This is a genomic window from Yersinia sp. 2466 StPb PI (assembly GCF_041538325.1).
Lineage (GTDB): Bacteria > Pseudomonadota > Gammaproteobacteria > Enterobacterales > Enterobacteriaceae > Yersinia > Yersinia enterocolitica_E.
Genome location: NZ_JAULSL010000001.1, coordinates 1,326,443 through 1,383,568 on the forward strand (window position 1 = coordinate 1,326,443; position 57,126 = coordinate 1,383,568).

Here is a 57,126-nt window from a genome sequence, read left to right on the forward strand (position 1 = left end):
TCCCACCGGGCATATCAACCCGCAGCCGCCCCTGGGGTCGCCTGACGGAATCCGTCAGGCTGGATTCAGTGTGTTCAATTAACGACAGGATTTCCCGGCACTGCGCAAGATACTGCAGGCCTTCAGGGGTGAGGCTGACCCGCCTCGTCGTCCGGTTAAGCAGACGCACCTGCAGGTATTTCTCCAGATTTTTAATCGTGCTGGTGACGGTGGAAGAGGGCAGTGACAGTGTCTCTGCCGCGCGCACAAAACTTCCGGCTTCAGCGACCCGTGTAAAAACCTGCATAGCCTGAATCCGATCCATTGTCCTTCTCCCGAGCAAAGAGTGAGTCTGATTATTCGTAAATTATGAATTATGAAAACGTTTTAAGCATCTTTTTCAGATTAATAAGGTGATGTATTGTTTCTTCATTAAACAGGAAAGAGGCAACTTTAATGACCGATTACATCCGAAATATTGTTAACAATCAGACTATAACGCCACCGGCAACGTTGATTCGTGGCGCGACGATACTGAGCATGGATGAGCGCGTCGGTAACATTGAACGCGGTGATATTCTCATCAACGGTTCAACTATTACCGCCGTGGGCCAGAACCTAGAAGCGCCAGGAGCCCATGTCATCGATGCCACCAACATGATCGCTATGCCGGGGATGGTCGACTCTCATCGTCACGCATGGGAAGGACAGCTGCGCCGCATTAACCCTAATGCCACCTGTCTGGACGACTACAGCAACGCCACGCACTTCTCGTTCGCTAAATATTACCGGCCTGCCGATATATATGTCGGCAACCTGCTGACGGCAGTGGGCGCTATTGACGCGGGTATCACCACCATGATTGATAATTCGCACAACAGCCGCACCGCAGCGCATTCGGATGCCGCCGTCGAGGCCCTGCTTGATAGCGGCATTCGCGCCATCCATGCTTCTGGTGCACCGGTAGCAGGCGAATGGGATAAAGCGCACTGGCCGGGTAACTGGCAGCGCCTGCAGGAAAAGTATTTCACGAACAACCCTGAAAGCCTGGTGTATCTTGCCGTCATGGCCCAGCTGGAGCCAGATCTGTGGGCCGAGGCCCGCAGGCTGGGACTGTCGATCGTGACTGAGTTCTTTGGTGCTGAGATGGGGTCTGAACTTGAGTCACTGCATCAGCAGGGGCTGCTGGGTCCGGACAATATTTTCAATCACTGCACAGCGTTGCCTGACGAGGGATGGGAAATTCTGCGGGAAGCCGGTGTCCGGGTGAACGTTTGCCCGCGCTCAGATTCGCACTATGGCATCGAAAGCGGGATGTTCGCCATTGAGGCCGCGCAGCGTCATGGGATCAACCCCGGCCTGAGCGTTGACAATGAAACCTCATACAGCACCGACATGTTTATGGAGATGCGCGTGGCCTTTTACCTGCAGCGGGTGATGGGCATGCATCAGCAGCAGTGCTGCGATTCCGAATATGCGCTGAAAACGCTCCCGGCGGCGCAACTCCTTAAAGCAGCGACTCTCGATGGCGCGGCCTGTGCAGGGCTGCAGGACAAAGTGGGTAGTCTGACGCCGGGCAAACAGGCTGACCTGGTGCTGATCAACGCCAGTGATATCAACCTTTACCCGTCAGGACATGCCTTTGGCACGGTGGTACATGCCGCAGAGCGCAGCAACATCGACACCGTCATGATCGGCGGACGCATCGTTAAACAGAACGGCAGGGTGCTGGGCGTAGACAGCGCACGACTGCATGCAGCGATTGATGAGTCGCGTGAGCACCTGTTTGCCGCCTCTGGCTACCAGCCTGACATGTTTGCTGACACCTTCCTGCCGCTGGAGCAGGCAGACTGACCGGGATGAAAAACATGAGCATGATCTATTACGTAATCGCTTTTGCCGCAGGTCTCGGTATCACCCTGCAGACGACCCTGAACAGCCAGCTGGCGCGAGGACTGGGCGGCGACCCTGTCACCGCTGCCCTGTTTTCCTTTACGGCCGGTGCGTTCAGTCTGGGGATTTACTCGCTGCTGCGGGGTGGATTGATGACATCGTTAGCGGCCATTCCGTCGCAACCACTTTGGAGTCTGGCGGGCGGTCTAATAGGCGCATGTGCCCTGTTCAGCTATGTGGTGCTCGCGCCGAAAATCGGGTTTTCAGCCCTGCTGGGGCTGGCAATTGTCGGACAATTACTCTCATCACAGATGATTGACCATTTTGGATTGCTGGGGGCCGTGCGACGGCCGGTTTCGTTACTCAGGCTGGGGGGAATGCTGGTTATGCTGATCGGACTTGCCGTCATGCTTTTCAGCGATCGGCTTTCTGCGCGTTTTCTGCAGTAACTGCGTTTACCCACGTTTACCACAGCGCAGATGCGGGTGAGCCACGCTCAATGCGCAGTACGACCTTTATTTATCCGGAGGATTAACATGTTTTCAATTGCAGCTGATGTCAGGAATACGCTGGGAGAGTGCCCCCTGTGGTGTGAAAGAACGCGCAGACTCTATTGGACTGACATTGAATGCAGTGAGCTACTCGCCTTAGAAGAAGGCGATGACGCTGTGATGCGCTGGTCGCTGCCAGAACGCCTTGGGTCCTTTGCCCTGACAGAAAAGAGTAACATTCTGCTGATGGGACTCGCGTCTAGGCTGGCTTTCTATGATCTCAACACCGGTATTCTTACAACGGTGGCAGCCTCACCGGGAGAAACAGGCACCCGCACAGGTGACGGACGGTGCGACCGTGCCGGTAATTTTGTCTTTGGGACTATGGATGAAGGTTATCCCGTAAAAGTCATCGGTAAATTTCACCGACTAAATGCTGCAACGCTGACCGTTGAAACGCTTTCGCTGCCCGAGGTCGCCATCCCGAACAGCATCTGTTTCAGCCCCGATGGCTGCACGATCTATTACAGCGACTCGATGCAGGGCAAAATATTCTGCTGCGATTATCCATCTCTGGACAAGCCGCGCGTGTTCACCGAAACAGTAGGCAATGGTGCACCTGACGGCTCCTGCGTGGATGCGATGGGCTATTTATGGAATGCTGAATGGGGAGGGAATCGTATTGTTCGTTACAGTCCGGATGGGACCACAGACACTATCCTGCCATCCCTTGGTATCCAGAGTACCTGTCCGACACTTGCCGGTGAGGGCTTCACCAACCTCTACTGCACCACTGCTTCTGTGGGGCTCTCTGCGCCATCAATTTATGACGGTGCTTTACTGAAGGCCGAATCTACAGTCTTTGCCGGTTTACCAGAAAGCCGGTTTACAGCATAAACAATGTGAGAGTTCTAATTGCCGCATGCGGGCAGGACTTTATCTGGCACAAAGCAGTCTGAGGCGGGCGTAGGGTCCGTTAAGAGCGAGGAACAGACATTCATGATATTTTTCCGCGTATGTAAACAATGGGCTGGGGGGCAGCCCATTAATGGCTCGCAGATGCCTTTAAACTAATGCTGATTCAGAGCACCTCATGTAATTACGAAGCACGTGCTCCATTCATGATGATATTTCTTCTGAAGTTATCCACTACTATCAGAGCCGTTTTACTGGTCATGTATGTCTCCTCAACGGGGATTCTATCGGGATTTGGATGGCGACTTAACTGCGAAGGAATGCCAGCAAATCATTGTTGAGCCGTTCCTTGTGGGTATCTGTAATACCGTGAGGAGCTCCGTTATAAATCACCAGTTCAGCATGTGGAATAAGCCTGGATGAGGATCGGGCAGCAGCGTCGATTGGGACTATTTGGTCATCATCGCCGTGTAAAATCAGCGTAGGAAGAGAGAATTTCTTAAGGTCCTCGGTAAAGTCTGTTTCGGAGAACGCTTTGATGCAGTCATAAGTGTTTTTGTGTCCGCCCATCATGCCCTGCACCCAGAAGGCATAGATTACCCCTTGGGATGGGATGGCACCGGGACGGTTATATCCAAAGAAGGGGCCGCTGGCGACGTCAATGTAAAGCTGCGAGCGGTCAGCAACAGAAGCTGCACGGATCCCATCAAAAACTGACAGTGGCAGACCACCTGGATTTGACTCAGTCTGCACCATGAGCGGAGGAACTGCCGAGATCAACCCCGCTTTGGCTAACCGAGCAGTCCCGTGGCGACCAATATATCGTGCCACTTCGCCGCCCCCCGCGGAGAAACCGAACAGTGAGGCCCCTTCTATCTCCAGATGATCCAGTAATTCTGCCAAATCGTCAGCATAAGTATCCATTTCATTCCCGTTCCAGGGTTGGCTGGAGCGACCGTGCCCCCGGCGGTCATGGGCTATGACCCGGTAGCCATTGTTTGCCAGGAAGAACATTTGCGCTTCCCAGCTATCGGAGCTCAGAGGCCAGCCATGACTAAGAACCACCACCGGGCCTGTGCCCCAGTCTTTATAATAGATCTCAGTCTTGTCCCGAGTAGTAAATGTGCTCATAGATTTCGCTCTCCGTTAAAAATAGCAATGACATTGCCATTTTTTAGTCACAAGAAGGCCGTCGCCAGAGCATCAGAATAGAGAGGCTGGCGAAAGTGTTTCGGTTTTTAAAGGTTTGAGGGGTGTTGACCTTACCCTTTGCTCATGACTGTGTCAGGTGCAGTCAGATTTGAATCCACACCCGCTCCGCCTGAACGTCAATTTCAAAAGTATAGACAGGGCACCTCACGGCCGCTAATTATTTTTTAATCAACTTCATTTTCAAAACAGTTTGTATAAGGTCATGTTGAACGGAGCCAAGTCACGCCTCTTCTCTTCCAGTTCGAGTCTAATCTGAACTGTCCTCGTATGGGATATGGAGAATGGTGAGTTGCACTCTGTGAACTACACTCTATTGAAATTAAAAAGCGCAAATGCAATTGCCTGGTTTCGAAAGTTTTCGGCTGATGGCTACCGTTGCCACGGATATTGAGTCTAATTCTGAGTATGAGCATACAGCGACCTGAGTTGTCGGCGTCTCCCTCATATTCTGATAATCATTTTAACTCTCCGGAAAACTGTCTTTAAGAGGTGAAGCCATGTGTTACCGCATCTTTGGAAATACAGGTCTTAGACTCTCAACACTCGCCCTCGGCACCGGTAATTTCGGCAACGGTTGGGGTTATGGTTCGGATAAGGATGAAGCACGTAATATCTACACAGCACTAACCACTCGCACGACCTCAAGCAAAGAAGAGTTTTTGGTGCTGCAAAAATGGAGGCCATCAATTTGATGATTCGCCTCGATAAACTACGCGCCATTACTCCTCTGGATGCAAATACAAGCTTCGGATGTATTACATTTATACCGTAAGAATATTCATTATCCTGTTTTACAATATGAGTGAAAGGAATAAGCGTTATAACGTCTGCTCCTGGCACTAAACCGCCTAAAGAACATCGGGCAGCTTTGAGCGAAGAGCGGACATTCTTGTGCAAAATATGTCGCTAAATTACAGTGAAGTTATTTTCGACCAACGCTATAGCCAACTGAACAAGCAGGAAGTTAAAAAATATGAGCAGGCGATTATGTAGGGATAACCGCACCAAAATACGAAACATTCCCCGTCGTATAAAATCACTTAACCGTTGGTCCGAAACTTTTCATAACCCAGTTCGTGCCGTTTTTCCGGAAGAGCAACATTACTGGAATTACAAGATACCTGTAGAAATTAATCTTGTTCAAGGAAAATACAGCAAGCAGAAAGTTAAGGCAGAGTGTGCGCAAGTCATGATCAATGCCTGTTCCAACTTGATGCTCGCCACAGCAGATTGCGATGATATCCCTCGAATTACTGCCGTAATTTGCCTCCCGGATATGTTTACAAGTGAGGTCTGTTTATTTCGTTCAGAGGAATACTTTCAAAGCTTCATTACAGAGGGGAGTTCTGAAAATGGTTCATCGGTACTCCTCAGGGAACGAAGCCTTGCCCGTGAGTGGGGGCTTATTCTTCCAGATGGGGTTCAGGAATTAGGTATTACACTTGACTACTATGGTGGTGACGACCCGGATGAGTGGTTTTCAGGCGAACGCTGGTATTATGGGCAATTATAGTGACCTGGCCATTTAGCGATATAAATGCAAGAGTAACTGAGTACATCTGGAAACTCACCAGACATACTGTCATTACTAGGTTTATCAATTGTCTTAGCAGATGTGTAGCCAATGAAAAAAAAGCTTCGCCAACGTAACCAAGCCTGGATCTCACGGCAATTGCGACGTGCACAAAAAGAAGGAATGCCGTTAAGTTTCTTTATTAACTTTCCTTCAATACGCGCAGTTGCATGTAATGGTGAGCGCCTTAAACGACGTGGTCGTCTCAAGCCGGACTGGGAGCGCGCATTGTTTCATCCGGGTTGGGGAGAAGTGCCGATTGTTGGGCAAAAAGACACAGTTTACTGGTTTGAGGGATTTGATAAGGAACAGTTGCCTGTTGAATTGGTGCCGCTGTGGGAAGATGCCTGACTGTATTTACTTTGATTGATAGCTTTCAGTGCAACACTTAATCCACGCTATAGTCAGCGAGGAGCGGAAGTTAATTTTACGGCTATAGGATATAACCATTAAACTATGTCGGTCGTATTTACCATAATAGATCTATTGCTAATCGACTGCAAAGATATTAAAAGCACATAGAATGTGCCGTGCTCAAGGGACTACACAACAGGGGTTGCTGGAGGTCATAACTGCAAGGGCAGTTTTTTTAACATGCCAGATAAGGGAGTTAAAGACGAAAGCGTAAAGTATCATTGCAGAGTGCCGATAAAAATAGCGTCTTTTTTATTATATGGATATTACATGCATAAAATTATCTGCTCCATTGTGCTCATGCTAGGAATGACAGGGGCTACGTTACCTGTTTATGCCAATACGTTGACGCAAAGCCTGACGCGTTGCGACACAACATTTTTCAGTGAAATCTATCATCAGCGAACCACACTCAGTCGCGTAGCACCTTTAACGGTTGACCAGCAATTTCACGCCTGGTTCAAAGCGCCGGTTGACGGTAATGGCATCGTCTGGTTTGCCCAACCTCTACATGAATTAAATCTGACGCTATCGGGATATTTTCTGCAAACCAGCAACCTTAATGAAATCAATTATGGTAAGTACTATTACTGGGGGCTGATTTTCAAAGAATCGCCTGAAGAGGTCATGTCCAAGCTTGATCATTTAACCTGGGGCAAGGCCGGAGATGATTATCTCTCTCAGGCGATGATTAAAGTAGACCCCAACAGTGCCTGGAGAGAAAATGCGCAAGCGGTGTCAGGTATTGCTCCGGCAAAAGAAAGCACCGAAAAGCTGTTAATGCTCAGCAAAGGTAAAGAAGGGACATTATTGCTCTGTTCCGTTCAGGGAAATGTCACACCTGATATGCTCGCGACATTACGACCTGATTTAACCGGCGGGGTAGCGAAATGAAAAAGCTGATATGGCTGGCATTACTTATGCTGGCGGGGTGTACTGGGATCAGTAAACCACAGCCGCAAGTGCCCGCCCAAGCACCGGCTGGTTTAATAAAAATTCTTGCAGATGATAGAGTGACTTCGTATGTCGATTTCAGGGTGATTTCAACTTACCAGGGTAACAGCCACTTGCGCCGGTTTTATTTCATCAATAACTACGCGGAGCAGACACTGATTATAAAAAACCCACCCGTCTACGTTTCCAGTTCCCGGGCAATCGATGTTATTAACTGCGACAAAAACCAGCGTGCGGTTATGGGACGTACGCTTTTTTCCAAACCGTTTGCGGAAGGCGATCTTATACATGCGGAGCTGGATGTGGGCCAATGGGAAACCTTCCCGAAAGACTCTCTTTTTGGGATAATAGCTGAAACCATGTGCAGTATTCCCGTTGAAAAACTCAAGCCAGAGCCGGCGAAAGAAAACCGCAAGCCGCTACTGGATTAATTAGCATTAATCGGAACCCGACGGTCCACGCTGAAGCAGATGGCCTGTATTGGTAACGGGCTATCTGCAATAAGTAAAAGGACAGAGCGCTTCTCTGGCGCGCCCGCTTACACTTAAATTGGCATCCACTCAGAATGGATAACATTGCGAATCATCAGGATAACAAAGCCAAAAAGCTCTATCGCAGAGTCAATACGACCACGCGCTACTATTCGGACAAGCCGGGCGGTGAATATCGCCAGCAGGGAAATCAAAAAAAGATATACGGCCAATATTTTGCCGCAGCGTGAATCTATGTACGTTAAACAGCAACTCCGGCTGGATTATTCTCCGTTGTTGTGTATGAGCGAACAACAGACGCTTAACTTGTGGCATGGAAGCATCTCGATTATTCGTGGCTATTCGCAAAGCATTGGATAACTTGAGTCCCACGTCACCTTAGAGTGCGATCCTACTGATAAAGGAATGATTAATGAAAGCAAGGGTGCTTTTAAGTCTATTATTTTTGGCAATATCATTTAATGTCGCTGCATTTACTCAATTCAAACCGGCGGTCTTAAATGCTGCTCTTTTGTTCGAGCATGATGCAACTACTGGGAACGTAAAACATAGCATCCAGTGGATCCGAGATGTTTACGGTAAACTTCAGGCTATGACAGAAGTTAGATACGATCAAAGCGGGTGCTTTACTAATATCAACATGGTTGATAAGGCAAATGACCGAGAGTTCCATTTGGTAAACAAAGATGGTGCACTAACCTCTTTTAAAGGCCTGCGTATTACCGGAAAAATCAATGAACTTTGCGAAATCACTGAGCTTGAGAATGAAAAGGGCAAATATGTGCTCAGCTATAATGTACGTGGGTTGCTTGAAACAATCGTGGACAAAGACACGGGCGAAGTTGTAAAGCGATATGAATATCACAATAACCAATTCCCTGTGCGTATAAGAAACTATAAAGATCAAGAGGATACTCGCATATTTTACCCATCCGGAAGCGCGCAATTTCTTGACTTAGATAGTGTATCAAAAAGAGGGGGATTAACTGTCCGGGTAAAGCAAAATTGTGCTTACACCGCTGATGGTAATGCAGATAAATGCTCGTTGATAGCCTCCACTAATGACGACTATCGTGGCTCAATCCTCATCTGGATTTCTAATCATGAAACGGAATATTTCTGAATCTATTAAAAATGGCCGAGCCAACACAACCTCACTCGTGAGGTTGACCTGCTTCCTAATTTTTAACGCAATGTAATATTATCAATGTCCACTCTTGGCACGAAGTTGACGGGCAGATTTGAGCGAAGAGCGGAAATTCGCTGACCCCGAATATGCTCAAGAGTAAAAAGTAATACAGGATCAACGGTATAATTGTGGATCAGTTCTTTTTAGAAAATAGATAAATGCCAGTCGATGCGACTGACTGAGGAAATTTCCCATCGAAAATTATCGGCTACATCGTGGCAGGCTTATCGACCATATCCAGCTTGTAGTAAACAACTTCGAAACAAGCAAAGCTTTTTACACAGTTGTACTATCTGTTCTGGAGATCCCTGTAATAAGTACAGACGACGATTATATCTGGGCAGATGAACTTGTCGTTTCGTCAGTAAAAAGTCCAGCCTCTGCAGGTGAGCTGACAGGACGCCATCATTTGGCTTTTCAGGCCAAGAACCGTGAAGTGGTGGATGCTTTTTACCATGCGGCACTCTCTCATGGTGGGCGTGACAATGGAGCGCCTGGCGAACGAAGCTACCATCCAGGGTACTACGCGGCTTTTGTGCTCGATCCTGATGGTAACAACATCGAGGCTGTTTACCATGGAGAGGCAGAGCGCAGTACACAGTCTGTAGAGATTCGCTTCAGCCTCTGAGTAATATGAATGGCTGGTACTAATACTGTAAGTATCCCACAACGGCGGATAGTGCGCTTTTAGCTATCTATCCGGTTCGTGCCATAACTTTCTCTATATCCGCTGCTGGCACGAAACGGACAAATTAACTGGGCTGGGGGTCCACTGTGAGCGAGGAGCGGACGTTTGCGCTTATGCGCGCAAAACCGGGAATGTGTACGTAAGGTGCTGCGTCATTAGAGAAAGTTGAGTGGCTTGTCTCGTCTGCAGGCAGAGGGTAGCTGATCCCGGTGGACGTTTTTCAGTTTGTCTGGCCGAAAGATAATTAATACTATAATTTTGAAAAAGTTAAACTAAGTATGATGCATAAGACATGAAGCTAAAGGACAGATATGACAGCATATTCAAACTCTGATGCGGCAAGGGATTTACGCTCGGCCTTAGACAAGGCACCCGCTGGCGCTGTGAACGGAGAATGGTTCTTTATCACCGAACAGGCTGGAGTCTCCTCACAAACCGGAGGCTACATGTATGCAGACGGGAGTCACGTTGCAGGGGGTAACCACTCCTTTGAGAAGGTCCGGGAGGTTGTCGAGAAACTCGAAACATCACGGATACAGCCCTTTAATAAGGTTATCGTTCACTGGACAAGGTCTAAAATACCCTTAATACGGGGGCGCGTTACGGTTGACACACTATTCGATGAGACCATTGTGCCGCGCGATCCTCAAGACCCGATTTATGAGGCTGCCGCTGTAGCAAGGCGAGCATTCTGGAAAATGTATGGCGACGTGTCTGATGGCTTTACTGCTGAACGAGGTGACGCAAACGTACACAACCAGACGAAATGGTTCGGGCCGCATCGCCGTGTACTCAGCACTAAGAGCCGCACCAAATTAACGCTGGCCACTGATGGCCTCTCGACGCCCTGGGCCGGCATTGCAGACCCGGAAAATGGCGTAGGATGCGAACTTTTCATGGAATTAGATGCTTCGGATATTACCAGCCATCAGATTGATGACTGGGCTCATCTATTAATCAGCTTGGGGGATCTCGTTGCTGATGGCTATCAGGTCGCTACCGATGTTGAAAAATATGGCGCAATCCTGTTTTGCACTCTTACAGACGAATATAACCCAATGACCCGAATCATCCTCAGCCGTGATGGCCGTAGGATTGATAATTTGCCTTTCGGTTCCGTTCCGCTGATCCGCGTAACGCCGATAGCAGAGTCAGAGATTGAACACCTTGATCAATCTGATGAATGGGCATCAAGCGCAGCTAGACACATTCTAGCGGAACGGCAGATAGAAACATAGACAATTATCACGAAGTTATTCACGCCCTTTACGGGGCTGAGTGAGTTCACTCACCTTACTTAAAGGAAGAACAGCAACAAATGATTGGACCTTGTTCCGCTGTGAGCGAAAAGCGGACCTTATTGTACAAAGCATGTAGCCAGATTACAGTGAAGCCACTGATTGACAAGTGAGTCAAACCAGACAAGCAGCCAATGAAACAAAACTTCGCCAACTTAACCAAATCTGGATAACTGATCGGTTCATGAGGACAACAAATAATGTCATTCAATAATAAAAAACTGTTAATTACTCTCTTATCCCTCTGCACATTTCAGACTTATGCAGCACAATGCACTGCGGAAATCTTCGCTAAAAACAAACTGAACAACTTCATCCTTCTGAGCCAGCCGACAAGAACTGAAATTCCCAAATCTGTATCAATCACTATTGATAGTCCTGATGGGTATCTTCGCACATCGGTTCAAAGCAACTTCAGTCAATGCGGTGAGTTAATTGGCGGCCGTATGAAGGAGGTCAAAACCTCAACAGGCCAGAAAGCAGTTTTCACGGCAACCTCTGAAATTCAGTTGAATAAAACGGAATTTGGCTGGCGCATCCAGGTGGACTCAAACGGGGTCATAGCCGATAAAAACAGTCAGAAAACCACGCAGGCATATCGGCAGACTCTTGAGGGAATTTACCTGCTTAACGATAAAGGAATTATCAACCGTGCAGTTAATCGTTCGGTTATCGAGGCCACAAAACAGGAAGATAAAGATAAAACCGTAGTAGGCACAATCGACTACGACTTCAATTCATCAGGATTACTGGCAAGCGCGGCAAGCAAAGGAAGTATGGCGATAGATAATAATACGATTGTATATAGTTATGATGGCAATCATCGCCTGATCAAAACCCAATCACCCTCAACCATAGAAGAGTATGGCTATGATAACGAGGGCCGTGAGTTGACCCTGAGCAAGACTCAGACGTATTTCACCATCGAAAAAAATCTGACCACCTGCGAGGAGTGGAACTCACATGGAGAATGCACACGCGCCAATATGGATATCACAATCACCCCAACTGATCGGACAGGTAAACAGTATGTGGACAAACATAACGCCGTAATGACGGCGAAATATGAATACTGGAACTGACCATTTCACCTGCTACATAAGAAGTCAAAATGGTATTGGATCCGCATCTGGATCCTTTATTTCATCCAGATTCTGAGCTGAACCGCCCCGGTATAGCTTGGTCGAGAGCCGACTTGAGCCAGTACGGCTGTAAGTATCCCTGCAAACGAACCATCAATTTTTAGAGGGCCTCTGGCACTCCAGCTTCCGCTGCTGGCACGAAGCTGCCGTATGTCAGGCCCAAGGACAGCTTTGAGCGAGGAGCGGAATGATGGCATTAATTCCCATGCTGACGAAGTAGTTGTCTAGAGTCTGATTTTATCTAAAATTCGCCCTAAATCATTTAACAACGTAAAAGCGGCTTCTTTTGACGCCCCGATTCTAGTTTCAAATTCAGGTACAGAAATACCATTGCAAACTTCATTCAACGCTGAATAGAGAATTAACAACTCATTGTTATCTAGAGATAATTCAGTCTTTTTTTTGTCAACTGATACGGCGTCCATTACTCACCTCAAATTATCTAACTATGCTCTGGCATGTACATGCCTAAGAAGTTCAGCCTTATAAAACAATATTCCACATCAGTTGAGAGGTTTCAAACTCATTAGTCTAGATAAGTAGGCCGTTAACAGCCTATTGCTGAATGACACCTTACTTACGGTGATAGAGCAGTGCAACGCAGATAAGGGGAGTATTCGGAAAATCGAATCTGCCCGACAGGGTGGTAACCAGATTGTGCAACCCTAAAGAAGTGGCAAAGCTGCGAACAAAGAACATGAAGGCCCAGTTTAACGACTGGGCCTTATCAATTATTCTGGTTTGCTATAGCCCCACTTTATGAAATGAATCAACCCCATGCCACCATGAGCAATGATGTATGCCTCAATAAGGCCGGTTAGCGTTTTATGGATATCTTTCATATCTAATGCCCATGCTGAACCTGAACGCCACAGCATGAACCAGGTAAAACCTGAGAGAACGACGAGTGAAAGAGCTCCAAGCCCTAAACCTTGAACAGATGTTGCTAGGCCACTTGGTTCACTTTCAGGCAATTTGAAGCGGGTAAGTGTTTTTATATCACGGATTATTTTAGTGAAATCTCCCCAGAGGTAGGGATAAAAATAACGAAACCCTCGGGTGGATAAACAATAAATAACCAGTACAACGCATAAGCACAATAGTGTGATACCGACCGATATGTGCATCCAAGTGAATAACTCAGTGGTTATCCCAGGTCTGATTTGTTGAGATGAAGTGAATCCCATGCCGTTGCTGTTGAGTATCTGCACTATTATAAGCGCAGCAAGAGTTAGATGCAGACATCGTAAAAAGAGCTTTTGGTATTGGCCTAAAAAGGACCAAAAACTGCCTACTAACTTTGATAGCCAACTCGCCATATTAATTCTCCATTATCGATATAGTCGCTGCTGCATAGTTATACATATTAAAATATTAAGACAACTTAGGTAACAAGATTTTGTCTGAAAATACCGCTTAGTTATTGAAATTAATTAGAGGTTAGTCACAACCTTCTGCTCATGTTTAAAAGGGCATAGAATGATTACTCCTCTTAATTGGAGGTTTTATGTTCAAGAAGATTTTAAACAGTAAGCTAGAAGGTTATATCGTAGGAATACTGATTGCGATTGGCCTTGGTGAAAGCTTCATCACTATTCGCGAAGAAGCTGAGAAATTCGCTAAATAATTTTGTAATCAAGTATAATGCTCACTTCGGTGGGTCTTTTGCATTTTAAGGGTATAAGGTCAGCACATTGCTTTGTATTGCTCCTGAAATGTAACCATAACTGTAATAATTTGAGCCACCCAAGCACATTCAGTGGTTTTATTGGTTCTTCCATACAAGCAAGATAATTTGCACCAGAAATAACCTACACTAAATGGGGCATCTTAAATTTGAGGTTTTTATGATCCCTAAGGGAGATAGCTTAAATGCTACATGCGATTACGTAAGTAGGTTAATCGGCGAAGCTGTTATTAAATTTCGCGTAAGTGGAGAAAGTATCGACTTGAATAATTTAGTACAACATTTCAAGTCTGAATTTTTACAAGAGCAAAATGAGGAACGAAAATTTTATTTGAGTTTAGCAATTGGAATGCTTTCTGTAGATTAGTTATAAGTAAAATCAGATTTTTCTGTAAGAATATTTAGTCTTTTTATGTCAAATATCCTGTTAATTTAAAATTAATTAGAGTTATCTTCATTGAATTGCTCGATTTTCATAATATTGTCCGAGATTCTCATTGCTTCCTACTCATTTAGGCGTAGGGTTGAACTCACAACGATTTACCCCTGTTGTATGTGACTTAGAGGATTTAGCCCGCTTCGTAGGGGCATTTTTTTGTTTATATATTAAAATATTACGCCATTAGCTCATCAGGATAGAGCGCCAGCTTTCAATGCTGACCGTGCGTGGTTCAAGTCCGCGATGGCGTACCAAATTTTAGCCCTAGCTTAACCGCTGGGGCTTTTTCATTTTAGCCAACCAATCACCCAATCAACTCCACACACATTACTGCTAATGAGTGGCTGCACTGGTGGGCTTAATGAAGTTATCGACTGGCGGTAGAACGTTGGGAGGAAAACATAATTGCAAATTGAGAGCCACTTTCACAACGGGTCTTTATCATTATAGAGCATATTTACGAGAAGGATATGCGATGAATAACATTGAAAGAAAAACATTTTTGCAACATATTGGTTATCCCTTATCGAAAGAAAGGAATAGCAATGACAAAAAAGTTAGATGCTCTAAGCCAATGGCTTAATCATCAATCATGGATATCGGGGCACCATCAAGACGAAGCTAGATTCTATCGTGCAGTTTTCCAAATATTGAAAGAGAATGGTGAGAACTCAATTAGCCCGGAAGACGTAAGAGATTATGTCATCAACCAGTTTTCAGGAATGCTAGAAAATGAATTTCTAGAGGTAAGGGCTGATGAGGCCGCGGAGCGGTTTGAGATTATTAGTGATTTTTGCGCCACTAACGGGCTTTAAATGAACTTTAGAATACAGAAGCCCACTTAACGTGGGTTTTTTTATTTCGCTGGATTTATAAAACTCTGCAAAGGTGCTGATAAAGCTCATTTGACAGAATCTAATAGAGGTTTTCGAACATTTTGGTCTCGCCATTACCGAGAGTGATACTTTACCAACCAGCAGGAAATTCTAAAAATGACCAACCCAGATTGATAGGCCATCGAATCAGTATACTGAGTTGGCTTAAACTCGCTTTCCATTTACAGTAACACTGGCGTCGGCAGAACTATTTGGTATGTATATTTTGACTTCGGACCCCGACTCAGTTGTTACTTCAATCGTAACAGATGACGGTGGAGCAACCGTATCATCACCAGTAAAAGCAGCAACTATCTGTTGTGATGATTTATCTCCAATAATCGGCGTCAGATCGCCGTTTACCAATCCAGCATAAATTTTCACATTACCCATATGCTTCTCCCAAAGGTAATTTATGGCACTCACCGAAAAACAAGAAATGTTCTGTCGCGAGTACCTCATCGATTTAAACGCTACACAAGCGGCTATTCGGGCGGGGTACAGCGTAAAGACTGCAAACGGCATCGCCGCACAATTATTGTCAAAACTTGACATCCAAAACAGAATCACCGAAATAAAAGCTCAACGCAATGATCTGGTTGGCATAAATGCGGCTTATGTCTTAAATCGGCTAGTCGAAATCGACCGGATGGATGTATTAGATATTCTGAATGATGACGGTGGAATTAAGCCCATATCTGAATGGCCTATCGCTGATGCTGACTCAATAGCTGATGCTAACTCAATCATTGATGCTGGCAGAGATGCTGACACTTTCGAACGCCTGATTGACGATTACGAATTGGCTATCGGGGTGTGATATGGCAAAGGTCAAGGTAACTGGCATTCGTGAGTCACAAAAGCAGCTTGCTGTATTAGTTGGCGAAATTCAGGGACGCAAAGCAGCAAGAGCGATCCAGTCAGCAATGATGATTGGCGGATCCCTGGCTGCGCTTTATACACCGATTGACACCTCAACGCTCATCAATAGCCAATTTCGAGAGTTAATTGTGAAAGGTACTCGGTTAACTGGACGAGTGCGTTATTCGGCAAATTATGCCATGTATGTGCATGATCCGACTGTAAAGCTGGTTTTCCGGCGCTCTACTGCAAAAAAGGAATTCTTGAAAGAGGGGTTTCGTGAGTCCAAAGAGCAAATTGATGCCGTAATCAAAAAGGAAATGTCTCTATGACGATATTTTAAAAGGTATCTGATTGGCTGGAGGAGGCGGGGCTGACTGATGGTTATAAGGTGCAACTTGCTCATTGAGTAGAGCAGAAAGCCGACACTGGCACAATGAAATACATCGTTGTGCAACCGGATGGAGACACGGCTCGATACGGGATCCGCTCAAATCGTCATTTCTACCGAAGATGGAAACTTTATCGCAACACATACTGCCACGGTTACCGCGTAGTTATTCCAAAGGGTGGCGAGTGTCTCCCTTGATAATGATTACGGAGAATCCTATGAACCCAATGGTAGAGATAGGAGAGATGTTAATCTCCGACAGATATACCGATTACTTTTTTAGTCCATCTTTCATGGCTATGTCTCGCATTGGAAGCCCTGAAGATATTGTTGAGGCCTATGCCACTCTAAACGGCTATGAAGTCGCTCAAGTGGTTGCTATCGCAAAGGATAGCTATGGTGAGATACCTGAATGGCTTGTTAAGGCACTACGCAAGCCAGCCTATGGGAGGAAGGTTTTATCCACTGCTATGCACGTGATGCAGTCATACCGCGATGAAGATGTCACCCCCGTTAATCTGTGAGTGGAGGCGGGTAAAAAAGGTGTGATATATCGTCGCTGCGGTATGTCGACCGGTGAAATAATTCTGATAGCCCACACGCTAATTGAGCATGGCGTGATGGGTAAGGCCAAAATCAGAAAGCCTCAGCGCGCTGAAACCAATAGTTACGTTAACGAGTTTCGGGCTATTGAATACATCAACTCAGCAAGGATTCATTATTGGAATAAGTCGAGCAGAGGCCGAGCGGTTAACGGCACTAAATTTTAACGCTATGGATGGGGACAGAAAAAAAACGTTGTATCGGTAATATTTTACTTAGAGATATTAGTCGTTGTTCATCAACGAACTGGTATTCTTGTTAACATTAGTATCGCGTAATCTGACTTTCGGCTATTGTGCCAGAGGCGGACATTGCAAAGGGGAGATTGGCGCAAGGATAGCTTTAACTTCTGATAAAAAAAGTCCCTCTCAGATTTACTGAGAAGGACTAAGGTATCAAAACTTGGCCCATCCCCCTTGTTCATCGTTTAGTGAAGCTATTTGTGCACGTGTTTTCGGCCTTATAAGCGGGATGATTAAAGGGCGGCGTTCATGCCCTTCAATTTTAAATACAGAAACAATTTCAGTGAGCTGACGAGCCTGTTCCTCCAGAGAAGCTGCCGCAGCTGCTGATTGCTGCACTAACGACGCATTTTGCTGTGTGACGCTGTCCATTTGGACCACCGCAGTTCCTATTTGACTTATCCCTTTACTTTGCTCCGTTGACGCTGCCGAAATTTCACTCATTATGTCATTTACATGACTGACTGAACTGACGATTTTTTCCATTGCCTCCCCCGCTAGCGTCACCTGCACAGATCCGGATTGGATGTTCTCGACAGATTCGTTAATCAGCACCCCAATTTCTTTTGCCGCCTGTGCACTTCGTTGTGCCAAACTTCGTACTTCGCTCGCGACTACGGCAAAGCCCCGCCCTTGTTCCCCGGCACGCGCAGCTTCGACTGCGGCATTTAACGCAAGAATATTGGTTTGAAACGCAATACTGTTAATCACACTAATAATGTCCACAATTTTGTGAGAACTGGCTGTAATCTTCGTCATAGTAGCGATAACTCCACCGACGACGATTCCCCCTTGATGGGCTTCGTGTGTTGCCTGTTCTGCAAGAGTGCTTGCCTGGCTCGCATTATCTGCATTCTGCTGTACGGTTGACCCTAACTGCTCCATACTGGAGGCCGTTTCTTCCAACGCAGACGCCTGCTCTTCAGTCCGGGAAGACAAATCGGCATTTCCGAGAGATATCTCGCTAGACCCTTTGTAAATAGAATCTGCACTGCTACGGATCTCAAACACGGTTTTTGCCCAGTTATCCTGCATTTTGTGAATGTAAGGAATCAACTGACCGACGCAGTTTTTACCCTGGTCACCGATTTTATTGTTAAGCACACCCACAGCAAGTGATTCAAGATGAGACTTGACAATGTTTAGGGGTTTAACGAGAAAATTAACCAGATACCTGTCTGTCAGTAACATGAGCAACACACTGATACATAGAGCACTTATGAGAATATATTGGCACCATACGACCCATTGGTTAATTTTCTGACTCGCCTGATCATTCAAAGATGAAATTTTGGCGTTGTATTTATCTATTGCTGCACTGAAATCGCGTCTGAGGGGAAGGTAGATGGTTGATTTTATTTTTTCAAAATCACTTATCTTATTTTCTGCTGCTGATTTATGCATTGGTAAAACAGCACTGTTGTAGAGGGCAAAAGAGCTGTTGTAAATAGCATTAATTGTGGAGGAGTCGATATTAGCGTGATCAATAGATTTAAATTGTTGAAGGCCATTCTTAAGGCTGTCTAATTCCACGAGGCTGGCTTTCATTTCGAGATCAACAACGCCAGTGTCATTTTTTTCAACAGCGGCAACAGCCCGCTCGAGTGCTGTTACTGCCCGATAATATTGCGCATTTGCACCATTAATTATGTCGCTGTTCAGTTGTTGTACATATGTTACGCCGAGTTCTTGTTTTAATTGCTTCAGAGAGTATAAAGCAAAACCCGATGCGCAGGCCCACAGGAGTGAAAACGTGAGCAGTATCAGGATAAGTGCGGTTTTAATTTTGGTATTTCGTATAAATGTCATGTTTCTAATCTCGAAAACTCAACGCAGAAAAATTCCTGTTGAAGGCGGTAGAACGTTCATTTTATTTATTTAGAAAAATCAAAATGAAATTTTTTAGTCTTTCACTACTTACTCTATCGGCGGTTAAGTATTTATCTTTAAGGAATATATCTGTTTTCTGAAATTTAATCCGTTAGAGTTTTAATTTTAAGGGGTAATCCGCCACAAGTTCTTCCTTCAGTTACTTGTTAAGTAAAGATTTTAATAAGTAACTGAAGGAGGAAAAGTGTGGTTTTTTTTCTTATAGGTTTATCTCCTTCGGTGTGGTTATTTTTTTACTCTCTTTTAATTTTGTAAGTTTTAAATTAGTGGTAGGGTTAACTAAATCCTAGTGCGAATTTTATTGTTGGTTTTAGTATGTGCTTCACACTCAATTAGCGCCAAAAGTGCAATTGTGAAAATAAAATCAACCTGTTACAAAATAAAAGTGAGCCTATTTAGAGGGTTGAGTAGGTGGGAGTAAATTCTGCCATGCAGTTTTTGAAAAAAATAATAAAAAATATGGATGAAATAATTTTTATTCTTAGGGTTTTTTTATTCATTTTTTGAAAATTTTTAGCATATGGGCGATTTAAAATGACGGAAGTGACCATTTTTGGTCAGACATTGGGGAAATAACTACCTGATTGGGTGGTAAAATCTTCTCCACAAAAAGTTGTTCTTAAAAGTAGTTACTGCCTTTTAGATCCAATCGATATTAAGCACAGCAGGGACCTCTTTGACGCTTTGCACAGCATTGATGACGAAACGTGACTGGACTTACTTTCATATAAAACGCCTTGTCTATATTAGGCAATGTGATCACTATGTTTCCTCAGTAGCTGCAAGTCAGGACCCAATATTTTATTCAGTTCTCAGTTATTCTTCTGGCAAGGTATAGAGTTCATCATTTTACAACGGATTGAACTAGATGACGGGGCTGTGGAAATTGGCTGGATTGACTGGTCGCCTATGATGAAACGCACTGCCTGCAGCACCGAGGCTATTTGTCTTTTACTTTCTTAAACTATGGGCGTTGTGCGTGGAAGTGTGACAGCTTAAACCAGTCAGCGATTGAAGCTGCAGATCGCCTGAGATTTAAATATGAAGGAACATTCAGGCAAAAACAAGTCTTGACTGGGCACAACCGTGACGCACGTTGATATTCCATTATTGATAGTAAATGGTTAGGAATCAATCACTCAATACAATGTTGGTTGAGTGCAACTAATGTGGATGAACGCGGTAAGCAAAAGCAAGGTTTGATAGTATTTATGCCTCTACAGGAAATACAAATTTATTAAAATAGTGCTACTATTAACATGTAATCCGAATAAATATTACTTGTTAAATTTTTATTTTTCAGCGATATGGATTTTCTGAACTTGATTAGTTGTTTTTTTTCATGGTGCTGACCGAAGTTTTTTAAATTTTTCGGTGCATTTTAATTTTCGTGTTGGTGCTGATTTTAGGTTTTTTTGTTAAATTGAATATGGGCTTATAGAATTAACTCGCCAAATAAAAGTATTCGTTGGTTAGTTAGCGCTAAAGCCTCCAGAGGAAAAGATATTATGATACTGTTCCTTGTTGAAGCAAATAATTTTCTTTATAGCTTTCCAGACGATCTTATTATAAGGCCTTCACCCAATGGTGATATGAAAATGATCGAGTATTGTAAAGGGGAGTACATTTACAGGAACTACTTCATAGGGTACCGGAGAGTTAATGGGATTATTTTGATTTTAAAAAATAACAAGCCTGTATGGATTATGACTTATGAAGGCGGAGTCTCAGATATAACTATTTCAGATGGTAGTGTTAATGCAATAAATAGATTTGTAAGACAAAACCTGGCAAGAGCGACTATTGTACAAGCTATCAGAGGACCCAGCGAATTTCACAATGATAAAATGAATTATCAAAATAGATTTTTCGGGTCTATACATAAGTTTAACGGCGTTGAAACAGTTATGGGAGAAGGGGAGTTACTAATGTATGAACTTAATTATTCAGGGAGTGATGTCATCATTTAGTTTTTTATGGACAGTATATTGAATGGCTACCGATTTTATCTGGTTATTGGGTCGAGTAAATATGAATGTACTTGACCGGGATTGAGTTTAGTGAGTCGCCATTCAAAGTATTGTTACGGTATTATCTAACCATACAGGAAGATTCTCCTTATACTAGTTGAGATGAAATGGAAAACAGCTTTCTGCCACTCATAGAGTAAATTGACCTCCTTTGTAACAATCCATGCTTTGGCAATTACGATTTCTCTCGTTAAATCATTAATATGACAATGACACGAAATCCGTCAATGCCGTTCTGCAAGATCGAAAAATGTTTGTTTAGTACCCATTCTTTTTATAATAGGGGAGCAGATCAATAGACTGGCTTCCAGTGCCGAATAAGCCGAGGAGATATTCAGCTAGGTTAGGAAATTCGCCAACGCAGAAGGTGCTGATGTAAGTCTCCCATCAAAACGGCCCATTAACTTTTAGAGATCTTCCGACATACTGATTATGTCACCTGAGGAGATCGCTATGCGTAAGATCCGATTCACCGAGCACCAAGTCATCGCCGTCCTGAAATCAGTCGAAGCTGGCAGGACCGTCAAAGATGTGTGTCGAGAGGCCGCTATTTCTGAAGCTAGCTATTACAACTGGAAAGCGAAATATGGCGGGATGGAAGCTGCTGATATTAAAAAGATCAAAGATCTTGAGGCCGAGAATCGTCGTCTGAAGCAGATGTTTGCCGATCTTAGTCTGGAATGCCTTGCGCTTAAAGACGTCATCGAAAAAACTTTAAAACCAGCGATAAAGCGTGAGCTCGTCAGTTATCTGACCGCGCAGTTTACGATGAGCGTACGCCAGGCATGCATGACGTAACTGCCGCAGGACATCTTGCCAACCCATCCCCGGTGCGAACATATGGCCGGGCATATCTGATAGAGCAGTACCACCGAAATATCAAATGTCGAACACGGCCGATGTTGGGGTTCAACTCATTTCGTCGGGCGCAGACGATATTGGCAGGTATTGAGTTAGTCCACATGTTAAGGAAAGGACAACTTCAACATCCAGCCGGAGAGCATTTATCACTGGCGGAACAATTTCATCTGTTGGCGGCCTAAAAAAGCGGTAGCGCAACTGTTGCTAACTTGCCTACGCAAATGCGACAGAGCCCTAAAATCGACTGAACAGTATTGCGAATGACCTAATCTTTTCGCTCCTGTCGCCAGTTGAGCAGCGGCGTCACCGTTAAACCATGCACCAACACGCTAGTTACGATCACAGTGAAAGCGATATCAGCCATACGGTCGGCTTCCGCACCCGCCATACCGTGGGTATAGGCATAAGCGATATAGTTGATGCTGCCGATACCCCGGATCCCCAGCCAGCCGATCATCAAACGTCGCGCGCATGGCGTATGACCGCCGATAGTCGCGATATAGACCGACGCTGGGCGAATCACAATAAACAATATGGCTGCAATGAGTAATCCCGTGGGCTCCCAATGCTGTGATAAGGTGATGCCCAACACCACAATAATGCCGGCAGCAAACAGACGCTCAATCGTATCGCCAAATGACAGTGCATCCCCCACCATCAGGCCCATGGATTTTGCAGGACCTCGATCGCCAAACGAATGGCGGTTGTGCGGATTTACCAGTTCTTCTGCAGGGTGGTAGCGCAGATCATCAGCCATATTCTCAGGCGGATGCAGATTCACAATGCGTAACTCCGCGCTGCGCAACCCGACACCTGCCGCGAAGGCCGCTAAAAAGCCCGATGCATCCAAACTTTGTGCCGCAGCATAGCTCAGTGTGATCAGCGATAAAGCAATAAAATCACTGGGTGCAACATCTCCCTGCGCATGGCGCATGCGGGTGGCCTGCAGACCAATCAGACGCCCCAGACCATAGCCAATGCCGAGACCGCCAAGTAGTGCCCAAAGCACATCCACCAGTGCCCAATGGCTAATTTGCAGGTAAGTCAGCGGCTCAGTGGAATTCATCAGCAACAGTGCCAGCATTAAAATCGGCAGCGCCGAACCATCGTTCATGCCGGCCTCACTCGAGAGCGACACCCGAAGATCGTCGTCGTCACGGGCGTCATTCACGGAAATGAGGCTGGCGAGCACGGGGTCAGTGGGTGCAACAATCGCCCCAAAGGCCAGTGCCATCGGCCAGGAGAGTCCGATGAGATAATGCGCCACCACCGTGACGCCTGCCACCGTGAGCAACATGCCGGGGAAAGCCAGCCGCACGCCCATACGCCAGCCGTGGTTACGAAAAGGAATGCGAAGTTTAAGGCCGGTAATGAACAGCGAAGCAGCCATAGCAATCTCGGTCAAACGGCTGGTCAGGTCCGAATGCGCCACAATATCGATATGCAGCAAGTCCAGTGCCCAGGGGCCACAGGCGACACCTGCCGCCAGATATATACCAAATGAGGTCACTGGGCTGCGGTGGATCCAACCCGACGCCAGTGACATAAGCAACATCAGTCCCCCCACCGCCGCCGTCCATCCTAAAAAACTCATGGGTTCCTCCGGTTTAAATGGGATTGAGTTACATTTTTTTCGACAAGAATGTGATAGAGAAAGGTTAGACCAAATCAGAGGCACAGCGCGCCAGGAATCAAAAATCAGGAATAACCATCCATCTTTTCTTAGGGTTTGAATCACCCCTCAAATCAGATAAGAGTTGGAAAGTTTAGTCGTGTCGGGGAGCATGAAAATCCGTTGGGCACGCCATTATATTGGTCACAGCATTGGAACAATAGACCTCCTGCAGGCACAGTACTTTTCACATCTCCTGCTTCGTTTTATACTCTGCAATAGGTCTATTACTCGACCCGCAAAGCGCCTCTTCCAGCATGATGCCTTAGGAGTACAAACTCACTCTTCCGCTATCAGTATTTCCAGAAGATCGATTTTCTAAACAATCTTGGCCATCGTTTCGTCGCTGACGTCCTGTTTGGCTCTTAATTAGTAGATGGCTGCTCGCTTGGCATTCAGTGACGCGAGGGTAGCACTACCGCTTTTCACCAAATTACCGATAATTTCGGTGCTGGCTTGTGTATAGGTATTGTCAGTATGCTATCCAGCGACAGGCGACCGCACCTCACACTGACATAACATCCGCTTTTAGGAAAGTGTAGTAGGCAATTTCTGCTTCTATGGGGGATATTCCCAATCAACCCTGCAAATCGATGATGATTGAACCGTTAATCTATCCTAGCATTGCCCAGGGCAACCCGATGGCATTCGTTCAACGGGCTTCCGTTCTATACAGACGCTGTTGGCATTGAGGGCACGTCTTTCGCCTACGGTATTCATGTTGGCAGAGCATACAGAAGTAAATCCTGTGTGGCAGAGTAGTCCTTGGTCGTGGTGGCGTTATGATAGGGCTCCGCCAGGTGTTTAAGGTGCGGGCTGTTTGTGAATACATTGCTGTCGCCCTTATCTGGTATCGGCATTGGCAGTCCCTCTCCGGCTGGAAATCCGGATGCTCCTGGTCATGGATGAATAAACGCTCTGCAAAATGGGAATGCAGCAATTGCAGCTGGTTATGGCAAGAAGGGCAATAATAGTGCTCAGTTATGGGACCTGGAGATAGATGTGTGCTATTAACCTGATTGCCCTGTGCCGTTAGGGCCGTTCTGATGTGTTGATACATGATGACATCCTTTGATTAATCCTTAATCCCCCCCCCCAAGTTTTATGCAGGGCTAAATCAACCTCCGGTCAGTGCGGTGGCTTATGGCATTGGCTTGGGGTGATGAGAGAGAAAAGCTGATAAGGTGGGAAGCCCGGGACTTAGAAGCCGTGCTGGGATGTTTTGGTGCTGTGAATACCTGTCTGGCAGGGTCTACAGTATTTCTCCCCATGGTAGTGAGCCGTGCATTTCGTACAATGCCAGTCTGTTTTCCTGACCAATGGAAGGGCCCCAGGGACCAGCCTGCGCAGTGTCATGACCCTGTCGATTTCTTCCTGTTCCGGATTGGTGTAAGGGCAGTCATTACGACGGCGCGTTGATATAGGCTGCTCGATATGCTCAAACCAGGGGGCTCTGCCTGTTCCCGCATTGTGGAGTTCCACGGGCAGCCACATAGGTGGCACACGTATTGATGATTGAATGCTGACAGCGCTGAGCGTGCTGACGTTAATCGTCCGGTGGTGCTGATGGCGATAAATGATTTTGCGTACACGGTATGACCCCTTTTCGTCGGATGGTAGGCATGGCTCATCCGTCCCTTGAGGGCAGATATCGATGCAAGCAGTAGGCAGAAATCGTGGGGAAGGTGGGATGTCGGCTAATGGCTAACGAGTCACAAGGGACTCAGGGCGGGACTGGGTAATACGCTGTTGCATCCAGGTTTCCACTTCGCTTTTGAACCAGCGGGAGCTGCGTCCCAGTTTGATGGGTTTTGGAAAGTCACCGTCTTTAATCAGTTTGTAAAACCATTTATCCGTCATCCCGGTATCGTTGCTGATAGATAAATGGAAAAACACACATTGACCAGTCCACAAAAATATGTTTTTTTAACATGTAGTTATGCTTACATACAGACGAAAAGTGGTTTTCCACTGGCTCTTACATTGGACAGTGGCTTGATTTTACTAACCGTAATGATTATCATTACTAAATTAATTAGTGGTTGTAATTATTATCGTCATGGAATTAGGCGGGATTATATGGAATACAACAAAAAGAATGCAATATATAATATAGTAAGTCTTTTTATTACTATATTAATCTCATTTTGGTCAAGCGTGTCAATTATTAACAACAAAAATATATTCGATATTATATTAGTTCTGGTGTTTTTTTTCGGGACTAGGGCAATAATTAAATTTGCATGTGACGTAATGAATAAATAATTATTTCAACGCAATATACAAGGGAATGTAATTTATGAAAGAGTTAAATTTAAATCAAATCAGAATGGTTTCTGGTGCCGGAGCTCCTGCTACTGTTGCTAATGCTGCGGGTGCAGCTGCTATTGTAGGAGCTATAGCTGGAATTCCTGGGGGACCAGTGGGTGTTGTTGCTGGTGCTGTTGTTGGTGGTTTGGGAGTGGCAATTGGATCTACAGTTCCTTCTGGAAATAGTTCCTCAGGACAAAGTCCTTCGTTTAACGGAATGTCTCCAAGCAATTACGCTCAATGCTTTATTTCTGGCGGAAAAAATTGCGGGTAAATTTCATAAGCGTAGCCTGGCAACAGGCTACGTTACTATATAATAGCGTTTCTTGGCTTAATAGTATTAAGCTAAAAATTAGCTTTCAATAGGGTTATTAACTCTGATTTCCCTCTGTATTAAAATAATCAAAATTTACAATAAATTTTCGCGACTATAATCTCATTGAGCATCATCAATAAATCGGCATCATTTATGCGACTACGGTTATCGATAGGATTTATCACAAACGATTATTTCTGATAAATCCTCCTTAATTTTCAGGATTCGAATACCAATGGTCAGAAAACTTATGCTAATACGTAGATATGGCTAACTGGATCATAAGCAGAACGAGCTAAAGGTCAGCGTCACCGGCAATACGGCAAATACGGAACTGTTTCCTTTATCAGATTCTGCGACTGCACCATCTTCACGGATACCATCTTATTCCTGCTGTCTGATAAAACCGCGTGGGTCACGGGCGCTATCTGGGATATGGATGGGGCTATCATGGCAGTAAAAAGAAACGTTATCTTCATTCCCAAAGCCGCCTACATCTCGGCGGCTTTCACTCCGTGTTGTCATCACTTCTTCAGGAGTTGCACTAAATTACCTTAAAGTGTCCCTGCAAAAAGGGACACGATTAATTAAGCACCGTATATTTTTTGTCGACATTACTCTGGCGGTAGTATTTTAGTCATAAACCAACACCATCGCACAAACCTTATGGTCAATCAGCGCTGCGTCTCCTCGCGCCCGTCAGCATTGCGCCCCAAAACACGCCGCCGAACAGTGACAACGTGATACCAACCAGAACGGCCAGGTAAACACCGTCGGAGGGCGACTGAAAGGCGCTCATCAAACCGCCAAAAACCGCCACCCCAAGGGCCGAACCTGTTTGTCTGCTCGCGTTGAGAACTCCGGCCCCGATGCCCGCTTGTTCCTGTGTCACTTTACTCATGAGTGCAGCAGTCGCCACCGGCGTAATAATGCCCGCCGCCAGACCGAGCGCCGGAAAAAATAGCGCAATACGCCAGTAGGGAACATCGTTTCCTAGGTCAAACAGGCCGGCAAACCCTGCGGCATATAAAATACAGCACCCTGATATCAGCCAAAGCGGGCCAAAGACTTTATTCAGTTTCCCTGAGATAAAACTGCCCATTGTCACCATCACGGTTAAAGGCAGAAAGGCCATTCCTGCGTCAAAAGGCGACCACCCCCGGATCTGCTGAAAATACATACTTAGCAGGAAAAACAGACCATAAAAAACTAGCGCAGACATGAACGACACAACGACAGATGCTGAAAATAGAGGAAGGCGGAACAGGGCCAAAGGCAGCATAGGATGCGTATGTGCCCGTTCAGTCAGAATAAAGCCGGCCCATGAGCTTAACGCGACAAATACGCCGAAGCGTATCCCGTTATCCTGCCATCCCAGGTGGGAAACCTGAATCAGCACGTCCATTGAACTGCTCAGCGCGATAATAACCCACAGTTGTCCCATTAAATCCAATGCTCTTTTCAGCTGTACGGCAGGTGGTGCAGTGATCCGCATCGCCAGTACTATTCCTGACAACGCCACCGGCACATTCAGCAGGAAAATACTCCGCCAACCCAGTAATTGAATAATGATCCCCCCCAACAACGGCCCCGCGGCCATCGCCAGTCCCCCGCATCCTGCCCAGACGGCAATGGCTTTAGCCCGTTGATGTGTGGGAAAAGCTTCATTGATTAACGACAACGAGGAGGGGACAAGGAGTGAGGCACCGACTCCCTGCAATACTCTGGAGAGTATAAGCATCGGCAGCGTTGAGGACAGTCCGCACAGCAGAGAAGCGACGGCAAATAAGAGCAGACCGGCAATATAAATATTTTTGGCTCCGAGTTTGTCGCCCAGCGCCCCCCCACTTAGAAGTAGGGCCGCGAAGGTCAATGTATAGGCATTCACTGTCCACTGCAGGCCGGTTATCGTCGTATGCAGACTGAGCGAGATAGACGAAAGCGCCACATTCACGATGCTGGTATCAAGTATTACGATGATGTAACTCAGACTTGTGGCGAGCAGAACCCGCCGTTGACGGGGGGAAAGATTTTTCATGTAAAGGCATCACGTGGTAATAAGGATAATGGACTATACCTTTATGCTCATTCACCATGATTCGACCATAATCGAAGTGTGCAATTCTCCCTAATAGGGTTCCTCACCATGGCGCCGGAAAAAATGAATCAATTTAAAATCTCAGTGGTGGCTCATCTCATTGCAGAACCTGTCCGATCCATGATGTTGATCATGTTGTCAGGGGGCGAAGCGTTCTCTGCTGGTGCATTGGCAGAGAACGCGGGAGTAACGGCACAAACCGCGAGTTTTCACCTGGCAAAGTTACGAGAAGGCGGGCTAGTGAGCGTTGAATCGGTTGGCCGCTACCGCTATTTCCGTTTAGCCGGCCCCCACATTGCGCATCTGCTCGAGAGTCTGGCGTCAGTAGGACCTGTGACATCTGCCTGGCTGACCACCCCAAGCCCGGCGGCGAAAGATTTGCGCTTTGCCCGCTGCTGTTACGATCATCTGGCAGGGCAAACCGGTGTTGCGATTACGCAGGGGATGCTCAATCGCGGTCTGATTATGGCGCGAGAAAGTGCACAGTACGTCCTAACGGACGCCGGTTTTCGGTGGTTTGAAGAAGAGGGAATGGAGCTGGCAGACAGAGGCTCAGAAAAGGGAAACAGTATCCGTGTATGCCTCGATTGGACAGAAAGGCAATACCATATTGCCGGTCCTTTAGGCGCACAAATGATGCACGTATTCATTGAGAGAAAGTGGGTCACACGTCAGGCGGGTTCGCGAGCCTTAAAGATCACCGTCATAGGTTGGGAGGCATTTGAAAAGCACTTCGGCATTGGTCAGCAGAATGGAAATATCACCCTGGAGCTGAATGTACCTTACTGACAACATCGACAAAATGATGCCACCACTTTGTCGATATTATATTTCGTCCCAGAAAGTTATTAACGTATTGACCGTGATGACCACGCATCACACGTTTACCGTTGGGTATTGTATCCGTTCCTATTCTCGGGCACGCTGAAATATAAGAATATATCTTTATTGATACGCAAAATGTAGAGAAACACGTCACCGCGGACAAGACCTTTATCAATTTAGTCGCCCTCTTCAATCCCCCTAAATATTTCTGGATTTACCGAGTAAATCTCTTAGTTGGCTGATCTGATGAACTGAAAGCCAGGCGAAGAACATGAGCCTTAATATCTACAGGCCATGCTGCAGTACAGTGTTCAAGTTTGGTTCGATCGTCTGCGAAGAGCGCGCGTATTCCCTCCTCATAGCCAGGCAAGTCTCCGGCGATCTGATAAGCAGCCTCATGGGCTGCCCGTCTTTGTTCACGTGCCCCTTCCTAGTGCATGGCTTCGTCTACCAGACGTCTGAGTGTAACGGATGCGCTGCCGGGTCGGGTGCTCGGTGAGCAATTCACGTTGATCGCCTTACGTGGCTGGTCTTAAAAATGACCGGTGATACATTTATGCTTAGTACTGTGCTCGCCCTCGTTGGAGTGCCACGGGCACTTTTCATGCTAATTGGGGGCGCGCTGGTTGATCACTATTCGCCGAAACGTGTGGTGATATTGACGAAGTATATCAATACGCTTCTACTAGGTTCACTCGCATTTTTGGTGTTGAGTCATAATCTGAGCATCAGGATGATTGATGGACTGTCGCTGGCGATTAGAGTGGTGACTGCGTTCAGTATCCCTTCCAGATCTGGAATATTGCCGCATGTTGTCAAGATTGAACAGTTACACAGTGCCACTAGCATGATGCTGGGTCTACAGCAGGTGACAATGTTCACCGGACCATTACTGGCGGATCTGCTTATTACGTTGTTTAGCGAGAAAAACTCAGGCGTCGCTTTTGATTCTAATGGGTTAGGTGTGCTGCTTATGTTAGACACACTCAGTTTTGCTATTTCGGCATGGATGTTCGCGAATAAAGGCGTAATTAGGATTCCTTACGCCTAATGCAGTGGCAAAATTCAGTATTCCACGTCACCCATTTGAAATAGATATACCCGCCGGGCATAGATATAACCTCATCATGCCTCGAGAAAACCGTAACCGACCAGGTGTTCAGGCATTGACCGAATGGGTAACAAGTGTGTTTGAAGAGGGGGAAATACATACGCGCATTTCAGAGATGTAAATATAAGGTTTTATAGAAGTAAAACTACATTGTGTTATGACAGTACATACCAGAATTGAAAAAGGACAGTAATGCCCTTTTATTTTTAAACGCAATAAATATTAAACTTTCAGCTACTTAATCGCATCCAGTGTATATGCAGAATAAACCACCGCCGCACCAGTATTAAGGTTGACTGCCACGGCTACTCCAGCATGCAGATTCAAGTCAGTTGAGTTTCAGTGATAATTTCCACTAGAAAATCTGCAACAGCCCTGACACGTGACGATGCGACCAGATCAGGATGACTGACTAACCAAATATCTTCAGAAAATACCTTTTCTGTTGGTATGACTTTAACTAGATCATGGTGTTGCGATGCGATAAAACAAGACAGTACTGCCAAGCCAAGATTGGCCTTTACGGCGGAAATCTGTGATACGACGCTGGTTGTTACCAACGTAGAGGGAGTATTTGGGTAGGTTTCATTAAGCCATTTGGAAGAGGGCAAGTGACTATAAGATGTGTCCCACGTGATAAAACCTCTTCCCTCCAGAGGATGGCTTTCGGGGGCTGGATACTGCTGGAGATAAGTTTCAGTGCCATATACCGCCGATGCCATGCTGCCCACTTTCCTTATTTTCAGCGAATCTTGTTCCGGGCGTATAAGCCGAAGCGCGAGATCGGCATCATTGCGTGACATTGAAACAGTATTCACACCCGTAATAATTTCCAACAAGATATCGGGAAAGCGGGCGGTAAAGCGGGGCAATGCCGGAATAATCAGGTGGCTTGCCAACGTTACTGCCGTTGCTAAGCGGACTTTCCCTGCCGGGCGGAGGTCTAATCCAGAGATGCCACTTTCAAGGGACAAAATTTTCCCTTCCACCTCCTCAGCATATTGAAGAACTTTTTGCCCTGCATCGGTCAAAAAATATCCGGTTTGATGATGGATAAAAAGACGAGTTTGCAGGCTGCTTTCCAGTGCCCCAATTCTTCTTGATACGGTTGACTGGCTGACTTTTAGCTTGGTAGCTGTTCTGGTCAAGCTGTGTGTTCTGGCGACAGCGAGAAAGAAGCGTAAATCGTTCCAGTCCATATTTATTTTTACCTTTTCTATTTTCTATTTATGGAAAATAATTTTCCTATATTAACCGTACTTTTCTGATTTTGACATTTATATACTTAAATGAATCTATATCAACTGGTGATTTCACCGATCACCTATTCTCGATAGGAGCTACTTATGGAAGTTGATAGTCGTACAGCATTAAATCTGAGCGCTACCGAGGTAGTACACGCTTATTTTTCTGCGTTTTCTCAAGGAAATATTAATGATGTCGTTGCCTTACTGGATGATAACGTTGTCTGGCATATCGATGGCAATCAGAACGTCTCTACCGTTGGACTATTGCAAGGGCCAGCACGGGTCAAATGCTGGCTAGAGAACTTCCCCAAGAATTTTAAGCCTCAGGCATTTTCCATTACGGATCTTATCGAGCATAACGGCAGTGTTCTGGCGCTGGGGAAATTTCGTCATACTGTTTTAAGTACGGGGAATACCGTCGGTAGTGAGATGGTAATTCATTTTAAAGTATCTAAATCGAAAATTACCCGCTACCAGATATTTGAAGATTCAGCGCTACTGAGCCGGGCTTTTGAACCCACGGATGAGTGGCAGGTGCAACAGATAAAAATCAATGGCACTCTTTATCGCTATTGGGATTATGGCGAAGGCCCGACGCTTATTTTTGCCCATGGACTATTTGTTAATCATGATATTTTTTCTGCACAATTTAGTGCTCTGAGTAAGTCGTATCGCTGCATTGTCTTGGACATGCCGGGTCATGGGCAAAGCGGATACAATCCTGATGGATGGACACTTGACAGTATCAGCCAGGATTTGGTGTTGATGATTAAAGAACTATCGCTGGGAGACGTCACGTTTATTGGGCAAAGCCAGGGTGGAATGATCGGCATTAGGCTTGCCGCCCTTTATCCGGAAATAATCTCCAAATTGGTGCTTATCGGCACCTCTGCCAGAGAAGAGTTTCCTGAACGGTTGGATAATTGGCGTAGGCAGCGCGAGATTTTACTTAATGGTTCTGAGCGAGAGCGTGAAGCGATATTTTCTGCTATTCAACGCCATATTAATGGCAAAGAGTGGTTATTGAAAAATCATGCTGAGATCATCCACGAAAGGGTAATTATGCTGGCTCATAATCGATCAGGGTTGGCGCTTGCTCTAGATGCTGCCGTTTTTACCCGGGGTGATGTGCGGGAATTGCTTGCCTGTATCATGGTACCAACGCTGATTATTTGCGGCGAAAGCGATACTGCAACGCCCGTGGCTCTTAGCCATGAAATGGCTGCCGCGATTCCAAAAGCATTACTGCTCACCTTAGCCAACGTAGGTCATCATCCGACGATTGAAGCTGCTCAGGCTGTGACAAATGCGATTACTGAATTTTTAGGTTCTGAATGAAATACTCAGTACTAACAGTACAAATTCTTGTGAATATGCAGTTCATTAACCAACCGTGGGATGTCAGCGAGGCTTGAGATTCACTCGTACGACAAACAACGTTAAGAAATTAACAGACGGAAATATCAAAATATATGAGACTCATTTTTGGGGTTTAATAGAGGACTTCAAAAATCGAATTTTATCCTTTGGGTATCTTTAGACGGTTTACCGCACTTTTAACCCAGTGGCCCTCTACGCGAAATCCTCATAGCCTCTATGATATCTGATTTTTGATAGTACCGATGGTTCACCCTATTTTCATGTGATATTGGGTCATCCACCATTTTAATTTGAATAGTTTCAGTGTATAAAACTGGGTTTTTATACAGATTTAGGGCGAAAAATGATGCTGGAAAAAGGTATTCAGGAACTGGTACAGGACTTTATCGCCCAGGGGCGTCCCTCGATCAGGGATCTCCATATTACTGACAGGCGGGCTAACTATGTTGCCAGTACAGTTTTGGCCGGGGAAACGGAAACGCGTGTTCAGATAGAAGATATAACGCTTGAAGGATCCCGCTTTCGGGTCGTTTCACCCCTGAATACTGCGGGTAGTCTTCCCACACTTATCTACTATCACGGCGGCTGTTTCGTTAGTGGCGGCTTTTCCACTCATGATAAACAGCTACGTCAGCTTGCTTATTACGGCAACTGCCGGGTGATTGCCATCGAGTACCGCCTTGCCCCCGAGCATATTTTTCCAGCCGCACATGATAACGCCGAAAAAGGGGCAAACCTTATCTGGCAATACGCAGACAAACTCGGTGTTGATCGTTCGTGTATTACCCTTTCCGGCGATAGTGCAGGTGGCCATCTGGCTTTTGTCACCGCTCTGCGGCTGAAAGCCGCGGCCCAATGGCAGCCACGCCAGCTTATCCTTATTTACCCGATGCTTGACGCGACAATTCATTTTGAAAGCTATACCCGCAATGGGTTGGATTATGTGATAACTCGCGATACTTTGCTGACCGGGTATGATATGTATCTGTCGCATACTGAACGTTTGCATCCTGAGGCCAGCCCACTGTGGCGGGACGATTTTAAAGGCTTACCGCCAGTGCATATCATCACCGCTGAGTACGATCCGTTATGTGATGAAGGTGAAGCTTTGTATCAGCGACTGACAGAACAAGGAGTCATCTGCACCTGCCAACGCTGGTCCGGAGTGATACACGGTTTCCTCCAACTTGGTGGTATCAGTCAGGCAGCGTGTGATGCGTTGAGATACGTAGCTTGGCGTAGTAATTCTGTCAGTCAGTAAACTAGTAAGGGTTATTAATGACTTTGTAGACGGTGTAACGAACTATATTTAGCTTCCTAATTATCCTGGCGCGCCAATTATACTGAGAATAAAAACATGTTATTAAAAACAGTATTGACAGGGTATGAAAAAGCCGTAAATTAGCTTTCAACAGCGGAGACATGAATGTCTACCTGTTAATTTTAAAAGTGTTGAATAATCTATTTTATATTATTATTTTTAATAGATATTAAAGTATGTATACAAAAATGCGATGATGTAAGGATCTGTTACATAAGTTATTTAATGTCGCGGCAATGTTAGAGAACATGGTTAAAATATTGCGACAACAGTAAAGCCACGCATCAAAGATTCTATATCGCGAAGGGGAGATGTACTTGTTTAACCTAGCCTGACTTAGTGTTCTAAAAACTAACAGGTAGTTTAAAACCGGAAGAATATAGGAGTTGTAGTCAAATTTTATCACCTAATATTATCTGTAAAAACTTGTGCATTTAAAGTAGTACCCAAAGCAGTACGAAGTCACTAAGTATATTAATGTCAAATTTCAAGTATGCAGTACCTTAAAAGCCCTAATTATACTCGTTAGGGCTTTTATCGTTTATAGGCTAAATATAAAAAACGAGAAGGCTAGTGCCCACCGGATGTGGCATCAACACCAAGTAAAACACCTCAATAACATGATTAAAAGCGACCACTGCAAGCTGAAACGGATAATTAATCCGATGTTAGGCTTCGATTCATCAAGGCGAATTACTAACTAATTAAGGGGATATAGGTGATTTCAGTGTTGCATAAAGGTCAGGCTAAGACTTGGTATTATGGTTATCCCCTGTGCGAAGAGCGTCGGATGAATTACGTTTCCAGTCTTTAAAACTTTTAGCTTGAGGGCGACTTTACCCTAATCGGCTATTGGCAACAGTGACAATATTTTTACTGGCGGCTGTCTTATCTGACAGCTGTTCAGGTGGACTGCGTCGATAATGACCCTGGTGAGGCGCTGACGCAGTACCTGAACTCACCATGCCTAACGAGGGCACAACAGAGTATGATTACTTAGAAAGCATACCGCACGCCCAGCATCACGTCATTCGACGTCACCGAGACTTTCGCTGTTTCACGATTTCCCCGGCGAGTCGTATAACCTGTTTCAACATCCCCGGCATCAAGGTAACGGTAGCTAAGGTCCATACTCACGTTATCCATTATAGCCCAATTAACCCCCACCCCCACCGCCCAGGCGAAGTTTGTAGTACTGCCGGAGTGGTTACCACTTCTTACCGAACCATCAACCATGCCAGTGCTAATTTGGGTATCGGTACTGACGGTGTATTGATCCAAAGACAGACGACTGAAACCCACACCGGCAGAAACCCACGGCGTGAACGCTGTGCTGTTATGCATATCCCAATAGGCATTCATCAACACGGTCTGAAGTTGAACGTCCAGGTTGTTTTCTGTTTTACCCTCATAGCCAGGATAGCCAAACGGGCCTTCGTCATACGTCATGTTGTTATTGGAGTTTGCTTTCCCGTAACCGGTGTATTCCAGTTCTAGGCGCATCGGCAGACTGAACTGCGGATGAAAATCGTAACCTGCCGCCAGAGAGCCCGCAAAGTTACTGTCACGTTTACTGCCAAAATCATCAGAAACCCTGTCTGATGCATAGCTCAGGGACTGATTGCTGGGACTCGTTATCCCCACGCCCACCTTACCCGAGAGGTAGACCCCATTTTCAGAGGCAGCCAATGCCGAGGCCGACACCAGTACCAGTAAACCCGACAGCAACGTTTTATTGAATATCATGACATTTCCTTGTGAGTAGAGTCATGGGCAGTGATAACACCTCAGGGTCCAGGCTCTGACTACAGAGCTATTGCCACAACGACAGGCATAAACGCTTAAAGAATCGACTGTCCTTGTTACCCATCAAGTTATCGCCACACCCCTTTATTTGATAGAATATAACGATCGATAGTATACTATCGATCGTTAGTACCGATCAATTGAAAGTGTAAATATCAAAAAAAACATGCTGGTGTAGGAAAGCTCACCACTGTCATACAAGGTTGCAGGGCATGTTCTCGCCCATCAGTGAAAACGCTATTTTTTCTGTTGGCGAAGGGGAATTGATTCTAACGATAAGCAACCTGTCGGGTGTCGTAAGGGGTATTCGTCGCTTTAGCCCTCACAGCGGTTGCCGAGGATGCAGGGTGAGTCCTGTCGATGAATGACCATGGTTAGCACCATGCCATCGGTGAAAGATGTGTGACTCACAGTGGCGGATGCGTTTGAGTACGCACCCGCATTTTCCACTGAGCCACGAAGATAACACGGTGTGAACAAAGGTTGGCGATCATGCAAAAAACTATTTAGCCCACACAGGATATGGGTAAGGTTTTCCAACCATACGGTAATGACAGCAGAGTCTGAAGTGATACCACATTAGTTATCCTTAACGTAAAGTGGCTTATATTATTGTTAACTAAAAAGTTTTATACATCCTTAACCACCGCAAGTTGCGGAAGGATCCGTTTTACTTTGGCAGGGGGTACAACTCAATCGGTATTGGCGCCTTCTGGTCATATTTCAGTATCTGTTACTCACTTTACCGGCGACGGACTACCACCGGAAATCTGCTGATAAATCGCCTCCATCTGTTTCGCATCTGGATGACTGACGATATTCACCCAATCGGGCCGCTGCGGGCCGTAGACACAGGAGAAGCCAGTTGCAGCATCCCGTAGGGCAGTATACTGCAGGTCAAACACCTTCGGATGGGTTCAATCTATCCAGAAGAACCTCATTCCGGCCAGCTCACCAACCGGGCATACATCGTTCCACGCCTCACTCACCAGAGAAGCCTCCAATTCTTCTTCGGAAGAGCAAGTAGCCGTTGATGATGACACGTGGCAAGGTTAAACAGCAGCAACATCCGACAAGGTAAGGTACCTCCAGTTTCCCACATTCATCGAAGCAATGTAGGCGGTGAGGGTTTCCTGCTGCGATACGCGCCTGTGCATGGTCACCGAAACGGCACCAGTCGTGGGTAGTGATCAATTGCTGCCCAGAGCACAGAGTTGATCCGCTGTGAATCCGTCAATTATTCATTAAGTCATTCCATGGAAAACCTCTGCCTGAGTTGAGAATAGCGCCAGTCAAAAGAAGGGGACGCTACGTAATTAAATCGAGATGCAGGGCTGAGTACCGGCCCATCTCACAGAGCCGGTCGTTATGGTAACGTCTCAGTACTGGCTGCAACCAAATGAGCGTTCTGCGCTGCTGTAGTGTTTGGTACGATGCTTTGCCATGTAGCTCAAACGGAAAGTCAGTGCATCCAGTTTATCCATGAACTCCGGCTTATTGAGCTCCAGGAAAGCCAGAGGATTATCAACAAAGTGCACCAGCGTCAGATATTCAGGCCAGTCACGCTTCTTCATTGCACTTAGCCAGGCGTTCTGAACAAGAGAGGCCAGACCTTTCCCCTGCTCGCCGTAGCTTCCCAGAGCATTGAACGTGTCGGTATTGACGAAGAGGGCAACGTGATAATGCTTCTTGCCACCCAGTTCTGGTTGCTCCAGCACCCAGGCGTAGCGAACTGAAGAGCGATGGCAGCGTTTACCTTCCCGGGCTTTTCTTTGTCGGTAAGCGACTATCTGAGCTTTCAGTGAGTCTATAAAACGGGATATCAGCCCTTGGCTTAAGTCAGCATCACTGACAATACTGTCACCCACATCCTCGTCTTCCGGTAAGTGTAAATCCACCCTGATAACCGTGGTTTGTGGATGGTCCTGCAGTGCGTTACAGAGTACCCCTTCGATACGCTGCAGATATGCCTCGTTGAAAGGTTTCTGACTTTTATCCACTACCATTGGGCGGATGATGTCATCAAACAAAAACATAATAGTTTCCTCCACCTGTAGGGAAACAGCAGGCATAGTGCTGCCTTCCTGAAACACAGACAGGCATAGTGATTGGGAGATTCAGGGAGTAACGTTGATAGGGATACTGATTACAGGCGTTGTTTGTTGTTCAGCATATGGATCAGATGATTACAGCCTTATGCTCATTTAGGTATTTATTTAAGCATCTGTATAATATGAATATTCATAGATTATTAGGTGCATACTTAACAGGCATATATTACCTATCCGACATAAGTACCGTTCAGAGGAACCTTTTAGCACAAGGATTAACTGATTGTTTTAATGACAATAATTACTCCGAAGTTAGCTGTTCCATAAAATATGTGTTTACCCTGGAATGGCGATGTATCCCGTCAGCATTTCGAGTGGCTTAAATCAGCGGTTCGAGTACAGTGCGATACGCAAAGCAGACGTATTCATCCATCATGCTGGTAAGCCTGTGGTTCTCAGTCTGCCGGTCATTAACCCAGTTATTGACCTCCTTGCCTGATTTTAACTTCAGATTTTCAATCCAGTCAGCAAGACTATTTCCCAGCATCAAATCGTACCAGCACAGCCAGACAAGCTTTAGACGGAGCTCAGTTCCGCTGAACTGTTGAAACAGGCTGGTGAGTTTATTCGCCAGTGAACGTTGTTTTAAGCGGACACATTCAGAAAGCAGGACACCTTCCAGCATCGGATGATGGACGAGCAAATGCTCCTGCGTACATAAACTGACGCTCAGGTCGTCCTCAAGGGATAAGGATGCTGTCGATGCTTTACCGTAAATGATTCGGTGCAGGCATTGCGGAACAATCGCAATAACCGGATCTTTCCCAGGAAATTGCAGACATCCTACTGTCAGGGTATGGGTGTAATAAATATTCTGATGGCACATACCCTGGCAAACGGCCAGTTTTGTAAAACCCATCAGCCAGGTTTGGTAATATTTATGGAGCTCTTCGTAACGGGGTTTGTAGTCTTTCATTCAATAATCCTTGGGGTGGCCAAAGGGTACGCAGCCAGAAGCCGCCGATAGCATCGGACAGTGACTCTGACTGCCAGGAAATAGGGTTCATGGGGGGTACGGTGTCGGACGAAAAGGAACGGTGCGCTGATGCACGATAACCCACTGTATAAAATAGGCTTTATTTGCGCCTCTACAGGCTCCTGCTACGTGATTAAGGGAAAACCCATGCGTGTATGCCAGCAAGCGCCTACGGTCCTCTGACGGGTCAGTCCCCCACTGATGTTCCGCTGTGAGGACGTGGTCGCGCGGCACGGTTATAACCTTCAGTCAGCATCGTCAGGCCCTGGTAGGCTTTCTACTTCGCTGCCAGCCATTGACTCAGTGTGTCAGGAAGCCGTAAGTGCAGCGTATACCACTAGCTCATCACCGACCCTATAACCAGTTCACACCAGAACAGCAGTGTCAGAGCCTGCTGAATAGTCGGGGCATGCAACCGGAACATCATCTGTAACTGCTCCGCCAGCGTTCCTTTCTCCAAACGATAACATTCGTTGAGTAGCACACCGGAGAGTAGGGGCCAATCGGTCTGTTTGGTTATCTTAGGGACAACGGCACACGCGTCTACGCCAGGTGAGTGCGTTATCTGAAGCAGGCACTGCGGAATAACTATAACGGTGCCCTCGGGGGTGAGGCAGGATGTCATCGCCAGCCGGTGCCATTGCGTGAGCTCCTGCTGACACAGACAGTGCCAAAGGCTGATGCGGGTGAAGTCATCAAGCCAGGTTTGATAATGGTGAGTATCGGAGACGTGTTTTGCATGTTGGGTCCTTGAATGTCAGATTTTAGGTAGCCGTAACCCTCCGCATTGAGCGGATAGTGAAAATACGGCTTTGAATGGGGTCACTGGGTGGAGTAGGGCTTACCGGCGGGACTGCGTTATGCGCTCCTGAAGCCAGGCTTCGACTTCGCTTTTCAGCCAGCGAGAGCTACGGCCCAGTTTGATAGGTTTGGGGAACGTGCCGTCGCTGATGAGCTTGTAGAACCATTTATCGGTTAAACCGGTCAGTTGAGTGATGAATGCCATATTGACGAATTGATCTTCGAGTAGGGTAGGTTTAGTCATCATGATTTGATTCTCCGGTTGTTGTTAAGAGCGCCGGAATCGGAGTGATTTTCGTACTTTGTCCGCTCTGGCATAACAACCGGTGTTTCTGTAAAAAATGAGGAGCTCGGTTCGCTTACCTCAGTTTGTCACTTTTAAATCTGTCCTTATCGAGCGCATGAGTGCTGGAGTCTGATTAGGACACAGTACTTTCAGTCCCAGGAATTAAAGCAGGAAAATTACCGATATTTTTTACAAGTATGTTGATGGGGATAAGTATCTACTAACAATAAAATAATTTATTGAAAATTATCTCTAAGATATGGGTCATTATTAATTATAATAAACTCAAAAATAACTTGCAGGGGTGCTGTATAAATTAGACTCGTCTACTTACATCGACTCAGGATTAGCTCGTGGGGATAATATATGGGTTGGAAAGGTTATTGTATTTATGAACTCTATAGCTTAGATGTGGAAATTAACGAAGGGTACTGAATAATTTAGTCCTTGGGCTTCATGGAGGAGTTCACCATGATGTTGATTCTTTTAATTTTATTAGGGACGTTTTCTTGTTGTTTTTTTATGATATTTAAATTGTATTGTAGGTATCGGTAAGATAATGCTGGGTTTCGGAGTGGATGAAATTAGTGGTAGGTGTTTTATCAATAAAATAAAATTGAAAGGCAAAGGTAATTTCATGAGTTTTTTTTAAAATTACCCATTGTGTGAAATAATTTAAGGTTAGAGAGGGTTTCTTTCTTTACATGCTGGGAAGTTAGAGGTTAGTTGTTTTTATACAAAATAGGTCATCAGTTATGATTCGATAGTCACAAAATTCTACGGACCATCTTGAGTGCCAGTAATTGATGGGTGTCAGTATTTTCAGGTAGTAACAGTAGAGAAGTTTAATAGTCTGGTTTTTCAATAAATGGTGGAATTTAAGTCTGTTGGTATGAAATAAAAATTCTGAGTGTTCCAGTGCCATAAAATTATATTTTAAGCAGCAAGTTGCATTCCTCTCAATAGATTAAAGAAATTGCTATCATCTGATAATACATGAGTGTGACGGAAGCAATGGTATAAAAATAATCAGTGGTTTCTTTACCTCCTTATGTCGCCTATTTTGTTACATTAATCTCTAGCTGAGCATCGGATTACATGCTAAAAAATGCCTCCTTACTTGCAAAAATAGACCGCCTAGACAGAGTTTACATTAAGATATTGACACGAGAATATCTACGCAAGAAACTACGTTAATGTCTACGTAGAGTGAATGGTTATTTTGATGGTAAAAATTATACCTTGCATGTATGAGAAGCGGCTTTCATTAATGGTTTTATATCTGGTTGGAAAGAGCGTTCCCTTATCAGAGAATGATTTGGATATATTAATTAGTAAAGTTATGAATGGTGATTCAGTCGAGGGGAACTTACTTAATTTAGTCAATGATAAAGGAGGTTTGACAAACAATTTACCTGAGAAACAACTGGAGTTTTTTAAAATCCAGGCAAAAGATACATTGATACCTGAAGGTGAGCTTGCGTGGTTTAACAACCCTAGAGCGTTATCTTATGTTTTCGATATGCTTCATTTTGAATATCGGATGCTTTATAACAAAGAGGTTAATTTCTTTGACGTTGTGCTGCCTGTTGGCGTTTTTAAGGAAAATGAAGATCGGATTATTCACGAAGCTGCTTTAAGGTTAATTGATAGGCTATGTGCAGCATCAAATAAACAACATATTCAATTATTACTTAATGAGCGAAAGAAAGTATGGGAAAGAATTCAAAGCAAATTCAAAAATCCATTTTGGTTTCCATCTGACAGATATAGCTCGCATTATGATTCTGATTATCGATGGCTGTTATCATATTTTGAAAAAATTAAAATCACGGAAAAAAGTGTTGATATTTATAAGAAAAACCTCCCGCATTTAGTAATATTTTCATTGTTTGATCGGTGGGTTTCCAAACATACTGATTCTGAGGTTGAGCTGTTTATCATAAAACTCAAGAAGGCATGGGGGCAAAAAAAATTTAGAGATGGTGTTAAAGATAAAAAGGTATTGAACACTTACATTGGCAAGGAGAGTAAAAAACAACTGGATTATCTTGTAAGAAAAAACAAAAGAAAAATAAATGAAGAGTTAGAGGTTCTCATCCATGATGCTTACATGAAAGCAATCATTAAATATTAACTGGCTATATTTAAAAGAATCTCAGATAGATATTATCCCCATGACCATTTCCCTTAAGCCCGCCAGAGTCTTTATGATTCTGGCGGGCTTTCTTTTTGTTGTCTGAGGTAATTTCATGAATAAAGGTGAAGGCATTCATCGGATGGCGCAGTCTGTTAGTGCACTGCCGGATGCAGTTAAAGCGCACATCTTATTACACGTTTGCAGGCTTGGTGATTATGAGCCGGTGATTGGTCTTATGGGAAAAACAGGCTCCGGAAAATCATCATTGTGTAATGCTCTTTTTGCGAGTGACATTACGCCAGTCAATGATGTTATAGCCTGTACTCGTGAACCACTCCGTTTTCGCCTACGTATGGGGCGGCATAGTATGGTGCTAGTTGACCTACCTGGCGTAGGTGAAAGCGCTGCGCGCGACCATGAGTATGCAGCATTGTATCAGCGCCTTTTACCGCGCATGAATCTTATACTCTGGGTAATCAAAGCTGATGACCGGGCTTTGTCGGTCGATGAACAATTTTACCGAGATGTCATCGGTGCTCATCGCGACAAGGTGTTATTTGTCGTCAACCAGGCTGATAAACTTGAGCCTTGCCATGAATGGGATAACGCAAGTCAAACACTATCCCCTCTTCAGAAAGTCAACCTCAGCCATAAATTACGCGATATCCGCTCTCAGTTTTCGCCTAACAATCCAGTCTGTGCAATTTCCGCGAAGCATGGATGGGGGCTAAGTCAAATGGTGGATAACCTGATGCGAGCTTTGCCCGCGAAAGCCAGTAGTCCTTTTCAAACCCAACTAAACGATAACCTCAGAAGCCATTCTGTCAAAGAGAGTGCGCGCGCAGACTTTGGCAAATCTGTAGGGGGTGTGCTTGATAAAGCGGCCATGCTGCCATTTATACCTGAAACTGTCAGAGCACTTATTCTCGGTGTGCGTGACTCGGTGGTTTCAGTCGCCCGAGCCATATGGGACTTTTTCTTCTGGATTAACAATACCTCTCATCTCCCAATTTCAAAGGCCTGTTGCTCACGCAGCAGGCTTTTTTTATTTCATTTTGAATGACAACGAAGGAGTACTTATGGCCCGTTTATCTTCCCGCTTTGGCTCTGCCAACATAATTCGCCGTGACCGTCCCTTAACTCGCGATGAATTATTTAGCGCCGTTCCCAGCGTATTCAGCGAGGAAAAACATGCATCACGCAGTAACCGTTATACCTATATCCCTACAATTACCCTCCTCGACAACTTGCAGAAAGAAGGTTTTCAGCCGTTCTTTGCCTGTCAGACAAGGGTTCGTGATCCCGAGAAGCGCGAGCATACCAAGCACATGCTGCGCCTGCGTCGCGAGGGGCAGATAACGGGTAAACAGGTTCCTGAAATCATTCTTCTGAATTCGCACGATGGTTCAAGCAGTTACCAAATGCTGCCAGGGTTATTCCGCTTTGTCTGCCAGAACGGGCTGGTGTGCGGCGAAACGTTTGGTGAGGTGCGTGTACCACATAAAGGCGACGTCGTTGGAAAGGTCATCGAAGGCGCGTATGAGGTGCTGGGTATATTTGATCGTGTTGAAGAAAAACGTGAGGTCATGCAGTCATTAATGTTACCTCCACCAGCGCAACACGCGTTGGCAACAGCTGCCATCACTTACCGTTTTGGAGAGGAGCACCATCCGGTGACTGCAGCCCAGGCTCTGTCTCCCCGTCGATGGGAGGATAAGTCTGATGACCTTTGGACGACTTATCAGCGGATCCAGGAGAACTTAATCAAAGGCGGTCTTAACGGGCGAAATGTAAAAGGTAAACCAGCCCGCACTCGTGCTGTTAACGGTATTGATGGGGATGTGAAGCTGAATAGAGCGCTTTGGGTGATGGCTGAGACCATGCTGGAACATACGCAAGGTCGTTTACCGATTTAAGTATTTGATGCCCCGGACACACCCTGTCCGATATGGGTAACGATAATCCCGCAGATGACCACGAGGAACCCGCTACCAACTCGCCCTGTATCTGGGTTCCCGTAGAAATAAAAATATTTTCCGTTGTGTCCATATCCTGTCCGCCCCCCTAGTTAAAATAATCACACAATTTATCAGCCAGTTAACTTTCTACGGAGACCATGCAATGCCACAGCCTGAACGTCGCTATGATCGGCTGGCCGTGAGGTTGTCACTGATTATCAGCCGTCTGCTAAACGGTGAAACACTGAGCGTGCGCATACTGGCGGTAGAGTTCGGAGTATCGGTACGTACACTCCGCCGGGATTTTCGGGAGCGACTGATTTACCTGGATTTAGAATATAAAAATGGTCTGTGTCGCCTGGTGCCAGGGAGCCACACTTCCTCAGGCGAACGTGACGTACTCCACTTCGCCCGCCAAACGGGCGTCTCGGTGGTCTTCCCGGTACTTGATAGCCGTTTAGTCAATATGCTGATGAACAGCCGCGATGACTCACCATGCATTATTTACCAAACCCCATTACGAAGTGTTGCCGCCCCCTCTGAAAGTTTTCATCTGTTAACACGAGCGATAACAGAGCGGTTGCTGGTGACGCTTTTTAGCGGCGGACGGCAGTATGAACGTCTGGCCCCTTATCGCCTTATTTGTCTGGACGGTATTTGGTATCTGGTTTGTGAGTATCGCGGATATCTGAACGTATTTCTGGCTATTGAAATTACCGAGGTCAAGCTTCTTAAAGAGTCATTCTCCCGCCGAGATGATCTGAGCCGCCTCACTGCCGGTAATGACTTTATTACCGCACTCCCACATTTCCGTTTCATCCATGACGTTTTAAAGGAATTCAATAGCCAAAAATTGGCTTAAAGGTTAATGCGTTATCCCATTATTTCATTTATACCAGACAACATATCCATTCGCAGGAGTGACAGATGAACACAACATTGAATAAGAAATTGATAGTACTCGGGAGCCTGCTTTTAGCATTTAACACGCAGGCTTACAACGTAGTGGGGTCGGTAAAAGCCTGGTCGGATATGAGGCAAAGTGGATGGAAATCGGCAGATGGGTTTACCGATGAGCAATTAGGCATGCCACTTTATAAAGCTAGTGTCATTGAGAACTATCCCTGGACGGATCACTTTTTCATCAGAACGGGATGGCAGGGAAACTTTTTCCTGGCGGACAAGAGAAGCAAGACCATTAAATTAGTTAAGGCCCCCAACGATAAACCCGCTGATTTGACCGTAGTATATCAGGGAGAAGATACGGGGAAAGGATGCTATTTCAGCATCGTCGACTCACAATCCGGGCAGAATCTTTCGAGGGAGTATAACGAGCAGGTTGCGCCAAAAATTTTAACGACGATTGCCGATAAGTGCATCAATAAAAAGCAACTGGCTGAGATCAAAGCCAAAGAATCATCTGACGACAGGCTGCTTAAACAATGGGTAGCGAAAGAGACGCTCAATGAGCTATGCCGAAAGAAAGGGAATTGCTGACGCCATCTCGACTATCGAGTGCTTTCAAAATCAGGATTGTAGAAAATAAGGACGAATAGATGATAATGCGCCAATATGTTTTATCGGCATCACTTTGCTTACTCGCATCTCCTGCTCTGGCTATCCCCAATATGTGGAGTAGTGGCTTCGGGCAGGGCAATGCGGAATACACCATCACCAGCACGGATAATGTGGCCTTCACGATCAACTGCACCGGCAATCCCGACAAGGATGGAATACTTGAGCATGGTGTAGCCGTTACGTTAGCCAATGGCACGACTGTATATCCTGGGGATCAAAATCCTAATATTGTTGTTGTAATGAGTGACCAACAGTATTGGATCCCTGCCTCTCTCGGGTGGCGAAATGCCGATAATGCATGGGTATCGTTCATTGGAGATATTGCGAAGGCTCAGAGTTTCGATGTTTACATCAATGATAAGAAGGTGAGCAGTTATCAGGTCAGCTTGAAAAATGCCCAAAAGGTACTTCCACAAGAGGGTGAATGCACCGAAATTTATTACCGATAAAGAACGCCGAATTATCAATCCATTCTTTTATTGAACCCCTGTCGCATATGCGACAGGGGTTTTTCATTTTAAGGACCCGCTATGTACGAAATTGCACTGACTAGAACGTTCACCGCATCAGAAGAAAATATTATTCAGCAGGCCATGAATTGATGTCTGACATTCCTGCTGGGGCACGACTGGCTGACAGCTACCCAGAGTCACTGGAGAATGAACCCGGTTGCCGGTCAATATCAGACGATGACCTGTGCGCTTTTTGCCATCATCTGGCATATCGCCCCGGTGAAACCAGCCTGTGCCAGTTGATGTCCGAGGACAATGACTGGCCTGCCTGCTTTGACGCTGATGGTTACGCACAGTCCTGCACTCAACTGCAACTGATTTTTACCGCTCCCCAGCCAGCACACGGCTGATAATTAATCGTACCTAAACGCACTCCCCGGTAAGTACTTACTCACTTTTATCACCCCCCACAAACAGGTTCCCCCGGTTTTCCGGTGGGGCCTGTTTTGTTATTAACCGATTATGGTACAAGGATTTTTCTCATGAACAGCCCCCTCAATACAGAAACAAACCCACTCACAGCCACCCGGATTTCTGATGCGCAACGCATCCATTTCTGGCCAAAACACTTTGGTCAGGTACCCAAATGGGCGTTGATTGAACCACAGGCTTTTCGTTGGCTGGACCGGTTGTGTGACGACTACCACGGCGACTTTTGGGACTTCTACACCTTACCCAACGGCGGGGCATTTATGGTGCCGGGTACGGAGCAAGACTACGCGTTGTTTAACGAACTCAATGGCAACGGGGCCACCGTCAGTCGTGAAGCTGCGGGTATTACCGCCTGCCTGATGGCTTACAGTCACTATGCCTGCCGTACTGAAAATAAGCTTATGACCGAACACTTTTACCGATTGCGCGAATATGCCTTACAACACCCTGAAAGCCTGGCTATTTTTGACTTGATTGACTGACGAACAGGAGTTTCCCCATGCCACATCAGCCTATGCGTGCTTCACTCCCCACTTTGCCTTTTGCCCAGCAACAGATTATCAGCCAGGCACTGGCGATACTGGAAACCCAACTCCGACACCGGCCCTACACCTTGACATCACCCGAGGCAGTGAAAGCCTGGCTGCAACTCCATCTTCGCCCTCAGGGGCGGGAGTGTTTTATGGTGCTCTTTTTGGACAACCGGCACCGCTTGATGGCCAGTGAAACCGTTTCTGTCGGCACCTTTAATTCCACCACAGTTTACCCCCGCGAAATCGTTATTCGGGCACTGCACCACCGCTGTGCTGCCGTTGTCATCGCCCACAATCATCCGGCCGGAGATCCCACACCGAGCCAGGCTGACCGCACATTGACTGCCCGACTGGTTAATGCGTTGAACATGGTCGACATTCGCGTACTGGACCACCTGATTATCGGTGAGAGCGAGCCGGTTTCGTTAGCCGAGTTGGGGTGGCTGCCATGTTAGCGACTATCCAACAAACCAACATCCTGACCCTTCGCGGTCTGCAATGCAGCACGGCACATATCACCGAGGGCGACAATGCGCTGCTGTACCGGATATCCCATTGTCAGGTGGCATTCGGCGATGGCGAATGGATCCATTTTACCGGCACAGGCTATTTGCTGCGTCTGGATGCCTGGAACCATCCGGTATTGCGGCTCAGGCAGTTGGGCCTCTCCAAAGCCTGCCGCCGTCTGGTCACCACATTAATGAAACGCCATGGGCTAACCTATCTACATATTGATGCCTTGGGTGATGTGTTGCCCGGTTTCGTCACATTCAACTGGTGATACCACCGCTCGTCTCCTGGCGTAATCCCTTATTATCCATATTGAGAACACCCCCATGAAACCACGACCCACCCCACCGGGCGCATTGCCCGTGTCTGCGATTTATCAACAACTGCTCGCTTTCCTGCTGGAGCATCACTACGGCCTGAGCCTCAACGATACGCCTTATCACGATGAACAGGTGATTGCACAACAGATAGAACAAGAGATTTCCGTTGGTGACACCGTCAATACCCTGGTTGAGAAATATGCCTTAGTGCGTATTGGTCGTACCGGGTTCAGTGCATTGGCACAAGACCCGATGTTGAGCAAAGGTGATATCGTGCGGGCTCGCCAGGCCGCAGGTCTGTGGCGTGCGCATTTTCCGCCAACGTTGCTGTACCCAACCGAGTCCCTCAATCCTATTCAACCACAGAGATAGTTAACATGGATAACCACATTACTACTTCCCCAACATGGGGCCTGAAACGTGATATTACGCCGCGGTTGGGAGCCAGACTGGTGCAGGAAGGAACACACCTGCACTTTCTGAGCGACAGAGCCCACATTGTCGGCACCTTTTCCCTTGAAGCCACTCAGACTCTTGATGCAGCGTTTCCCGCGCTGATAACCAAACTGGAATCGCAACTGCTGTCCGGGGCGCTGGATCCACGCCGTCAGCAAGGCATTACGGTTCGGCATGGAGAATTTGTCTGTGAAGCGGATACGCTGGGCAGTCACGGTTACCTCTATATCGCTGTGTATCAGAAACTGGCTTGAACAGCAGACACTGGCACCTGAAACATCCCTCTTCCTCGACGCCAACAACAATAGTTGGCGTTTTGCTTTTATGGAGTTCCTACGATGTCTACTTCACTCAGCACAGTTATCGATGAGCCACAGGTTCTAACCGGCCACACCGATGTGATTTGCTCCACCAGCATTGAACGTATCATCACCATGCGTAACACCGCGCTGGTGCAGATTGAAGCGTTTATCCACCAGCTTGAGGATATTTCAGCCATCACCAACAGCATTGGCGGTGGAATTGCAAAGGACTGGGCCATGCGACAAGATTTCCGCTGCGGCTGCTGGCTCATGGAGAAAACAGAAACGGGCATGAAAGCGATTACCCGCAATCTCGATCGCAGTATATGGCGAGATTTGATGTTGAGATCGGGGATGCTGAGCCTGATGGATGCCCAGGCGCGTGACCAGTGGTATAGAAACCTTGAGGGCGATAATATTCCTGCCGTCAGCGAAGCCAATATACTCAGTACCTTTGGGCAACTTCACCAGCAGAAAGACGAGGTATTTGAACGCGGAGTAATTAATGTTTTCAAGGGGCTGTCGTGGGATCACAAAACTAATAGCCCCTGCAGCTTCGGTAAGAAAATCATTATCAACAATCTGGTGACACATAATCGCTGGGGTTACAGCTTGAATTGGGGCTGGCGGCGGGATCAACTGGCTGACCTAGAACGAATGCTATTTCTGCTCGATGGTAAACCGATACCCGACAACCGTGGCGATGTTACTACCCGATTGATGGAGCATATCCGTGATAACCCGACAAAGGAAGTTTATGAAGATGCATTTTTCAGCATTCGTTACTTTCAGAAAGGAACCGCTCATCTGACATTCAAGCGACCTGAGCTGACTGAGAGAATGAATGATATCATTGCCAAGCATTATCCGGGCATGCTAGCCCAGTGATAATAGGCTGTATTTTCTAACAAATTTATCTGTTGGTATAAATGTTGGTACAAATTTTATCGAACACGACTTTATCCATATAAAACATATCAATACTTGATGTATTCGAATCCTGTAGGGCACCATCTATACTTCTTCTGCCGTCTATCTAAGTCTACTAATCCCTTATAGCATCTCTGGAACTTCCTCGTATCCCTACGCTTATCCGCATCGACTGAATTTTATAGATAGTTGGGGGTATAAATAGGGGGAAGCCGAGGTTCAATGGGATGAGATACCCCCACATGAAATGGCTCTGTCGCATTAAGGCGTTGTTAGGTAGCATGCTGTTTTTTGTGATGTTACCTGCCCATGTCTCTGATCCGAAACGCCTTTTGTTGCCTGCATTATCCCGTCGATATTATTGCTCAGTGTGTCCGCTGGTATCTGGCTTATTCACAGAGTTTACGCAACCTGGAAGAGATGATGGCAGAGCGTGGTATTGTCGTTGACCATTCCACGCTGCATCGTTGGGTGCCGCTGTTAGATAAGGTTTTTCGCCGACACAAACGCACAGTAGGTCGGCGGTGGCGAATGGATGAAACTTACATCAAAATCAAAGGCCTGTGGCGATATCTGTACCGCTTGGTCGATACTGTAGGTCAAACCATCGACCTTTTGCTGGCCGCTAAACGGGACTCTGCGGTTGCATTGCGCTTCTTTCGCAAAGCTATTCGTCAAGGGTTTGAATAGCCATGTGTATAATCATAATTTATATACAACTCCTCCTTTATAATAATATAAAGAGGCGTATGTCACTCCACAGTGAACATACGCCATTTCTATATAACGGTTACTTATATTGCTAACGATCATTTACAGTAAAAATTTAATTTCATCACCCAGAATATCACTGATATCTTCATGCATTTTTGTCGTTGTATGCATGTTATCCCAGAAGATAAATGCTCCATTACTATTTTTACATTCCTCTTTAGGTGATGCACCTGCAATATAATCAAGACTGGAATCTCTCAGATTCAGACAAGTATCTTTAGCGTTTACATAATTAAAGCTTGCGGGATTTTTGATTATTTTATCAAAAGCTGAATTTAAATCTGGCATAATCCATTTGACATCAGGATAGGTTAATTTTAAAGAATTAATTAACGAGCTTAGTTTCGTATTAAACTCAATGGATTTGTTTTTTAACTTATCTCTGTCGGACTGACTCCAGTTCTTAACCGCAGGGATAGTTGAGAAATCAGGGAGAGTAAATATCGCAACCTGCTTAGCTCCCAGACTTTTCAATCGAACTAAAGAGGTTTTATAGTTATTAACAATATCATCAGGTGATTTATTTCCCGTGATAAAATCATTGCCGCCAAACATAGCAAGAAAAAGAGTTTGACCAATATCATATCCATTAGATTTTTTCATATAAGACTCAAATGAGTCTAATTGCTGACTAAACCCTGAGAATATCAGATTACTGCCACTCTCTGCATTGCCCGTTGCCCATGTGTAGCCTGGCACCTTGATATGCTTTTTACTCAGGTATTCATGCCAAACAAGTCCGTTTGAAAAATGCCCTAAAAACCATGTATTACTATTTGGCACTGTTCCATAAGAACCGTTATAAACATTAATCGTATCAGATAAACTATCACCGAAAACAACCATTCTATCCAGTTTCGCTTTGCCAACTTCTACTAAGGGAATATTACTTCCTTCATTCCAGAATGAGTAATAATAGGATAGAGTGTAATCAGATGCGTAAGGTATTAAGTCACTATAGGTAATGTCTTTTTTATTTAGTGTATTAATGCAAACATTTTTTATTTCTTGGTGGCTAGATTTTGTATAAAACATATTAGCTAGAATGGCGTTAGAATACCAATGACCATTAACTGTAGCATAATTGTTGGCTGCGTTATCCGCCCGTCCCCATTCCCAAGATGAAGTTGCATCAAAATTTTTATCTTTATTTTTCCTATAGACACACTTTATATAGGTGTAGGTTTCACTATTCCTCGCAGAATGTTGCATGCTCCTTTCAGGTGGAATACTTGTTTCTGAAATTGAACTCGTTTCTTTCACTGCATAAGCTGAAATGCAAAAAACATATAAAAACAAAGCCAGAGGTATTTTATTCACTTTTACTTTCCTTTTGTAATTAACTTAAGATAAAGCTGCAAAAATGCAGCTTTATATAGATTAAATTATTTATTTCACTGTTTTTGGTGATAAGAAACACAAATATTTGCAGCTTGACCGGCTAGTTCACTTCGATCGCTGGCAATAAAAATACCAGAAATATATTTCCCCTCGAGCGCAAACTTTCTGTAGTTTGTTGAATAGCGCTGACCAACAGTTAAGATACGTCCGTCGCTTAGGGTAAATTTGGCTTCGTCAATAGCACCATTACCCCAGGTTTCTATTGTCTCAATGACACCCCCATTGAGGTCAATTGAACTAGATTCGCCGGTAACAGTTCCTTGTTGATACTTATTACCATTTTCAAAGGTCACTTCTAATCCACCTACCCGTAAAGCGCCTCCGATACGTTGAATAAAACCTTTAACTGACTTGATTTGGGTTATACGGCCATTTATTAATTTTGGCTTAAATGGCTCCGGCATATTAATTTCGTCTTTTAATGCAAGAATTCGTGCCTGACTGGTTGGCCAGCCAAAGAAGGTTGAATAACTCAGTGTTTTTAAATACAGTCCCTTCGTATTGCTTCCATTTTTCTGGATATTTTGAATGATCTCGGTGTACTCCAAGCCATGCACCCGACAGTAGCCATGTACATACATAACATTGTTAGCCACAGTATTAGGCGCAGAGTCGTTGTATTGGATCTCTAATTCTGTATCGTAAATCCCTTGGATATAGCCTTCGACATGTTTAACCAATAGATCAATATTTCGTTGAAGTTGCCCAACTTCATTACTGTTCAGTCCAATATCGTCTTTACGCTCAATGCCCATAGTCCAGTACATTATTTGCATTAACGCGGTTGCTGAATACATCGGCAAAATATGATAGTTAGTTTTGTGATCAAAAGTAGTAAACTTGCGTTGTACACTGTCCAAATGTACCGATACGCTCATAAATAGACTTTTGGCTTCAGGTGTACCAGGATGATCCTGCAAAGCTGCAACTACGGAGGCAATCTTCCCCTTAAGTTCGGCAATATCACCCAATAGAATACCTTTAATAGCCTTAAGTACATTCTCTTCAATAAGTTGTTGTACCCGACCCAAAATTTCCTGCCAGATATCCCTCTCTTGGTCTTTCCAAAAGAAATCAATAATAGAGGATAAGTAATCACCGACATAAGGAATGAATGATATCCCTTTAAGCACTGCTTGCTTAAGAATTGCTGAGGAGTCCCAGTCAAATTCAAAGGCTGAAGTAGCATATACATTGTAAGGAACAAGTGCCGCTGTATTGCTATATTCTGTAATGTTATTCATTTAATATACCTATAGTTAAAGTTTAAAATAAAAAATCATGTCGCACTTTTTAAGACATTACTTTATTAAAGACAATTAATGGCCTCACTTCTGCATAAGCAGAAGTCAAAATTTAATAGTAAATATTTGGCCTTAACTATTGCGAAGGTGAGACCAGTTAATGTTTTATTTTCCTTTTTATAAAAATAAATTACCTTATATTAAGGCGGTGTTTATTTTTCCTCAGCGGTGACATATGCCTTACGGTTTGTATTGTTAATTAGAACAACCTTACTGTAATATAATGAATTAGATGGTGAAACTAATAACTTAGAATCACCGACATTTACGTCAATAGAGGTATACAAGAACCATTGACTCGTAAAGCTGTGCGACCAATAATATTGAGCTGTAATTATATTTGCAGCACCATCATTAGTGATCATTACATTTCGACGACTTTCAGGAATAATCGGTGTGCTGCGATAAAGGACCTCGGTACTTGAGTTAGGAGCAACCTCAGTTGGCACCCTAGCTCTGGCTTGTGCTGCGGTCAAAGTTAAATTCTCGGTATCAGCCTCAGTTAAGTTTTTAACGTCTACTTCATTTGTATCGGTATTGATAGTGATAGTTACCTTGTTCATATTTTACATCCTCTTTTTATGCCAACCATAGTGTTGGTGCCAGAAGAATACTCAACATGTCACTCATTAAAAAATCAATATTAGGTTAAAAGTAATGTTATTAGTATTTGTATGTTTTTATTTTAATTATTTATTATGTATTTTACCTTACTGCTATATTACTTTGACTTATAGATTCGGCATAATGCGGTAATTTAATTTTTATTACAATTAGTCGCAAGTTAACCAGTTACTGACAATGTAGATTTGATTAGTTGATAGAACACCTTGCTATAATTCAATGTGTTTTTTTACTCTGATTGGCACAGATAAAACCCCCATAAATAACCAATGGGATTCAACTCTGAGATTATATTACTGGATTTTTTATGAAAGAATGCAATGAGAAATATAATGTTGATTGAAAATTGGAACATTGTTGGCTCATGATTATTACGGCCACAACTCTAGCAAGAGTTCATTTTTCATTACCATAATACATATGAATCTCGCCATCATAGAGGGGCAAGATATGACTCTTGACTTTTCGTAGGGGACTTTAGGTGTTTCATGTCAGAAAAAATTAGCTCTGCGGTAGTGGCTTTATCCAGATTACACTTTTCCAACGCTAGATATAGACGGGAAAAATAATCTGGATAATTGCCCCAGCGCTCAACATCGAATGGTGGTGCGTCGCTTCTTTCAAAAATAGAGCGAGGAATAAGCTCGAAAGGATAGCTATTTTGGTTCGATAAGTTCGCGCTGTAATCGAATAACATCAACTGGGACAGGCTGATTAGCTAAAGAGTTTTTCGCCAAAGCGGTACGAGTCTTTTGACGGAATAAATCATTTTTTGTCTCCAATTCAGTTTGATTTTGAGCTTGTCTAGTTATGACAAAAGCTAAATTTTCAGCCTGACTTTTTAGTTGTAAAAGCCGGTTATTTAATAAGCCATTTTGCATTTTAAATTGTTTATTATCTTGCTGAATTTGGTTATAAGCTCGTTGCTGATAGCGTATCCATAATACACAAACAAGTAGTATGGCTAGAAATAGTCCGATACTATACATTTTTGAAATAGGTAATATCATGGGTAGCTCTTTCGTGAGAGTTCAAAATGTGGGCCATCCTTTAACGTCTTCCAATCGCCCCCCCATACTATGAGAATATTTAATTTTTCTGCGGAAATTTTCATTGCGTTTGCAACTACTTTAAATGCACTCCAGTTATCCCATGGAATAGATTGATTTATCCATGGGGCAAGATCTACAGCATGTCCAGTTAAATGACGACTATTTAACGTTTGGCTTTTACCGGTTAGTACCATTTGGCGTTGACGTGAAATATCACGGACGCCTTCAATGACACAAAAATCTATATCTGCAATCTCAAGTGCCAAATACACAATGTTAATAAGATGGGGATGAACGCCCCGTAAATTACTTTTACTGATGTGGCTAAGAATAAAGTTACTCATTTTACCTCCCTGAAGGATTGAAGAAACGACGCCATATATAGCTCAGAGCTGTGCTGCCCATTGCACCAAACAATCCAGAAAATATGAATGTCATGTAATAGCTAGCACCGCTTTCAAAGCTCAATAATCCACCTAATAAACCGGTGAAACTCGATATTATTACTTGGCTAATTACAGCCATCCAACTCCATTTGCAGCGGGTTCCTTGTTTATCTATTAGATATCTCACCACCCCTCCCCAGGCAGATAAGACACCGATGATTACCCACGTAATAACTTGTGTTTCTGCTGGGGGCTTTAGTGACATGATGTATCTCCATTTATTAGCCATATTCAATGGCTGATTTCGAATATCTGTTCATTATATTTCACCATAAAAATTAGTATAAATAATTATCTTAACCTGTAACTGGAGTAGTTGATTTTACTTCAGCACATGGGCCAAATAATAGTCAGACCCATGTCTATATATAAAAATATATTTTAGCTTTATTCTTGGTCCATAGCGAATGGATGAATATACTTCTTTTATCATAGTCGATTTATGTTAATTTTTCGTACTTGTTGGATTTCAAATAATATCTTGCAGTCTCTATACTATCCAAGTCATTTGCAATTATTTATGTTTATCCTATTTGTTACTTGTGATCATCTTTAATTATAATTTAGCTGTCGTTATTGTCAGTGTCTTAAGATTGCTTACCGGCTAACTAACCAAGATTATATGGCGTCGTTTTTGTTAACATTCAGTAGAGATTTGAGCAATAAGCAGAGAATTCCATTATTTGTTGTGATAATGGTTATCGTATCTCGATGAACTTTACAATGTCCACCACTATTCATAGAAATAGATATCTGGATAGCATCCCCTATGGCGGATAATTTACTTCTTAGCCGATAGGCTAACTGTGAGACATTGCCTTTAACTATAGTATTCTCTCTTCCGCTCCAGACATGAGTTATAATTTCATCTATAGGTATCTTATTTTTTTTTCTCTTACTTATTAGTAATTCTAGCATTAAAAATTCCTTTTCTGTTAACATAATTTTCTTATTGTTATAATGCAATGATTTTTGTGCCCCATCGATAAACAAGATTTTCATTATCATTCTCCATATGAGTGAATTATCTATTAACTAAAGATGATAATTCATGGAGTGATTAATTAACATGCTAAATTATATTTGAATTTTATTTTTTGAACAAAGTAACAGAACATGTGATTGGTAATTCTTTCTATTTTTTTGTTATTGTAATCTTGGATGTTATATTTTTAATTTTTCGAGTTTGGATTGCATCATTAACGTGATTTTTCTGTCGCGATGATACTCCTTATCAGGTAAGAAATGCCGTTGATTTTAATTGGAATTATCTCACTAAAAATATTACTACCCTGATTATTCATACGAAATATGTAAATCCCCCATTCGTTTAGCTCTGGTTTAAGTTTGCCGTGAAAATTAAACTACTCCATATTTGTAGGTTTGTTGCATTAACAGAGCGAGGTCGGCAAAATAGCACTGCCTATTTTTCAGGCCGCCAGCAGATAAAATTGTTCTGCCGGTGACAATTGGTCA

Annotated in this window: 57 protein-coding genes and 10 pseudogenes (2 of these 67 only partly in view); 40 read left to right on the forward strand and 27 right to left on the reverse strand. The window is 44.8% G+C overall.

Going from position 1 to position 57,126, the window contains the following annotated elements; translation table 11 throughout:
* Positions 1-304: the 5' end (the start) of a LysR family transcriptional regulator gene (locus tag Q2T72_RS05860; protein WP_372568791.1), read on the reverse strand. The gene continues 614 nt to the left of window position 1, outside the view; the window shows 304 of its 918 coding nt (coding positions 1-304); it begins with the start codon at positions 302-304; the stop codon falls past the left edge of the window.
* A gap of 131 nt (positions 305-435) precedes the next feature.
* Between Q2T72_RS05860 and Q2T72_RS05865 the strand changes: the two genes are divergently transcribed.
* The 3 genes from Q2T72_RS05865 to Q2T72_RS05875 all read left to right on the forward strand — a co-directional run bounded on the left by Q2T72_RS05865 (position 436) and on the right by Q2T72_RS05875 (position 3,260).
* Complete coding sequence (locus Q2T72_RS05865; RefSeq protein WP_372568792.1) at positions 436-1,833, forward strand: amidohydrolase family protein; 1,398 nt, start codon at positions 436-438, stop codon at positions 1,831-1,833.
* A 14-nt stretch (positions 1,834-1,847) separates the two neighbouring features.
* Positions 1,848-2,321 (forward strand): DMT family transporter, encoded by a 474-nt coding sequence (locus Q2T72_RS05870; RefSeq protein WP_372568793.1) that lies wholly within the window; start codon positions 1,848-1,850, stop codon positions 2,319-2,321.
* Positions 2,322-2,408: 87 nt separating this feature from the next.
* Positions 2,409-3,260, forward strand: coding sequence for an SMP-30/gluconolactonase/LRE family protein (locus Q2T72_RS05875; protein WP_372568794.1), 852 nt, complete (start codon positions 2,409-2,411; stop codon positions 3,258-3,260).
* A 324-nt stretch (positions 3,261-3,584) separates the two neighbouring features.
* Here Q2T72_RS05875 and Q2T72_RS05880 read toward each other — a convergent pair whose 3' ends face one another.
* Positions 3,585-4,409 (reverse strand): alpha/beta fold hydrolase, encoded by an 825-nt coding sequence (locus tag Q2T72_RS05880; protein ID WP_050883252.1) that lies wholly within the window; start codon positions 4,407-4,409, stop codon positions 3,585-3,587.
* Between the two features lie 578 nt (positions 4,410-4,987).
* Between Q2T72_RS05880 and Q2T72_RS05885 the strand changes: the two genes are divergently transcribed.
* The 10 genes from Q2T72_RS05885 (at position 4,988) to Q2T72_RS05930 (ending at position 12,179) form a co-directional block, all read left to right on the forward strand.
* Positions 4,988-5,182 (forward strand): hypothetical protein, encoded by a 195-nt coding sequence (locus Q2T72_RS05885; protein WP_074010916.1) that lies wholly within the window; start codon positions 4,988-4,990, stop codon positions 5,180-5,182.
* 281 nt (positions 5,183-5,463) lie between these two features.
* Positions 5,464-6,003 (forward strand): DUF3916 domain-containing protein, encoded by a 540-nt coding sequence (locus Q2T72_RS05890; RefSeq protein ID WP_372568795.1) that lies wholly within the window; start codon positions 5,464-5,466, stop codon positions 6,001-6,003.
* 111 nt (positions 6,004-6,114) lie between these two features.
* Positions 6,115-6,414 (forward strand): hypothetical protein, encoded by a 300-nt coding sequence (locus Q2T72_RS05895; protein ID WP_145603350.1) that lies wholly within the window; start codon positions 6,115-6,117, stop codon positions 6,412-6,414.
* A 333-nt stretch (positions 6,415-6,747) separates the two neighbouring features.
* Positions 6,748-7,371, forward strand: coding sequence for a hypothetical protein (locus Q2T72_RS05900; RefSeq protein WP_050089656.1), 624 nt, complete (start codon positions 6,748-6,750; stop codon positions 7,369-7,371).
* Positions 7,368-7,862 (forward strand): surface-adhesin E family protein, encoded by a 495-nt coding sequence (locus Q2T72_RS05905; protein WP_226714027.1) that lies wholly within the window; start codon positions 7,368-7,370, stop codon positions 7,860-7,862. The genes Q2T72_RS05900 and Q2T72_RS05905 overlap by 4 nt, the downstream gene beginning before the upstream one ends.
* Before the next feature lie 134 nt (positions 7,863-7,996).
* The gene (locus Q2T72_RS05910; protein ID WP_155412742.1) at positions 7,997-8,152 is read left to right on the forward strand and encodes a hypothetical protein; all 156 of its coding nucleotides are present in this window, start codon (positions 7,997-7,999) and stop codon (positions 8,150-8,152) included.
* 182 nt (positions 8,153-8,334) lie between these two features.
* Entirely contained in the window at positions 8,335-9,045 is a 711-nt protein-coding gene (locus Q2T72_RS05915) for a YnfC family lipoprotein (protein WP_372568796.1), read from the forward strand.
* Positions 9,046-9,304: 259 nt separating this feature from the next.
* On the forward strand, positions 9,305-9,739 hold the full coding sequence (locus tag Q2T72_RS05920) for a VOC family protein (protein ID WP_032905710.1): 435 nt from the start codon (positions 9,305-9,307) through the stop codon (positions 9,737-9,739).
* A gap of 371 nt (positions 9,740-10,110) precedes the next feature.
* Positions 10,111-11,037: a hypothetical protein gene (locus Q2T72_RS05925; protein ID WP_372568797.1), complete on the forward strand. Its 927-nt coding sequence runs from the start codon at positions 10,111-10,113 to the stop codon at positions 11,035-11,037.
* A 260-nt stretch (positions 11,038-11,297) separates the two neighbouring features.
* Complete coding sequence (locus Q2T72_RS05930) at positions 11,298-12,179, forward strand: hypothetical protein (protein WP_042569354.1); 882 nt, start codon at positions 11,298-11,300, stop codon at positions 12,177-12,179.
* Positions 12,180-12,463: 284 nt separating this feature from the next.
* Here the strand turns inward: Q2T72_RS05930 and Q2T72_RS05935 are convergent, their stop codons facing one another.
* Positions 12,464-12,664, reverse strand: a complete 201-nt coding sequence (locus Q2T72_RS05935; RefSeq protein ID WP_019213397.1) for a hypothetical protein — start codon at positions 12,662-12,664, stop codon at positions 12,464-12,466.
* Between the two features lie 306 nt (positions 12,665-12,970).
* Positions 12,971-13,558, reverse strand: coding sequence for a cytochrome b/b6 domain-containing protein (locus Q2T72_RS05940; RefSeq protein WP_372568798.1), 588 nt, complete (start codon positions 13,556-13,558; stop codon positions 12,971-12,973).
* Between the two features lie 1,352 nt (positions 13,559-14,910).
* Here Q2T72_RS05940 and Q2T72_RS05945 point away from each other — a divergent pair.
* Positions 14,911-15,180, forward strand: a complete 270-nt coding sequence (locus Q2T72_RS05945; protein WP_372568799.1) for a hypothetical protein — start codon at positions 14,911-14,913, stop codon at positions 15,178-15,180.
* Positions 15,181-15,405: 225 nt separating this feature from the next.
* Here the strand turns inward: Q2T72_RS05945 and Q2T72_RS05950 are convergent, their stop codons facing one another.
* Entirely contained in the window at positions 15,406-15,633 is a 228-nt protein-coding gene (locus tag Q2T72_RS05950; RefSeq protein WP_372568800.1) for a hypothetical protein, read from the reverse strand.
* 22 nt (positions 15,634-15,655) lie between these two features.
* On the opposite strand from Q2T72_RS05950, the pseudogene Q2T72_RS05955 reads away from it, so the two are divergent.
* The 3 genes and pseudogenes from Q2T72_RS05955 to Q2T72_RS05965 all read left to right on the forward strand — a co-directional run.
* Positions 15,656-15,949, forward strand: a pseudogene (locus tag Q2T72_RS05955) (terminase small subunit); the annotation flags it as partial.
* A 112-nt stretch (positions 15,950-16,061) separates the two neighbouring features.
* Complete coding sequence (locus tag Q2T72_RS05960) at positions 16,062-16,433, forward strand: HK97 gp10 family phage protein (RefSeq protein ID WP_372568801.1); 372 nt, start codon at positions 16,062-16,064, stop codon at positions 16,431-16,433.
* Positions 16,434-16,737: 304 nt separating this feature from the next.
* Positions 16,738-17,262 (forward strand): annotated as a pseudogene (locus Q2T72_RS05965) (DUF6246 family protein).
* 228 nt (positions 17,263-17,490) lie between these two features.
* On the opposite strand, the gene Q2T72_RS05970 reads toward Q2T72_RS05965, so the two are convergent.
* Positions 17,491-19,146 (reverse strand): methyl-accepting chemotaxis protein, encoded by a 1,656-nt coding sequence (locus Q2T72_RS05970; protein WP_372568802.1) that lies wholly within the window; start codon positions 19,144-19,146, stop codon positions 17,491-17,493.
* Positions 19,147-20,735: 1,589 nt separating this feature from the next.
* Here Q2T72_RS05970 and Q2T72_RS05975 point away from each other — a divergent pair.
* From Q2T72_RS05975 to Q2T72_RS05985, 3 genes and pseudogenes are all read left to right on the forward strand, one after another.
* Positions 20,736-21,197 (forward strand): DUF5680 domain-containing protein, encoded by a 462-nt coding sequence (locus Q2T72_RS05975; RefSeq protein WP_372568803.1) that lies wholly within the window; start codon positions 20,736-20,738, stop codon positions 21,195-21,197.
* A gap of 513 nt (positions 21,198-21,710) precedes the next feature.
* A pseudogene (locus Q2T72_RS05980) lies at positions 21,711-22,046 on the forward strand (transposase); the annotation flags it as partial.
* Positions 22,047-22,111: 65 nt separating this feature from the next.
* A pseudogene (locus Q2T72_RS05985) lies at positions 22,112-22,300 on the forward strand (DDE-type integrase/transposase/recombinase); the annotation flags it as partial.
* An 83-nt stretch (positions 22,301-22,383) separates the two neighbouring features.
* On the opposite strand, the gene Q2T72_RS05990 reads toward Q2T72_RS05985, so the two are convergent.
* The 4 genes from Q2T72_RS05990 to Q2T72_RS06005 all read right to left on the reverse strand — a co-directional run bounded on the left by Q2T72_RS05990 (position 22,384) and on the right by Q2T72_RS06005 (position 25,650).
* Entirely contained in the window at positions 22,384-23,712 is a 1,329-nt protein-coding gene (locus tag Q2T72_RS05990) for a cation:proton antiporter (RefSeq protein ID WP_372568804.1), read from the reverse strand.
* Between the two features lie 730 nt (positions 23,713-24,442).
* The gene (locus tag Q2T72_RS05995) at positions 24,443-24,850 is read right to left on the reverse strand and encodes a putative zinc ribbon protein (RefSeq protein ID WP_372568805.1); all 408 of its coding nucleotides are present in this window, start codon (positions 24,848-24,850) and stop codon (positions 24,443-24,445) included.
* A gap of 140 nt (positions 24,851-24,990) precedes the next feature.
* Positions 24,991-25,284, reverse strand: a complete 294-nt coding sequence (locus Q2T72_RS06000) for a putative zinc ribbon protein (protein WP_372568806.1) — start codon at positions 25,282-25,284, stop codon at positions 24,991-24,993.
* A gap of 210 nt (positions 25,285-25,494) precedes the next feature.
* Positions 25,495-25,650, reverse strand: a complete 156-nt coding sequence (locus Q2T72_RS06005) for a helix-turn-helix transcriptional regulator (protein ID WP_372569859.1) — start codon at positions 25,648-25,650, stop codon at positions 25,495-25,497.
* A 439-nt stretch (positions 25,651-26,089) separates the two neighbouring features.
* Here Q2T72_RS06005 and Q2T72_RS06010 point away from each other — a divergent pair.
* Both Q2T72_RS06010 and Q2T72_RS06015 read left to right on the forward strand, forming a co-directional pair.
* Positions 26,090-26,293, forward strand: a pseudogene (locus Q2T72_RS06010) (microcin H47); the annotation flags it as partial.
* Positions 26,294-26,791: 498 nt separating this feature from the next.
* Positions 26,792-26,881, forward strand: a pseudogene (locus Q2T72_RS06015) (sugar dehydrogenase); the annotation flags it as partial.
* 205 nt (positions 26,882-27,086) lie between these two features.
* Here Q2T72_RS06015 and Q2T72_RS06020 read toward each other — a convergent pair.
* Complete coding sequence (locus Q2T72_RS06020) at positions 27,087-28,454, reverse strand: MFS transporter (RefSeq protein WP_372568807.1); 1,368 nt, start codon at positions 28,452-28,454, stop codon at positions 27,087-27,089.
* A 123-nt stretch (positions 28,455-28,577) separates the two neighbouring features.
* On the opposite strand from Q2T72_RS06020, the gene Q2T72_RS06025 reads away from it, so the two are divergent.
* Positions 28,578-29,303, forward strand: coding sequence for a helix-turn-helix transcriptional regulator (locus Q2T72_RS06025; protein WP_042570108.1), 726 nt, complete (start codon positions 28,578-28,580; stop codon positions 29,301-29,303).
* 250 nt (positions 29,304-29,553) lie between these two features.
* Here the strand turns inward: Q2T72_RS06025 and Q2T72_RS06030 are convergent.
* Positions 29,554-29,751: pseudogene (locus Q2T72_RS06030) on the reverse strand (DUF2239 family protein); the annotation flags it as partial.
* Positions 29,752-29,877: 126 nt separating this feature from the next.
* Here Q2T72_RS06030 and Q2T72_RS06035 point away from each other — a divergent pair.
* The gene (locus Q2T72_RS06035) at positions 29,878-30,390 is read left to right on the forward strand and encodes a hypothetical protein (RefSeq protein WP_372568808.1); all 513 of its coding nucleotides are present in this window, start codon (positions 29,878-29,880) and stop codon (positions 30,388-30,390) included.
* Positions 30,391-30,773: 383 nt separating this feature from the next.
* Here the strand turns inward: Q2T72_RS06035 and Q2T72_RS06040 are convergent, their stop codons facing one another.
* The gene (locus tag Q2T72_RS06040; protein ID WP_271311743.1) at positions 30,774-31,649 is read right to left on the reverse strand and encodes a LysR family transcriptional regulator; all 876 of its coding nucleotides are present in this window, start codon (positions 31,647-31,649) and stop codon (positions 30,774-30,776) included.
* Between the two features lie 147 nt (positions 31,650-31,796).
* On the opposite strand from Q2T72_RS06040, the gene Q2T72_RS06045 reads away from it, so the two are divergent.
* Positions 31,797-33,035, forward strand: coding sequence for an alpha/beta fold hydrolase (locus Q2T72_RS06045; RefSeq protein ID WP_271311742.1), 1,239 nt, complete (start codon positions 31,797-31,799; stop codon positions 33,033-33,035).
* Positions 33,036-33,420: 385 nt separating this feature from the next.
* Positions 33,421-34,338 (forward strand): alpha/beta hydrolase, encoded by a 918-nt coding sequence (locus Q2T72_RS06050; RefSeq protein ID WP_372568809.1) that lies wholly within the window; start codon positions 33,421-33,423, stop codon positions 34,336-34,338.
* 1,056 nt (positions 34,339-35,394) lie between these two features.
* Here the strand turns inward: Q2T72_RS06050 and Q2T72_RS06055 are convergent.
* From Q2T72_RS06055 to Q2T72_RS06080, 6 genes are all read right to left on the reverse strand, one after another.
* Entirely contained in the window at positions 35,395-36,144 is a 750-nt protein-coding gene (locus tag Q2T72_RS06055) for an outer membrane protein (RefSeq protein WP_372568810.1), read from the reverse strand.
* 797 nt (positions 36,145-36,941) lie between these two features.
* Positions 36,942-37,109 (reverse strand): hypothetical protein, encoded by a 168-nt coding sequence (locus Q2T72_RS06060; RefSeq protein WP_271311740.1) that lies wholly within the window; start codon positions 37,107-37,109, stop codon positions 36,942-36,944.
* 474 nt (positions 37,110-37,583) lie between these two features.
* Complete coding sequence (locus tag Q2T72_RS06065) at positions 37,584-38,240, reverse strand: inovirus Gp2 family protein (protein ID WP_271311739.1); 657 nt, start codon at positions 38,238-38,240, stop codon at positions 37,584-37,586.
* Between the two features lie 394 nt (positions 38,241-38,634).
* A complete protein-coding gene (locus Q2T72_RS06070) occupies positions 38,635-39,231 on the reverse strand; it encodes a hypothetical protein (protein WP_271311738.1) in 597 nt (198 codons plus the stop codon).
* Positions 39,232-39,628: 397 nt separating this feature from the next.
* Entirely contained in the window at positions 39,629-39,916 is a 288-nt protein-coding gene (locus Q2T72_RS06075) for a hypothetical protein (RefSeq protein WP_271311737.1), read from the reverse strand.
* A gap of 216 nt (positions 39,917-40,132) precedes the next feature.
* Positions 40,133-40,339 carry an AlpA family transcriptional regulator gene (locus Q2T72_RS06080; RefSeq protein ID WP_271311736.1) on the reverse strand — a complete coding sequence of 69 codons (207 nt, stop codon included), beginning with the start codon at positions 40,337-40,339 and terminating at the stop codon, positions 40,133-40,135.
* A 1,264-nt stretch (positions 40,340-41,603) separates the two neighbouring features.
* Between Q2T72_RS06080 and Q2T72_RS06085 the strand changes: the two genes are divergently transcribed.
* The 14 genes and pseudogenes from Q2T72_RS06085 to Q2T72_RS06150 all read left to right on the forward strand — a co-directional run.
* Positions 41,604-42,515 carry a hypothetical protein gene (locus tag Q2T72_RS06085; protein ID WP_372568811.1) on the forward strand — a complete coding sequence of 304 codons (912 nt, stop codon included), beginning with the start codon at positions 41,604-41,606 and terminating at the stop codon, positions 42,513-42,515.
* Positions 42,516-42,630: 115 nt separating this feature from the next.
* Positions 42,631-43,581 (forward strand): GTPase family protein, encoded by a 951-nt coding sequence (locus Q2T72_RS06090; protein ID WP_372568812.1) that lies wholly within the window; start codon positions 42,631-42,633, stop codon positions 43,579-43,581.
* Between the two features lie 16 nt (positions 43,582-43,597).
* Complete coding sequence (locus tag Q2T72_RS06095) at positions 43,598-44,434, forward strand: DUF932 domain-containing protein (protein WP_372568813.1); 837 nt, start codon at positions 43,598-43,600, stop codon at positions 44,432-44,434.
* 205 nt (positions 44,435-44,639) lie between these two features.
* The gene (locus tag Q2T72_RS06100) at positions 44,640-45,338 is read left to right on the forward strand and encodes a YafY family protein (protein ID WP_219651528.1); all 699 of its coding nucleotides are present in this window, start codon (positions 44,640-44,642) and stop codon (positions 45,336-45,338) included.
* Between the two features lie 65 nt (positions 45,339-45,403).
* Positions 45,404-45,973, forward strand: coding sequence for a hypothetical protein (locus Q2T72_RS06105; RefSeq protein WP_372568814.1), 570 nt, complete (start codon positions 45,404-45,406; stop codon positions 45,971-45,973).
* 65 nt (positions 45,974-46,038) lie between these two features.
* The gene (locus Q2T72_RS06110; RefSeq protein WP_167311689.1) at positions 46,039-46,503 is read left to right on the forward strand and encodes a hypothetical protein; all 465 of its coding nucleotides are present in this window, start codon (positions 46,039-46,041) and stop codon (positions 46,501-46,503) included.
* 152 nt (positions 46,504-46,655) lie between these two features.
* Positions 46,656-46,916, forward strand: a complete 261-nt coding sequence (locus Q2T72_RS06115; protein ID WP_042569334.1) for a hypothetical protein — start codon at positions 46,656-46,658, stop codon at positions 46,914-46,916.
* Between the two features lie 132 nt (positions 46,917-47,048).
* Positions 47,049-47,480, forward strand: a complete 432-nt coding sequence (locus Q2T72_RS06120) for an antirestriction protein (protein WP_372568815.1) — start codon at positions 47,049-47,051, stop codon at positions 47,478-47,480.
* Between the two features lie 32 nt (positions 47,481-47,512).
* Positions 47,513-47,986, forward strand: a complete 474-nt coding sequence (gene radC / locus Q2T72_RS06125; protein WP_042570110.1) for a DNA repair protein RadC — start codon at positions 47,513-47,515, stop codon at positions 47,984-47,986.
* A 29-nt stretch (positions 47,987-48,015) separates the two neighbouring features.
* A pseudogene (locus Q2T72_RS06130) lies at positions 48,016-48,312 on the forward strand (DUF5983 family protein); the annotation flags it as partial.
* Between the two features lie 55 nt (positions 48,313-48,367).
* Positions 48,368-48,733 (forward strand): TA system toxin CbtA family protein, encoded by a 366-nt coding sequence (locus Q2T72_RS06135; protein WP_372568816.1) that lies wholly within the window; start codon positions 48,368-48,370, stop codon positions 48,731-48,733.
* 5 nt (positions 48,734-48,738) lie between these two features.
* Complete coding sequence (locus Q2T72_RS06140; protein ID WP_271311730.1) at positions 48,739-49,071, forward strand: type IV toxin-antitoxin system YeeU family antitoxin; 333 nt, start codon at positions 48,739-48,741, stop codon at positions 49,069-49,071.
* Positions 49,072-49,155: 84 nt separating this feature from the next.
* Complete coding sequence (locus Q2T72_RS06145; protein WP_271311729.1) at positions 49,156-50,007, forward strand: DUF4942 domain-containing protein; 852 nt, start codon at positions 49,156-49,158, stop codon at positions 50,005-50,007.
* A gap of 351 nt (positions 50,008-50,358) precedes the next feature.
* A pseudogene (locus tag Q2T72_RS06150) lies at positions 50,359-50,724 on the forward strand (IS6 family transposase); the annotation flags it as partial.
* Positions 50,725-50,862: 138 nt separating this feature from the next.
* Here Q2T72_RS06150 and Q2T72_RS06155 read toward each other — a convergent pair.
* The 8 genes and pseudogenes from Q2T72_RS06155 to Q2T72_RS06190 form a co-directional block, all read right to left on the reverse strand.
* Positions 50,863-52,143, reverse strand: coding sequence for an SGNH/GDSL hydrolase family protein (locus tag Q2T72_RS06155; protein ID WP_372568817.1), 1,281 nt, complete (start codon positions 52,141-52,143; stop codon positions 50,863-50,865).
* A 74-nt stretch (positions 52,144-52,217) separates the two neighbouring features.
* On the reverse strand, positions 52,218-53,468 hold the full coding sequence (locus Q2T72_RS06160) for an insecticidal delta-endotoxin Cry8Ea1 family protein (protein WP_372568818.1): 1,251 nt from the start codon (positions 53,466-53,468) through the stop codon (positions 52,218-52,220).
* 212 nt (positions 53,469-53,680) lie between these two features.
* Positions 53,681-54,091 (reverse strand): hypothetical protein, encoded by a 411-nt coding sequence (locus Q2T72_RS06165; RefSeq protein ID WP_372568819.1) that lies wholly within the window; start codon positions 54,089-54,091, stop codon positions 53,681-53,683.
* A 717-nt stretch (positions 54,092-54,808) separates the two neighbouring features.
* Positions 54,809-55,162 carry a DUF2570 domain-containing protein gene (locus Q2T72_RS06170; protein WP_083159811.1) on the reverse strand — a complete coding sequence of 118 codons (354 nt, stop codon included), beginning with the start codon at positions 55,160-55,162 and terminating at the stop codon, positions 54,809-54,811.
* Positions 55,159-55,548 (reverse strand): M15 family metallopeptidase, encoded by a 390-nt coding sequence (locus tag Q2T72_RS06175; RefSeq protein WP_083159808.1) that lies wholly within the window; start codon positions 55,546-55,548, stop codon positions 55,159-55,161. Before Q2T72_RS06175 ends, Q2T72_RS06170 begins: the two co-directional genes overlap by 4 nt.
* Position 55,549: 1 nt before the next feature.
* Positions 55,550-55,855 carry a phage holin family protein gene (locus tag Q2T72_RS06180; RefSeq protein WP_083159806.1) on the reverse strand — a complete coding sequence of 102 codons (306 nt, stop codon included), beginning with the start codon at positions 55,853-55,855 and terminating at the stop codon, positions 55,550-55,552.
* A 413-nt stretch (positions 55,856-56,268) separates the two neighbouring features.
* Positions 56,269-56,652 (reverse strand): winged helix-turn-helix domain-containing protein, encoded by a 384-nt coding sequence (locus Q2T72_RS06185; RefSeq protein WP_372568820.1) that lies wholly within the window; start codon positions 56,650-56,652, stop codon positions 56,269-56,271.
* Positions 56,653-57,080: 428 nt separating this feature from the next.
* Positions 57,081-57,126 (reverse strand): annotated as a pseudogene (locus Q2T72_RS06190) (IS6 family transposase); its annotated part runs 50 nt beyond the window's last position; the annotation flags it as partial.

Excerpts from the sequence above, each read along its gene's own strand:
- Q2T72_RS06050 (WP_372568809.1), top strand. The coding sequence starts at position 33,421 with ATGATGCTGGAAAAAGGTATTCAGGAACTGGTACAGGACTTTATCGCC.
- Q2T72_RS05895 (WP_145603350.1), top strand. The coding sequence starts at position 6,115 with ATGAAAAAAAAGCTTCGCCAACGTAACCAAGCCTGGATCTCACGGCAA.
- Q2T72_RS05970 (WP_372568802.1), bottom strand. The coding sequence starts at position 19,146 with ATGACATTTATACGAAATACCAAAATTAAAACCGCACTTATCCTGATA.
- Q2T72_RS05935 (WP_019213397.1), bottom strand. The coding sequence starts at position 12,664 with ATGGACGCCGTATCAGTTGACAAAAAAAAGACTGAATTATCTCTAGAT.
- Q2T72_RS06065 (WP_271311739.1), bottom strand. The coding sequence starts at position 38,240 with ATGTTTTTGTTTGATGACATCATCCGCCCAATGGTAGTGGATAAAAGT.
- Q2T72_RS06115 (WP_042569334.1), top strand. The coding sequence starts at position 46,656 with ATGTCTGACATTCCTGCTGGGGCACGACTGGCTGACAGCTACCCAGAG.
- Q2T72_RS06105 (WP_372568814.1), top strand. The coding sequence starts at position 45,404 with ATGAACACAACATTGAATAAGAAATTGATAGTACTCGGGAGCCTGCTT.
- Q2T72_RS05950 (WP_372568800.1), bottom strand. The coding sequence starts at position 15,633 with ATGGGTAATGTGAAAATTTATGCTGGATTGGTAAACGGCGATCTGACG.
- Q2T72_RS06160 (WP_372568818.1), bottom strand. The coding sequence starts at position 53,468 with ATGAATAACATTACAGAATATAGCAATACAGCGGCACTTGTTCCTTAC.
- Q2T72_RS05990 (WP_372568804.1), bottom strand. The coding sequence starts at position 23,712 with ATGAGTTTTTTAGGATGGACGGCGGCGGTGGGGGGACTGATGTTGCTT.
- Q2T72_RS05930 (WP_042569354.1), top strand. The coding sequence starts at position 11,298 with ATGTCATTCAATAATAAAAAACTGTTAATTACTCTCTTATCCCTCTGC.
- Q2T72_RS06075 (WP_271311737.1), bottom strand. The coding sequence starts at position 39,916 with ATGACATCCTGCCTCACCCCCGAGGGCACCGTTATAGTTATTCCGCAG.
- Q2T72_RS06045 (WP_271311742.1), top strand. The coding sequence starts at position 31,797 with ATGGAAGTTGATAGTCGTACAGCATTAAATCTGAGCGCTACCGAGGTA.
- Q2T72_RS06170 (WP_083159811.1), bottom strand. The coding sequence starts at position 55,162 with ATGATATTACCTATTTCAAAAATGTATAGTATCGGACTATTTCTAGCC.
- Q2T72_RS05960 (WP_372568801.1), top strand. The coding sequence starts at position 16,062 with ATGGCAAAGGTCAAGGTAACTGGCATTCGTGAGTCACAAAAGCAGCTT.
- Q2T72_RS05925 (WP_372568797.1), top strand. The coding sequence starts at position 10,111 with ATGACAGCATATTCAAACTCTGATGCGGCAAGGGATTTACGCTCGGCC.
- Q2T72_RS05945 (WP_372568799.1), top strand. The coding sequence starts at position 14,911 with ATGACAAAAAAGTTAGATGCTCTAAGCCAATGGCTTAATCATCAATCA.
- Q2T72_RS05870 (WP_372568793.1), top strand. The coding sequence starts at position 1,848 with ATGAGCATGATCTATTACGTAATCGCTTTTGCCGCAGGTCTCGGTATC.
- Q2T72_RS06110 (WP_167311689.1), top strand. The coding sequence starts at position 46,039 with ATGCGCCAATATGTTTTATCGGCATCACTTTGCTTACTCGCATCTCCT.
- Q2T72_RS06055 (WP_372568810.1), bottom strand. The coding sequence starts at position 36,144 with ATGATATTCAATAAAACGTTGCTGTCGGGTTTACTGGTACTGGTGTCG.
- Q2T72_RS05880 (WP_050883252.1), bottom strand. The coding sequence starts at position 4,409 with ATGAGCACATTTACTACTCGGGACAAGACTGAGATCTATTATAAAGAC.
- Q2T72_RS06000 (WP_372568806.1), bottom strand. The coding sequence starts at position 25,284 with ATGTGGCTGCCCGTGGAACTCCACAATGCGGGAACAGGCAGAGCCCCC.
- radC (WP_042570110.1), top strand. The coding sequence starts at position 47,513 with ATGCGTGCTTCACTCCCCACTTTGCCTTTTGCCCAGCAACAGATTATC.
- Q2T72_RS06035 (WP_372568808.1), top strand. The coding sequence starts at position 29,878 with ATGACCGGTGATACATTTATGCTTAGTACTGTGCTCGCCCTCGTTGGA.
- Q2T72_RS06020 (WP_372568807.1), bottom strand. The coding sequence starts at position 28,454 with ATGAAAAATCTTTCCCCCCGTCAACGGCGGGTTCTGCTCGCCACAAGT.
- Q2T72_RS05890 (WP_372568795.1), top strand. The coding sequence starts at position 5,464 with ATGAGCAGGCGATTATGTAGGGATAACCGCACCAAAATACGAAACATT.
- Q2T72_RS06145 (WP_271311729.1), top strand. The coding sequence starts at position 49,156 with ATGTCTACTTCACTCAGCACAGTTATCGATGAGCCACAGGTTCTAACC.
- Q2T72_RS06085 (WP_372568811.1), top strand. The coding sequence starts at position 41,604 with ATGGTAAAAATTATACCTTGCATGTATGAGAAGCGGCTTTCATTAATG.
- Q2T72_RS05910 (WP_155412742.1), top strand. The coding sequence starts at position 7,997 with ATGGATAACATTGCGAATCATCAGGATAACAAAGCCAAAAAGCTCTAT.
- Q2T72_RS06140 (WP_271311730.1), top strand. The coding sequence starts at position 48,739 with ATGGATAACCACATTACTACTTCCCCAACATGGGGCCTGAAACGTGAT.
- Q2T72_RS06040 (WP_271311743.1), bottom strand. The coding sequence starts at position 31,649 with ATGGACTGGAACGATTTACGCTTCTTTCTCGCTGTCGCCAGAACACAC.
- Q2T72_RS06175 (WP_083159808.1), bottom strand. The coding sequence starts at position 55,548 with ATGAGTAACTTTATTCTTAGCCACATCAGTAAAAGTAATTTACGGGGC.
- Q2T72_RS06095 (WP_372568813.1), top strand. The coding sequence starts at position 43,598 with ATGGCCCGTTTATCTTCCCGCTTTGGCTCTGCCAACATAATTCGCCGT.
- Q2T72_RS06005 (WP_372569859.1), bottom strand. The coding sequence starts at position 25,650 with ATGACGGATAAATGGTTTTACAAACTGATTAAAGACGGTGACTTTCCA.
- Q2T72_RS06120 (WP_372568815.1), top strand. The coding sequence starts at position 47,049 with ATGAACAGCCCCCTCAATACAGAAACAAACCCACTCACAGCCACCCGG.
- Q2T72_RS06135 (WP_372568816.1), top strand. The coding sequence starts at position 48,368 with ATGAAACCACGACCCACCCCACCGGGCGCATTGCCCGTGTCTGCGATT.
- Q2T72_RS05915 (WP_372568796.1), top strand. The coding sequence starts at position 8,335 with ATGAAAGCAAGGGTGCTTTTAAGTCTATTATTTTTGGCAATATCATTT.
- Q2T72_RS05905 (WP_226714027.1), top strand. The coding sequence starts at position 7,368 with ATGAAAAAGCTGATATGGCTGGCATTACTTATGCTGGCGGGGTGTACT.
- Q2T72_RS05995 (WP_372568805.1), bottom strand. The coding sequence starts at position 24,850 with ATGTATCAACACATCAGAACGGCCCTAACGGCACAGGGCAATCAGGTT.
- Q2T72_RS05940 (WP_372568798.1), bottom strand. The coding sequence starts at position 13,558 with ATGGCGAGTTGGCTATCAAAGTTAGTAGGCAGTTTTTGGTCCTTTTTA.
- Q2T72_RS05865 (WP_372568792.1), top strand. The coding sequence starts at position 436 with ATGACCGATTACATCCGAAATATTGTTAACAATCAGACTATAACGCCA.
- Q2T72_RS06165 (WP_372568819.1), bottom strand. The coding sequence starts at position 54,091 with ATGAACAAGGTAACTATCACTATCAATACCGATACAAATGAAGTAGAC.
- Q2T72_RS05975 (WP_372568803.1), top strand. The coding sequence starts at position 20,736 with ATGATACTGTTCCTTGTTGAAGCAAATAATTTTCTTTATAGCTTTCCA.
- Q2T72_RS06025 (WP_042570108.1), top strand. The coding sequence starts at position 28,578 with ATGAATCAATTTAAAATCTCAGTGGTGGCTCATCTCATTGCAGAACCT.
- Q2T72_RS05875 (WP_372568794.1), top strand. The coding sequence starts at position 2,409 with ATGTTTTCAATTGCAGCTGATGTCAGGAATACGCTGGGAGAGTGCCCC.
- Q2T72_RS06080 (WP_271311736.1), bottom strand. The coding sequence starts at position 40,339 with ATGATGACTAAACCTACCCTACTCGAAGATCAATTCGTCAATATGGCA.
- Q2T72_RS06180 (WP_083159806.1), bottom strand. The coding sequence starts at position 55,855 with ATGTCACTAAAGCCCCCAGCAGAAACACAAGTTATTACGTGGGTAATC.
- Q2T72_RS06100 (WP_219651528.1), top strand. The coding sequence starts at position 44,640 with ATGCCACAGCCTGAACGTCGCTATGATCGGCTGGCCGTGAGGTTGTCA.
- Q2T72_RS06185 (WP_372568820.1), bottom strand. The coding sequence starts at position 56,652 with ATGAAAATCTTGTTTATCGATGGGGCACAAAAATCATTGCATTATAAC.
- Q2T72_RS06090 (WP_372568812.1), top strand. The coding sequence starts at position 42,631 with ATGAATAAAGGTGAAGGCATTCATCGGATGGCGCAGTCTGTTAGTGCA.
- Q2T72_RS05900 (WP_050089656.1), top strand. The coding sequence starts at position 6,748 with ATGCATAAAATTATCTGCTCCATTGTGCTCATGCTAGGAATGACAGGG.
- Q2T72_RS05885 (WP_074010916.1), top strand. The coding sequence starts at position 4,988 with ATGTGTTACCGCATCTTTGGAAATACAGGTCTTAGACTCTCAACACTC.
- Q2T72_RS06070 (WP_271311738.1), bottom strand. The coding sequence starts at position 39,231 with ATGAAAGACTACAAACCCCGTTACGAAGAGCTCCATAAATATTACCAA.